This window comes from Jiangella aurantiaca (assembly GCF_004349105.1).
GTDB lineage: Bacteria > Actinomycetota > Actinomycetes > Jiangellales > Jiangellaceae > Jiangella > Jiangella aurantiaca.
This window is the reverse complement of the sequence record NZ_SMLB01000003.1, coordinates 1-57,671: the sequence shown is the minus strand read 5'-3', so window position 1 is coordinate 57,671 and position 57,671 is coordinate 1. Positions and strand designations below refer to the sequence as shown.

The 57,671-nt window shown below is 72.0% G+C and carries 51 protein-coding genes (1 of these 51 running past the window's edge); 25 read left to right on the top strand and 26 right to left on the bottom strand.

Features of this window, described 5'->3' with window-relative positions:
- The 9 genes from E1262_RS02770 to E1262_RS02730 form a co-directional block, all read left to right on the top strand.
- Positions 1-2,109: the 3' portion of an ATP-binding protein gene (locus tag E1262_RS02770; RefSeq protein ID WP_132101525.1), read on the top strand. 480 nt of this gene lie to the left of the window's left edge; 2,109 of the gene's 2,589 nt are visible here — the last part of the coding sequence; its start codon lies beyond the left edge, outside the window; it ends in the stop codon at positions 2,107-2,109.
- Complete coding sequence (locus E1262_RS02765; protein WP_132101524.1) at positions 2,106-4,328, top strand: hypothetical protein; 2,223 nt, start codon at positions 2,106-2,108, stop codon at positions 4,326-4,328. The genes E1262_RS02770 and E1262_RS02765 overlap by 4 nt, the downstream gene beginning before the upstream one ends.
- Before the next feature lie 50 nt (positions 4,329-4,378).
- Positions 4,379-4,960, top strand: a complete 582-nt coding sequence (locus E1262_RS02760) for a YbjN domain-containing protein (protein WP_162605743.1) — start codon at positions 4,379-4,381, stop codon at positions 4,958-4,960.
- Between the two features lie 63 nt (positions 4,961-5,023).
- Complete coding sequence (locus E1262_RS02755) at positions 5,024-5,851, top strand: hypothetical protein (RefSeq protein WP_132101522.1); 828 nt, start codon at positions 5,024-5,026, stop codon at positions 5,849-5,851.
- Between the two features lie 2 nt (positions 5,852-5,853).
- Positions 5,854-7,089 (top strand): J domain-containing protein, encoded by a 1,236-nt coding sequence (locus E1262_RS02750; protein ID WP_132101521.1) that lies wholly within the window; start codon positions 5,854-5,856, stop codon positions 7,087-7,089.
- Positions 7,090-7,181: 92 nt separating this feature from the next.
- The gene (locus E1262_RS02745; protein ID WP_162605742.1) at positions 7,182-8,552 is read left to right on the top strand and encodes a CHAP domain-containing protein; all 1,371 of its coding nucleotides are present in this window, start codon (positions 7,182-7,184) and stop codon (positions 8,550-8,552) included.
- A complete protein-coding gene (locus E1262_RS02740) occupies positions 8,549-9,367 on the top strand; it encodes a hypothetical protein (RefSeq protein WP_132101520.1) in 819 nt (272 codons plus the stop codon). The genes E1262_RS02745 and E1262_RS02740 overlap by 4 nt, the downstream gene beginning before the upstream one ends.
- 108 nt (positions 9,368-9,475) lie before the next feature.
- Entirely contained in the window at positions 9,476-11,314 is a 1,839-nt protein-coding gene (locus E1262_RS02735) for an FtsK/SpoIIIE domain-containing protein (RefSeq protein ID WP_132101519.1), read from the top strand.
- 11 nt (positions 11,315-11,325) lie between these two features.
- Positions 11,326-11,634, top strand: a complete 309-nt coding sequence (locus E1262_RS02730) for a hypothetical protein (protein WP_132101518.1) — start codon at positions 11,326-11,328, stop codon at positions 11,632-11,634.
- Positions 11,635-11,660: 26 nt separating this feature from the next.
- On the opposite strand, the gene E1262_RS02725 is transcribed toward E1262_RS02730, so the two are convergent.
- The 13 genes from E1262_RS02725 to E1262_RS02665 all read right to left on the bottom strand — a co-directional run bounded on the left by E1262_RS02725 (position 11,661) and on the right by E1262_RS02665 (position 28,039).
- On the bottom strand, positions 11,661-12,890 hold the full coding sequence (locus E1262_RS02725) for a GNAT family N-acetyltransferase (RefSeq protein ID WP_132101517.1): 1,230 nt from the start codon (positions 12,888-12,890) through the stop codon (positions 11,661-11,663).
- 72 nt (positions 12,891-12,962) lie between these two features.
- Positions 12,963-13,349, bottom strand: coding sequence for a hypothetical protein (locus E1262_RS02720; RefSeq protein ID WP_203453476.1), 387 nt, complete (start codon positions 13,347-13,349; stop codon positions 12,963-12,965).
- A gap of 2 nt (positions 13,350-13,351) precedes the next feature.
- Entirely contained in the window at positions 13,352-13,957 is a 606-nt protein-coding gene (locus E1262_RS02715) for a hypothetical protein (RefSeq protein ID WP_132101515.1), read from the bottom strand.
- Between the two features lie 104 nt (positions 13,958-14,061).
- Positions 14,062-14,892, bottom strand: a complete 831-nt coding sequence (locus tag E1262_RS02710) for a hypothetical protein (protein ID WP_132101514.1) — start codon at positions 14,890-14,892, stop codon at positions 14,062-14,064.
- The gene (locus tag E1262_RS02705; RefSeq protein ID WP_132101513.1) at positions 14,889-17,690 is read right to left on the bottom strand and encodes an FtsK/SpoIIIE domain-containing protein; all 2,802 of its coding nucleotides are present in this window, start codon (positions 17,688-17,690) and stop codon (positions 14,889-14,891) included. The genes E1262_RS02710 and E1262_RS02705 overlap by 4 nt, the downstream gene beginning before the upstream one ends.
- Before the next feature lie 209 nt (positions 17,691-17,899).
- Complete coding sequence (locus E1262_RS02700; RefSeq protein ID WP_132101512.1) at positions 17,900-18,388, bottom strand: hypothetical protein; 489 nt, start codon at positions 18,386-18,388, stop codon at positions 17,900-17,902.
- 515 nt (positions 18,389-18,903) lie between these two features.
- Entirely contained in the window at positions 18,904-19,227 is a 324-nt protein-coding gene (gene trxA / locus E1262_RS02695) for a thioredoxin (protein WP_132101511.1), read from the bottom strand.
- 46 nt (positions 19,228-19,273) lie between these two features.
- A complete protein-coding gene (trxB, locus tag E1262_RS02690) occupies positions 19,274-20,245 on the bottom strand; it encodes a thioredoxin-disulfide reductase (protein WP_132101510.1) in 972 nt (323 codons plus the stop codon).
- Between the two features lie 79 nt (positions 20,246-20,324).
- Positions 20,325-21,167 carry an anti-sigma factor family protein gene (locus E1262_RS02685; protein WP_132101509.1) on the bottom strand — a complete coding sequence of 281 codons (843 nt, stop codon included), beginning with the start codon at positions 21,165-21,167 and terminating at the stop codon, positions 20,325-20,327.
- Entirely contained in the window at positions 21,164-21,829 is a 666-nt protein-coding gene (gene sigM / locus E1262_RS02680; protein ID WP_238992800.1) for an RNA polymerase sigma factor SigM, read from the bottom strand. The genes E1262_RS02685 and sigM overlap by 4 nt, the downstream gene beginning before the upstream one ends.
- Positions 21,826-25,350: a murein biosynthesis integral membrane protein MurJ gene (murJ, locus tag E1262_RS02675; protein ID WP_132101508.1), complete on the bottom strand. Its 3,525-nt coding sequence runs from the start codon at positions 25,348-25,350 to the stop codon at positions 21,826-21,828. Before murJ ends, sigM begins: the two co-directional genes overlap by 4 nt.
- A complete protein-coding gene (locus E1262_RS02670; protein ID WP_132101507.1) occupies positions 25,347-27,587 on the bottom strand; it encodes a DUF6049 family protein in 2,241 nt (746 codons plus the stop codon). The genes murJ and E1262_RS02670 overlap by 4 nt, the downstream gene beginning before the upstream one ends.
- Entirely contained in the window at positions 27,584-28,039 is a 456-nt protein-coding gene (locus E1262_RS02665; RefSeq protein WP_238992799.1) for an NUDIX hydrolase, read from the bottom strand. Before E1262_RS02665 ends, E1262_RS02670 begins: the two co-directional genes overlap by 4 nt.
- A gap of 216 nt (positions 28,040-28,255) precedes the next feature.
- Between E1262_RS02665 and E1262_RS02660 the strand changes: the two genes are divergently transcribed.
- Positions 28,256-29,767 (top strand): CCA tRNA nucleotidyltransferase, encoded by a 1,512-nt coding sequence (locus tag E1262_RS02660; protein ID WP_132101505.1) that lies wholly within the window; start codon positions 28,256-28,258, stop codon positions 29,765-29,767.
- Entirely contained in the window at positions 29,764-30,129 is a 366-nt protein-coding gene (locus E1262_RS02655; protein ID WP_132101504.1) for a DUF3054 domain-containing protein, read from the top strand. The genes E1262_RS02660 and E1262_RS02655 overlap by 4 nt, the downstream gene beginning before the upstream one ends.
- Positions 30,130-30,234: 105 nt before the next feature.
- Here E1262_RS02655 and E1262_RS02650 read toward each other — a convergent pair whose 3' ends face one another.
- The 3 genes from E1262_RS02650 to E1262_RS02640 form a co-directional block, all read right to left on the bottom strand.
- Positions 30,235-31,272 (bottom strand): NAD-dependent epimerase/dehydratase family protein, encoded by a 1,038-nt coding sequence (locus E1262_RS02650; protein ID WP_132101503.1) that lies wholly within the window; start codon positions 31,270-31,272, stop codon positions 30,235-30,237.
- A 61-nt stretch (positions 31,273-31,333) separates the two neighbouring features.
- Positions 31,334-32,227: a hypothetical protein gene (locus tag E1262_RS30140; RefSeq protein WP_162605740.1), complete on the bottom strand. Its 894-nt coding sequence runs from the start codon at positions 32,225-32,227 to the stop codon at positions 31,334-31,336.
- A 44-nt stretch (positions 32,228-32,271) separates the two neighbouring features.
- Positions 32,272-32,685 (bottom strand): hypothetical protein, encoded by a 414-nt coding sequence (locus E1262_RS02640; RefSeq protein WP_132101502.1) that lies wholly within the window; start codon positions 32,683-32,685, stop codon positions 32,272-32,274.
- A 332-nt stretch (positions 32,686-33,017) separates the two neighbouring features.
- Here E1262_RS02640 and E1262_RS30135 point away from each other — a divergent pair, with 332 nt between their 5' ends.
- Complete coding sequence (locus E1262_RS30135; RefSeq protein ID WP_162605739.1) at positions 33,018-33,191, top strand: hypothetical protein; 174 nt, start codon at positions 33,018-33,020, stop codon at positions 33,189-33,191.
- Between the two features lie 354 nt (positions 33,192-33,545).
- Here the strand turns inward: E1262_RS30135 and E1262_RS02635 are convergent, their stop codons facing one another.
- From E1262_RS02635 to E1262_RS02610, 6 genes are all read right to left on the bottom strand, one after another.
- Entirely contained in the window at positions 33,546-34,142 is a 597-nt protein-coding gene (locus tag E1262_RS02635; protein WP_132101501.1) for a GTP-binding protein, read from the bottom strand.
- Positions 34,123-34,422 (bottom strand): DUF742 domain-containing protein, encoded by a 300-nt coding sequence (locus tag E1262_RS02630; protein WP_238992797.1) that lies wholly within the window; start codon positions 34,420-34,422, stop codon positions 34,123-34,125. Before E1262_RS02630 ends, E1262_RS02635 begins: the two co-directional genes overlap by 20 nt.
- Positions 34,423-34,571: 149 nt before the next feature.
- Positions 34,572-34,967, bottom strand: coding sequence for a roadblock/LC7 domain-containing protein (locus tag E1262_RS02625; RefSeq protein WP_053203669.1), 396 nt, complete (start codon positions 34,965-34,967; stop codon positions 34,572-34,574).
- Positions 34,964-38,167 carry a sensor histidine kinase gene (locus tag E1262_RS02620; protein ID WP_132101499.1) on the bottom strand — a complete coding sequence of 1,068 codons (3,204 nt, stop codon included), beginning with the start codon at positions 38,165-38,167 and terminating at the stop codon, positions 34,964-34,966. Before E1262_RS02620 ends, E1262_RS02625 begins: the two co-directional genes overlap by 4 nt.
- 460 nt (positions 38,168-38,627) lie before the next feature.
- Positions 38,628-39,707 carry an inositol-3-phosphate synthase gene (locus tag E1262_RS02615; RefSeq protein ID WP_132101498.1) on the bottom strand — a complete coding sequence of 360 codons (1,080 nt, stop codon included), beginning with the start codon at positions 39,705-39,707 and terminating at the stop codon, positions 38,628-38,630.
- The gene (locus E1262_RS02610; protein ID WP_132101497.1) at positions 39,704-40,351 is read right to left on the bottom strand and encodes a PadR family transcriptional regulator; all 648 of its coding nucleotides are present in this window, start codon (positions 40,349-40,351) and stop codon (positions 39,704-39,706) included. Before E1262_RS02610 ends, E1262_RS02615 begins: the two co-directional genes overlap by 4 nt.
- 310 nt (positions 40,352-40,661) lie before the next feature.
- Between E1262_RS02610 and E1262_RS02605 the strand changes: the two genes are divergently transcribed.
- The 4 genes from E1262_RS02605 to E1262_RS02590 all read left to right on the top strand — a co-directional run bounded on the left by E1262_RS02605 (position 40,662) and on the right by E1262_RS02590 (position 47,373).
- Complete coding sequence (locus E1262_RS02605) at positions 40,662-43,070, top strand: transglycosylase domain-containing protein (protein WP_132101496.1); 2,409 nt, start codon at positions 40,662-40,664, stop codon at positions 43,068-43,070.
- A gap of 30 nt (positions 43,071-43,100) precedes the next feature.
- Positions 43,101-44,519 (top strand): glycosyltransferase family 87 protein, encoded by a 1,419-nt coding sequence (locus tag E1262_RS02600; protein WP_132101495.1) that lies wholly within the window; start codon positions 43,101-43,103, stop codon positions 44,517-44,519.
- On the top strand, positions 44,516-45,658 hold the full coding sequence (locus E1262_RS02595; protein ID WP_132101494.1) for a mannosyltransferase family protein: 1,143 nt from the start codon (positions 44,516-44,518) through the stop codon (positions 45,656-45,658). Before E1262_RS02600 ends, E1262_RS02595 begins: the two co-directional genes overlap by 4 nt.
- A 149-nt stretch (positions 45,659-45,807) precedes the next feature.
- Complete coding sequence (locus E1262_RS02590; RefSeq protein WP_132101493.1) at positions 45,808-47,373, top strand: alkaline phosphatase D family protein; 1,566 nt, start codon at positions 45,808-45,810, stop codon at positions 47,371-47,373.
- An 8-nt stretch (positions 47,374-47,381) separates the two neighbouring features.
- On the opposite strand, the gene E1262_RS02585 is transcribed toward E1262_RS02590, so the two are convergent.
- The 3 genes from E1262_RS02585 to E1262_RS02575 are packed head-to-tail and all read right to left on the bottom strand — an operon-like array spanning position 47,382 to position 50,219.
- On the bottom strand, positions 47,382-48,425 hold the full coding sequence (locus E1262_RS02585) for an alanine racemase (protein ID WP_132101492.1): 1,044 nt from the start codon (positions 48,423-48,425) through the stop codon (positions 47,382-47,384).
- Between the two features lie 5 nt (positions 48,426-48,430).
- Positions 48,431-49,570 carry a lipid II:glycine glycyltransferase FemX gene (locus E1262_RS02580; protein WP_132101491.1) on the bottom strand — a complete coding sequence of 380 codons (1,140 nt, stop codon included), beginning with the start codon at positions 49,568-49,570 and terminating at the stop codon, positions 48,431-48,433.
- A 40-nt stretch (positions 49,571-49,610) separates the two neighbouring features.
- Positions 49,611-50,219: a YceI family protein gene (locus E1262_RS02575; protein WP_132101490.1), complete on the bottom strand. Its 609-nt coding sequence runs from the start codon at positions 50,217-50,219 to the stop codon at positions 49,611-49,613.
- 76 nt (positions 50,220-50,295) lie between these two features.
- Here E1262_RS02575 and E1262_RS02570 point away from each other — a divergent pair, with 76 nt between their 5' ends.
- On the top strand, positions 50,296-50,802 hold the full coding sequence (locus E1262_RS02570; RefSeq protein ID WP_132101489.1) for a MarR family winged helix-turn-helix transcriptional regulator: 507 nt from the start codon (positions 50,296-50,298) through the stop codon (positions 50,800-50,802).
- 176 nt (positions 50,803-50,978) lie between these two features.
- Here E1262_RS02570 and E1262_RS02565 read toward each other — a convergent pair whose 3' ends face one another.
- Positions 50,979-51,767 carry a deoxyribonuclease IV gene (locus tag E1262_RS02565; RefSeq protein ID WP_132101488.1) on the bottom strand — a complete coding sequence of 263 codons (789 nt, stop codon included), beginning with the start codon at positions 51,765-51,767 and terminating at the stop codon, positions 50,979-50,981.
- Between the two features lie 82 nt (positions 51,768-51,849).
- Here E1262_RS02565 and E1262_RS02560 point away from each other — a divergent pair, with 82 nt between their 5' ends.
- The 8 genes from E1262_RS02560 to E1262_RS02525 form a co-directional block, all read left to right on the top strand.
- Positions 51,850-52,272, top strand: a complete 423-nt coding sequence (locus tag E1262_RS02560) for a hypothetical protein (RefSeq protein ID WP_132101487.1) — start codon at positions 51,850-51,852, stop codon at positions 52,270-52,272.
- An 84-nt stretch (positions 52,273-52,356) separates the two neighbouring features.
- Positions 52,357-53,724 (top strand): acetamidase/formamidase family protein, encoded by a 1,368-nt coding sequence (locus tag E1262_RS02555; RefSeq protein ID WP_132101486.1) that lies wholly within the window; start codon positions 52,357-52,359, stop codon positions 53,722-53,724.
- 173 nt (positions 53,725-53,897) lie between these two features.
- The gene (rpsF, locus tag E1262_RS02550; protein ID WP_132101485.1) at positions 53,898-54,188 is read left to right on the top strand and encodes a 30S ribosomal protein S6; all 291 of its coding nucleotides are present in this window, start codon (positions 53,898-53,900) and stop codon (positions 54,186-54,188) included.
- Between the two features lie 12 nt (positions 54,189-54,200).
- Complete coding sequence (locus E1262_RS02545) at positions 54,201-54,722, top strand: single-stranded DNA-binding protein (RefSeq protein WP_132101484.1); 522 nt, start codon at positions 54,201-54,203, stop codon at positions 54,720-54,722.
- Positions 54,723-54,847: 125 nt separating this feature from the next.
- On the top strand, positions 54,848-55,084 hold the full coding sequence (rpsR, locus tag E1262_RS02540; RefSeq protein WP_026877935.1) for a 30S ribosomal protein S18: 237 nt from the start codon (positions 54,848-54,850) through the stop codon (positions 55,082-55,084).
- Between the two features lie 17 nt (positions 55,085-55,101).
- Complete coding sequence (rplI, locus tag E1262_RS02535) at positions 55,102-55,548, top strand: 50S ribosomal protein L9 (RefSeq protein ID WP_119661007.1); 447 nt, start codon at positions 55,102-55,104, stop codon at positions 55,546-55,548.
- Positions 55,549-55,854: 306 nt separating this feature from the next.
- A complete protein-coding gene (locus E1262_RS02530) occupies positions 55,855-56,406 on the top strand; it encodes a TetR/AcrR family transcriptional regulator (RefSeq protein WP_203453475.1) in 552 nt (183 codons plus the stop codon).
- A gap of 23 nt (positions 56,407-56,429) precedes the next feature.
- Positions 56,430-57,671 (top strand): sensor histidine kinase (locus tag E1262_RS02525; protein WP_238992796.1); only part of this gene is annotated, 1,242 nt, incomplete at its 3' end.

The window sequence follows — 57,671 nt, the reverse complement described above, 5'->3', positions numbered from 1 at the left end:
GAGCTGGGCATCCCGGCCGTGTTCCGGCCCCGGCCGGCCACCGTCGCCCAGCTGGTCTGGCTCTATCAGCACACACTGCAGCGCGGCCTGTTCGCCGACATGGACCTCCCCGAGACCCGGGCCGACCACGAGGCCGCCGTCGTGCCCCGTCACGGCGTGCTGTGGCCCGACGCGCTCATCGACGAGGGCGGCCAGTCCGAGCTCGACCGCAAGCAGCTCAAGAGCTGGAACCCGCTGCGCCGCAAGTACCTCAAGATCACCCAGCCCGACCAGCCCGACGCCGTCTCCTACCAGGGCCTCCTGGCGCTGGCCGACACCCCGGCCGACGGAATGGTCTTCCCCGGCGGCGAGTACCTGGGCCGCGTCGACGACGCCGGCCTCGACGTCGACTGGGCGGTGCGGCTGCACACCCGCACCCGCGAAGAGGTCATCGCGCGCAACCGCCGCGCCGTCGCCAACCTCAACGACCAGTTCCTCCAGCAGGAGGGCCAGCTCGCCACCGGCATGCACGCCATCGAGCGCTCCGCCCGCGACCTCGCCGAGTACGAGGCGCTGCTGTCCGCCGACGACCTCGAGGTCGAGGTCGAGGCCACCGTCATCTTCTGCGTGGCCGGGCGCACGGGCGAGCAGGTCATGGAGCAGGCCAAGGAACTGCAGGCGTTCTACGGGGCCTCCGGGTTCAAGCTGACCCACCCGCTGGGCAACCAGGAGGACCTCTGGTGGGCCATGCTGCCCGGCACGCCGCTGTCCAAGTCCGTCCGCGAGTTCGCGCAGATCACCACGTCGCACTCCTTCTCCGCGTCGGTTCCGGTGGTCACCTGCGACGTCGGCGACAACAAGGGCACCCTGCTGGGCCTGAACATCTCCACCGGCCAGACCGGTGTCGTGCACCACGATCCCGCCGGCGCCACCACCCGCCTCGACGTGTCCGGCTCGCTGGCCATCGCAGGCGAACTGGGTGCCGGTAAGTCGGTCGCGTTGAAGAAGATCGCCGCCGACACCGTCGACCGCGGCGGCCGGTTCATCGCGCTGGACCGCACGGAGTCCGGCGAGTGGGTGACGATGGCCCGCGCGCTCACCACCCCCACCGTCGTCTCCGTCGTCGACCCGACGATGAGCATGGACCCGCTGCGGGTGTTCGACCGGCACACCGGCTCGCGGGTCGCGCAGTCGTTCCTCACCCCGCTACTCAACGTGTCGCCGACGTCGGAGCGCGGCGTGCTGCTGTCCGAGGTGCTCGAGGTCGGCTACCTCGCCCGGCACGGCATCCGCGGGCTGGGCGACCTCACCAAGCACCTGCTCGAGAGCTGCACGCTCGACGGCGCCTACGAGCTGGGCCGGCTGATGAACGTGTTCGCCCGCAAGGAGTTCGGCCGGGTCATCTTCGACACCTCGCTGCCGCCGGTCGAGCTGAGCGACCGCGCCATCGTCTTCTGGACCCGGACGCTGGAGCTGCCCGACCGCGACGAGCTGCAGCACGCGCACCTGTTCGAGCAGCTGAAACTGGAGAAGATCTTCGGCCGCGCCATGTACGCGCTGATGGCCAGCATGGGCCGGCAGGTCTGCTTCGGCGATCGCTCCGAGCTGGCCCTGTTCATCGTCGACGAGGCGCACCACGTCACGGCCTCGCCCGAGGGCGAGCGCGAGATCACCGTCTTCGTCCGCGACGGCCGCAAGCACCAGGCCGCGGTCGCGCTGGGCAGCCACGACCCTGAAAGCGACTTCGGCGACGCCACCCTGCGCGGCCTCATCCCGACCCGCATCCTCATGCGGCACCGCGACAAGACGCTGGCCAAGCGCGGCCTGAAGTGGCTCGACCTCGACCCCGACGACGAGTCGCTGGTCGCGCTGATCACGGAACACACGTCCCCGGTCGGCCCCGACGGCGTCCCCGAGATGCGGCGCGGCGAGGCGCTCATGCGCGACGCCCTCGGCAACGTCGCCCGCATCAAGGTCATGCCGCCGTCCCGGCCCGAGCGGTTCGAGGCCATGAAGACGTCGCCGCCGGAGGTGCAGATCGGCGGTTACGGTCCGGGCGCCGCGCGGCTCGGCCCGCCCGAGCTCGAGGCCGGCCGTACAGACCACGCCGTCGGGTCGAGGCCCGCATGAGCGTCGTCGCCGGCGCGGTCAACATCGTCGCCGAGGCCTGCCAGGTCCCCGGCGGCAACGGCCTCGGCGACCAGTTCATCAACCCGACCGGCGACTGCGAGCTGTCGGCGTTTCACGTGCAACTGTCGCTGGCCGGTGGCATCACCGATCCGTTCCACCTGATCTTCAAGGTGCTCATGACGATCACGTGGGCGATCTACCAGTTCCAGGTCATCGCCTTGGCGTGGGTCACTGACTTCGTGCTCGGCATGACGTGGCTCGACTGGTTCACCGGCATCGCCGGCGACTTCCAGGACTCCATCGCCGGCATGCTGTCGAACCTGAACGTCTACGTGGCGATGCTGACGATCACCGCGTTCGTGTGCATGCTCTGGATGGCCAGGGGCATGTGGGGGAAGGGCCTCGTCCAACTCCTGTTGTCGCTGATCGTCGCCAACTACGCGGTGGCCGCGATCAGCTACAACGGCCAGCATCCCGACAACAACCTCGCGCCGATCAACCCGATCACCTGGCTCGTCGGCGACAACGACAGCCAGGAGGGCCTGCTCTACGACGCCCGCGACACCTCCCAGTACCTCGTCGGCCAGATCGTCAACGACGACGACTATCTCGACGACCTCAGCGATCCCGACAACCAGCGGGTCAGTCCCGGCGAGAGCATTCTCGACACGTTCCTCTACCACCCGGCGATGCTGGTCAACTTCGGCTACATCCTCGACGGCGACTGCGAAGAGGCCTACGTCGTCGCGCTGTCCCACGCCGGCAACAGCACGTCGAAGGACGATCTCCGCGAGGACCTGGAGAGCCGCGACCTCGCCGGCCGCGGCTCCGCGGCCGACGGCGTCGACACCGGATCCGAGCTGACCGACCCCGGCACCTGGTGGGGCGGCACCGGCGACGAGCCCGTCGACTACGACCCCGAGGTCTGGAAGGTGGTCGGCAGCTGCCTCAACGACGAGGTCGACACGTTCGCCAAGATGGCGCGGCCGGACAGCTGGATGGCCCAGTTCGCGATCCAGCCGGCCGTCACCATCCTCGCCGTGCTCATCCTCATCGTCGCCGGCGTCGTGTTCATCGCCGGCCTGTCCGCCCTCGTGCAGTGCGTGAAGCTGCTGGTCACGCTGCTGCTGGCGATCCTCCCCGGCGGCGCCAGATCGGTGCTGTGGCGCAACATCGGCCAGCTGTTCGCCACCGTCCTGATGCTCATGTTCTGCATCGTCTTCCTCGGCGTGTTCCTCCACGTCGTCACCGACATCATGTCGTCCGGACGAGCACCCACCGGCAACCCCGACGACCGCTCCGTCCGGTGGGCCGAGATCGGCAAGTTCCTGCTCATCGACCTGCTGCTGATCGCCGGCATCGTCCTCTTCTGGCGCGGCCGCGGCGCCGTCCACGAGACCAAGGACCGCGTCGCCGCCGCGATGGCGTCGAGGTTCAACTCCGGTGGCGGCGGAGGCGGCGGCGGTTTCGGCGGCTCGCCCCTCGTCCCCTCCGGCGGCGGCGGTGCCCGTGGCGCCCTCAACCGGGTCGCCGGCAACTTCAACGCCATGAGCGACGCCGCCCGCAACCTCGGCGGCCAGTCCGGCCAAGGTCGCCTCCAAGGCGTGATCCGCCGCACCAGCGGCCTCGCCGGCCACGTCGGCCTCGCCTGGGCCACCGGTGGCGGCTCCGTCGTTGCGAAGGGCGGCGCCATGGCCGCCAAGTCCACTGCCGCCCGTAGCGCCGGCTACGCCGCCCGGAACGCGATGGCCAACGGCGCGAGCCGCACGGTCGAGTTCGCCCGCCGGCACCGGGTCCAGCACCACCTCCGCCAGGGCAACCACGCCGCGGTCAATCGCGTCAACACCCTTCGACGCCGGTCCGAGATGGCCCGGGCGGTGCGCGCGGACCAGGCCCGGCTGCGCAAGTTCGACAACCAGACGCGCCGCGCCGAGCGGCTCGCGCGCATGACGCAAGGACGCTACGGCGCTGAGCGGGTCAATTCGGCACCGGAGGAACGCCGTCGGCTGATCCAGCAGATGCGGCGCGAGCGACGCCACCTGAACCGCGACCACCGGGCGCAGAACCGGGCCGAGCGCAGCCGCCTCACGCCCGACGAGCTGCGAGCCGCACACGAGCGCGATCGTCGGGACATGCAGCAGAAGAAGTGGCAGCAGATCAGGGAGGATCAGCTCAGGGAGCAGCGACAGGCCCGCCGCCGCAAGAAGGGCAAGCCGTGATAAACGGTCGATCGAATCCCGCCGACGACGGACGACGAGAGGATCATGCCGTGAGTCAGCTCGACCGCCTGCGAGCCGACCTGTCCGGGGGGCCGAGGCCGGCAACGGGCCGGCTCCCGGTGCCGGTCACAGCCAGCGGCCACCTTCCGGCCAGGCCGGCGGCCGCGACGGGGGCCACCAGCCACCTGCACCAGCTGGTCCGGGCCGCACTCGACGCCATTTCTGCCGATTACGAGGCGGACGGCGGCGACGTCATCGGCGTTTGGGAGAACGGCATCTTCGACTTCGGTGTGCTGGCGGACGACGAAGGTCGCGCCGAAGTGCTGCAGGTTCACGGCCTGTGGGAGCGGATGATGCCGCCTGGCGGATTCCAGGCGGCTGTCGTCTTCGCGAACGAGTGGAACGCGCAGCACGTGTGGCCGAAGGTGTTCGTGCTGCCCGACAACGAGGGGTGGATCGGCCTGCACTGCGAGGTCACGGCCGATCTCGGCGCCGACCCGACCGTCGACCGTGTCGATCTGGCCATCAACACCGGCATCGTGTCGGGGCTCGCCGTGTTCGACGCCGCAGAGCTGGCCTTTCCGGATGCGCGGCGGATCGCCGGCGCCGCCGACCTCGACGAGAGCGAGTGACAGCCCGACCTTGATCCACCTAGGGTGTGTTCGAGCACGTCAGCCGCAGGACGGGGCATAGTGATGTCGGAACTGGACCGCAGCGGAGCGCCCGCACCGCAGCGACGGACCACGTCGCGTGCAAGGCTCGATGCTGGGCAGTCCGGTTCGACGCTCGACATCAGCTTCGTCAGGACGGTGCCCGGCGACTGGTCGAGCTGGGACTACCTCCCGGTCGATGTTCATCTCGCTCTCGATCGCGCCGGCCACGCCGGTGAGCTCGCGTTCGCCTCGGGCGCCCTCCCGCCGGAGCGAGAGGTCCGCGGGGGCGTCGACGTCGAGGTCGGCCATGCCTGGACGGTCGACGACGACGCCCTGACCATCATCGACGCCGTGCGTCCGGTCCACTCCGCCGGGCGCGAGGGCTGGCGGTTCACCATCCACCGCCGCCCGTTCGTCGGTGAGGTGAAGGAACGCAGAGGCGTCGTCTCGGCCGGCGCCCCAACTCCTCCGAGCGGCTCAGCAGTGCACGAGCAGGACGAACCCGAGGTACTCGACGTGCTCCCGGCGCCGGTGCGCCGCCAGGTCCTGGCGACGGTGCCGGAGCCGGACTTCGAGGACGAACGGCTGATCCAGAGCTTCGACCGCGGTTCGGGGCTTCGGCAGGAGGCATGCCTGGTGCGGGCCACGGCTGGGGTGGTCATCGCGATCGTCGCGAGTCGTGCGATCACGCGGTCACCGGACTCGGCGGAGGCAGCAGCGGCGCTGGCCGCCGAGTCGTGGTTCGTCCACGCCGTGACCGCGTCCCTCGGCCGGGTCGAGGTCGGCGGGCTCGATGCCACCCAGTCGGTGCTGGACGACCGCTCGCCGCGACGCGGACTTCCTGGCTCCCGAGGCACGCAGATCGGCTGACCGTGGCGGACCTCGACTACTACGAGCTGCTGGACGTCGCGCCCACGGCGACCACGGCCGAGATCAAGGAGGCCTATCGCCGGGCCGTGCGCGCCGCGCATCCCGACGTCGGCGGCACGAGCGGCATGTTCCGGCTCATCACCGCCGCGTACGAGACGCTGAGCGACCCGGCCAGACGAGCCGACTACGACGCGCGCCTGGGCGCCAGGAGTGGTCCACGAGTCGATGAGTGGTCCGACGCGCCCGGCCCCGCTGCCCAGCCCGGCCCGGACGAGGCGGACGCCGAGTGGGGCGAGGAGACGAGCTGGGCCGCCGGGGACGGCAGGCCGGACCGGCCGTTCGCTTCCGATACTGACGAGTCCGGGGCCGGCACACGCCGGGGGAGCCGGACCCTGGTGGCGCTGGCCGCCGCTACGGGTGTGATCTTCGTCCTGGGGACTCTGATCCTGCTGTACGACCCCGGGTTCATGCGCCCCGCGGACGCCGGTTCCGACCTCGTCAGCTGGTACGACGGGCAGCCGGTGCTGCGCCTGATCGTCACGCTCGGCTACGTCCTCCTGCTCGGGGCCGCGCGATCGGAGTCGGCCGTCGGCTTGATCTTCGTCCACGCGCTCTTCTCGGTTTTTCTGCTGGCCTGGCCGATCGCCTACTGGGACCTCGCCAGGGCGGCGGAGCGATGGACCTACGTCGCCGGTGTCGTCGTCTGGCTGATCTACAACGGCCTGCTCCTTGGTCTGTCGATCGTCCTCGGCCGATGGGACGAGGCACGGATGTTCCGCGACACCTCGGGCACGTCGCAGGTCAGCGACCTGACGCTATGGGCACGGACGGACGTGGGAGGCCGCGTCGTCCGGGTCGGTTACGTCGTCATCGGCGCCACGTTCGTGTTCCTGGCGGTGGTTCTGCTCGTGGCGCACGGGCTCATCCGCCCGGCGGCGGCCGGGCCGGACGCACTGGACGTCGCGTTGCGGTATCCGATCGCCGTCGCCATCGTGGTGGCCCTCTATGGCTACATCGCCTACATCTCCATCGGACACCGCAGCGGCTTGGAGCTCATCTACGTTCCGGCGGCCATCGGCCTGCTGGCTTGGCCGCTCGCGTACTGGCATCTTGCGACGACGACCGAGCGCTGGCTGTTCGGGCTGGTCGCGCTGGCGTGGGCCCTGCACGTGGGCGCGCAGTACGCGACCTCGTCGCTGATCGACCGGCGCAGAGCGACACCGGAATGGACGACCTGATCGTCCCGTCTGTCACAGAACCGCCCCCTCACCGACCTACACAGACGTCCGCTACACAGCCGCGGTGGCGGGCGCCCGGATGGAGGGCGGGTATGGCAGAGGGTTCGGTCGCCGCCGGCGGGGCCGTCGTCGCGAGGCGTACGAGGGCGAAGCCGGCGCGCACGCCGGGCGGCAAGGGCTCCGGCCGGGTCAAGAAGTGGCTGCTCGGCATCGCGCTGCTCACCGTGTTCGGCGTGGTCGGCGCGGCGTCGCTGGCGTTCATCCCGGTCGCCACCGTCATGGCGCTCTGGTGCGAGATCACCGACCGTGCCCCGCTCGCCGAGTGCACCATGACGCCCGGCGACGAGGTCTGCACGGGCGGCGCCACGTTGGCCAACGTCCCGGAACCGTGGGCCGAGATCTTCACCGCCGCCGGCAACGAGTTCAGCGTCGAACCCGCCTACCTGGCAGCCATCTACCTGACCGAGAACGGCAACGCCTGGAAGGACCTCGACACCGACTGGCCCAGCTCCGGCTGCTGCCACGGCCCCATGCAGTTCAACGTCGGCGCCGGCACCTGGGACGCGTACAAGTACAGCGCCGACGGCGGCCCACCCGACTACATGGACCCCTGGGACGCCATCTTCACCGCGGCCAACCTCTTCACCCATGCCGACGGCGTCTACGGCAGCGTCACCGCCGAGACACCGCTCGGCGACGTCGCCAGATGGGAGCCAGGCACGTTCGTGTACTCGGCGGCCAGCTACAACGCCGGGCCCGCCGGCAACTGGAACAACAACGAGACCCGCCGCTACGTCGAGAACGTCCACGCGCTCGTCTCGTCCAACTTCACCCAGGGCGGCACCGGCGACTACGGACAGTACGCCACCTACCCGCCGCCGCACGGCATGGGCATCGGCGAGGGCGAGGACGGCGAGCAGGGCGAGGGCGGCGGGTGGGCCGGCTGCGGCGGCATCAGCGGCGGTGGCCTCGACGGCGTCGTGCAGATCGCGGAGCAGGAGTACGCGAAGGGCATCGTCGAGCAGCCGTTCGGCAGCAACTGCGGCCCCACCATCAGCGACACCTACATCGCCACCGGCTGCGAGCAATGGTGCGCCGACTTCGTCAGCTGGGTCTTCCAAGCGGCCGGCATCCCGTTCCAGGCCGAACCCGGCACACAGATGTATTTCTGGCGACATCCATGGCAGATCCCGGCCGTCATAGGCATGCAGGCGTGGTTCGAGTCCGGCGGCCACGGCCAGGAGTTCATCCCCGTCGGCAGCGCCGGCCCGACGAAGCCGCCCCGGCCAGGTGACGTCATGATCTACTCCGGCCACGTGAGCATCGTCGTCGAGGTCGACGAGGCCAGCCGCACGCTGGTCACCGTCGGCGGCAACGAGAGCAACCGCATCAGTCGCTCGTCCGGTACTTTCACCATGGGCCCGAGCGGGCCGGTGGTCGGCTACGGGCGGATGAACCCATGATCCGCTCGCGCTCCTCGCTGCTGCTCATCGGCGCCGCCGTGGTGCTCGCCCTCGTCGGGTTGCTGCTGGTCTTCGGTGGCGGTGGGAATGACGGGGTGGGTGGCAACTCCCCTGTGGTCACCGCTGAAGACAGCCGGGCGCCACGACCAGCGCCGGAGGACGGCTCCACCACGCCGGGCGACACCAGCGCCACCGACCCATCCGGCGACCAGCCCGCACCCGGCACCGAGGCGGCCGACGAGACCGACACCGAGGACACGACCGCGGAGAGGTTGGAACCGTCCGACACCCCGACCGCCCGTTCCACCCCGGGTCCGCGCCAGACCCCGACCCTGCCGCCCGGGATGCAGGTGCCCGAACCCGTCGTCGTGCCCGATCCGGCGACCGTCGACGGCGCCGATCCGACCGCCGTGGCCGTCGCCGCCCTGACCGCCGCGTACAGCTTCGACACCACGCACGACGCCTCGTCCGAGGACGCGATGAACCGGGTCCAGACCTGGCTGGTCGCGCCGTACGACTCCTCCGCCTACGACCTCGACGGCCTGCGGCAGGACGTCCAGCGCGACTGGGACCTGTGGGCCGAGCACCAGGCATTCGCCTCGATCAACGCCATCGAGCCGCACACCACCGACATCGACACCCCTGACACCGAGACCCGGGCCGAGCGCCGGTTCTACGTGCGCATGACGCCGATCGGCCGCGATGCGTGGAACGGCCCGCTGGTCGAGCACCAGTGGTTCGCCTTCCTCGAGCGCGAGTCCGCCGCCGGCCCGTGGCGCATCGTCGAGCTTCAGACCCCGCTGGCGCACCGCTGACCGCGTCGACGTCTCCAGCCGTCCCTTGTCACAACAGCCCGCCCGAGCGCACCTTCGACAGTGAGGACCGACCAACCGAGAGGCAGTCCCGTGGCGCCACATGACCCGGTGGACACCTTCGCCGCCTCGTCCGGACCGGATCCGGAAGACAAGGACGACAGGTTCGCGTCGGCGCGCCCGGCCGAGCCCACCATCAAGGGCTTCACGCCGTGGCAGCTGGCCGCCAGCGCCGTCGGCGTCGTGTTCCTCGCCGTGTCGATGTGGGCGATCCTGGCCGCTCTCGACGAGCCGGACATCGGTGTGCTGTTCCTCCTGCCGACGCTGGCCTGCGCCGGTGCGCTGTACGCGGTGTCGGTGCGGCGGCGGACGCGCGAGGGGGTGGTCGCCGACCTCGCCGAGGCGCTGGCGCGGCACATCGGCGTGCCCGACGCGTCGTACCTCGACGTCGACGCGCGGCAGTGGCAGGGCGGATGGGTCGGCGTCCCGCACGTGCTGAACATCCAGTACCCGACCGAGGTCGACGACTCCGCCCCCGACTGGGCCGCCGGAATCGCCGAGGCCGTCCACCACGAGCTGGAGCAGCAGTACACGGTCGGCCGGCACAACATCCGCGGCCATCGGCTCACGCTGCGCGACCCCACCCGCACCGGCGGGTCGCTCACCCCGGAGCCGGCGGCACGCGCGGAGCGGGCGCGCGACGCCGTTCGGCGGGCGCTGCCGGAGAAGGTCGCCCGGCCGGTGCCGACGCAGCCCGACCTGTCGTCGTGGCTGGTGCCGCTCGGCGTCGACGCCACGGGGACCCGGGTCGGCTGGAACCTGGCCGCGCCGCAGGGGCACTTGCTGGTGCTCGGCCGGTCCGGCGCCGGCAAACGGGTGCTGCTCACCGGCATCGTCGTCGAGGCGGCAGCGCGCGGCTGGCCGGTGTGGATCATCGACCACCGTCGCGTCGACCTCCTGGGTGTGCGCGACTGGCCGAACGTGCAGATCGTCGCGTCGACGCTGGACGACCAGATCGTCGTTCTGAACCAGGCGTGGCGCGAGATGGAGGGCCGCGTCGCGCTCATCGAGTCCGGGTCCAGCCGCGCGGAGCTCGAGCCGCTCGTCGTCGTCATCCACCACTTCCGCGAGTTCGCCACCGCCGTCGCCGACGCCGCCAACCGGGCCGGTCAGGGTCCGGCGGCCGCGTCGCTCGCGCACGACCGCGTCACCGACCTGCTCCGCCATGGCCGTCAGGTGAACGTCTACGTCGTCCTGAGCATGCAGCGGGCCGACGATCCGCTGCTGCGCGAGGAGAACCGCGACGACCTCGGCGCCGTCGTGGCGCTCGGCCGGCTCGACAGCCGCGTCGCCTCGGCGCTGTGGGGGAGCGATCGCCCGACGGAGCCCGCCGAACCCGTCCCCGGCCGGGCGACAGTACAGTCCGGCGACGCGAAGCCGGTGCTCATCCAGTGCTACTGGACCCCCGACCCGCGCGAGGCTCGCCGCGTCGACGACGAACAGGACATCTACCTGCTCGATGCCCTCCGGCCGAGCCTCGTCACGCACCCCGTCCTGCACGTGCAGCGGTCACGGGCGCTGGCCGACAGCCCGGAGGCGTCCTGGCGCGTCAACCTCAACGCCGACCTCGCCGAGGGCTACGGCGCCAGCACGTCCGGCCTCGCCGACTGGAGCCGCGCGCGTACCTCCGGCGGCTCCTCCGCGGCCGCGTCCACTCAGGTCGAGACCGCAGGCTGGTCCGAGATGGTCATGGTGTCGCAGCTACAGGCCGGAAGCCTCGCCCGCCTCGACGACGACACCGGCTGGGTGATCATCGAGCAGGTCGAGCCGATCCAGAACGACGGCACCAAGCTGCTGATCCGCTGGCGCGGCAATGAGGGCGCCGGCTCCCAGGTGGTGTCGCGCACGCGCGCGGTCCGCATCCGGCACCTCAACGACGGCATCTACTGAGGAGACGCGCCTTGGCCGACAACGTCTCCGACAACGACGTGTTCATGATGTTCCTGGCCGCGCCGCTGGCCCTCCCGGTGGTGGCGCCGCTCGTGTTCAGTTCCTGGGAGGAGGGCCGCGAGTGGATGATCGAGCGCGGCTTCATCGCCTCCGCGGAGGACGCCGTCTGGGACGTCCCGGGCTGGAACGGTGCCGGTATCAGCGGGGCCCACATCGTCCTGCTGGTCTGCCTGGTGCTCTTCGTCCTCGCCCTCGGCACCATCGTCTCCCGGCGCAACCGCAACCGGAAGATCGACACCGAGGGCTGGGGTAGCAGCTGACCCGCCCGACGGGCCTGTGCGATGCGTCAGAAGACCTCGACCGAGAGCGGGACCCGGTGCCAGCCGAACGCCGCCGACAACCGCGCGAGGGCGCCGGGCGCGCGCTCGATGATCAGCCCACCGGCGGCCAGCGTGCCCGCCGAGACCCCGCCGAGGTAGAGCGAGCCGAGCGTCCGGACGTCCAGGGCAAGGTCGGCGTCGGCATCGGTGCGCGAGACATCGACCTTGTCGTCGTCGGCGACCAGCCGCCAGCGGCCGGTGTTGCCAGTGAACCCGGTATCGGTGACCTCCAGCACGACGTCGACCGGGGCGGCGTAGCGCCGGACGGCCAGCGCGCCCGGGACGTCGAGGATGCGGACCCACAGCGACCCGCCGGCCGTGCCGACCAGGGCGTCGGGGTTGCTGACCAGGTGCGGCAGCGGGTCGTCGATGGGCCCGTGCATGTACTTGACCGTGCGGACCAGGTCGATGGATGTCAGGAACCGCCACAGCGCGGCGTGCGCTTCGGGCGTCTCGGCAAGCAGCTCGGTGACCCGGACCTCGCCGTCGGGGCCGCTCTTGCCCCAGCCGGCCTTGGTGCGGAAACGGACGTAGCCGCGGACGCCGCCCTCGTCCTCGTAGAGAGCGGCGCGCTCGGCGGACATGCCGCGCCGCCAGCCCTTCGGGTCGGCGGTCAGGTACTCCCACCACTTGCCCCGCCGGGTGGACAGCCCGGGCCGCTGCGCCAGCACGCGGTCGTACACCGCGACGATCTCGTCGAGGGCGTCGCGGGTGGCGGCCTGCCGCAGCCGGGCGCCGGCCGGTACCGTGCCGCCGACGGACATGTCGCGAGTGGCGATCTCGTACGACACCCGCCACGACGCCAGGCCGTAGCCGAACCGTCCGTAGATGGCGCCCTCGCTGGCCCAGAGCACCGCCAGCGGCTCCGTGCCGCGGCCGTGCGCCTCGGTCAGCATGGCGTTCATGAGCGCCGTCAGCACACCGCGCCGCCGATGCGTCGACGCGACCCCGACCCCGGTGACGTGCGCGGCCGGGACGATGCCGCCTGGCACGCTGAGGTCGCGCGTGAGGACGAGACCGGAGCCGACGATGCGCCCGCCGTCGGTCATCAGCTGGGTGCGGTCGGGCTCGAAGATCAGCCGGTTGAGGTCGGCGGTGTCCTCGTCGACGTCGTCGAGGAAGGCGCTGTGGATGTGCGCTTCCAGCTCGGGGTAGTCGGCTTCGGTCGCGGTGCGCAAGACCAGGTCGTTCGTCACCGTCTCTGTCTAGCGCATGGTTCCGGGCCGGGCCAGGGGTTTTCGGCCCGGTGATTGCCGCCCTGCTGCCCGTCAGGTGGTCCGCTGCTGAGCCTGGCGCACGGCCTCCTCGCGCTGCAGCAGCCTAAGTTCAGCCTCCTTCAACGCCTCGTCGAGTCGTTCACACGCCGACTTGAGAAGGTTGACGATCTGGTTCCAGCGGGCGGTCAGCGCGCGAAGGGCCGTCGTGAAGGCGGACTCGATCGCGCTGGTGATGCGCCGGCGGATCTGTTCGTCGTGGGGCAGTGCCTCGTCGGTCTTGGCGGTGAGCCGTTGCCGGACGGCCCTGAGGTCGTCCGCGGTGGCGTCGCGACCGCGTTCCGCCGCGGCGACGGCCTCTCGTAAGGCGCGCCGCGATTCGAGCAACAGGCGGATCTCCTCCTCCATGACGGAGAGGGCGTGGTTCGGCGCCGAGGACACGGCTACCTCCGCGCGACGTGGACGGCTTCGCGGCCGCGGTCGCGGACGGCGCGGGCGGCGGCCGGGATGATCTGGGCGAGGCGCTTCTTCACCTGCGCGAGGTTGGCCGTGACCTGGCCGGCGCCCTGGGTGATCTGTTCGCCGTGATCGAGCAGCTGGTCGGTGCTCCGGCCGATCTGCTGCGCGCCCTCGGCGACGCCGTCGACGGCCCGTTCGAGGCGGTCGGCGCTCTGGCGCAGCGTGTCGGTGAACTGGCTGACCTGTGTCGCGATGGGCCGGATCTGCGGCTCGAATACGGCGGCGAGGTCGGCATCACCCCGTTGGAGATCGTCGCAGGCCGATTGGAGGAGACGGGCGCCGTCCTCGGTGACCGAGGCCGCGCGTTCGAGCTCCTCGAACTTGGACCGCGCGTTCTCGGCCCGGGCGCGCAGCCGCTCGGCGGCCGCCTTGGCCTCCTCGGCCGGCGCCCGGAGGTCGCGCAGCGCCTCGATGGCCGCGTTGGCCTTCTGTTCCAGCTCGGTGAGGCCGCGCGAGGTCTCGTCGCCGCCGCGGGACAGGCCGGCGGAGACGTCGATCAGGATCTCGCCGGATTCCTTGATGCTCGGCATGGATGCCGCCCTTCTCGGTCTGTGGCCGCACCTGCCGGGACCGGGTGGGGCCGCCTACTTCTGTAGGTCGTTCTGGGATGGTGAATGTGACACTCGGTGGCCATTCAGAGCGCTCCGGCGGTGAGGTTGGCTGCCGTGAGCGCGAGCAGCGCCACGCCGCCGATCCGCGCGCCGTACTTGACCAGCGCCCGACCATCCGGTCGGCGTGCGAGTCCGGCGCCCCGGCAGACCCGGGGGAGCCGCCGGGCCGCGGCCACGCCCAGCCCGACCGCGACGACGGTCAGCGCGCAGACGATCAGCAGGGCGAGCGCCGTGCCGGCGGACGTCCGGGTGCCGGCGACGGCCATGACGGCGGCGGCGCCCAGGCCGGCAGCGGCGAGGGCGCCGAGCGTGACGCGGCGGGACCGCTCGTCGTCCGCCTCGAGCCAGTGCGCGAACTCGGTCTCGGCCAGCTTGAGTTCGTCGCGCCGGCGGCCGAGCGCGGTCAGGGCGATGCCGAGATCGGCGCCACCGGTGCGACGCAGCCGATCGAGTGGCGGCGCCGAGTCGTCGAGGCGGCCGGCGCCGGCGGGCGGCCCGGACGGGGGCGCCACGGTGACATCGTCGGACGGCCGGCGGACGGCGTGGAGCGCGGAACCAGCGGGCAGGCCGTACTCAGCGCGGACGGCGGCGCACTGTGCGAGGCCGTCGTCGGCGGCGGCGCCAGCACGGTCGATGCCGCGCAGACGGGTGGCCGCGGCCAGCTCGCGCTGTTCGGTGTCTTCGCGAGTACCGGCGTCGTCATTGCGCAGCAGCTGCTCTGTGCTCTGCACTGACGAGGTGAAGCGGGCCAGGGTGGCGCAGTAGGCGCGCATGGCCGGGCTCCGGACGGGCGGGCCGGGGCGCCAGGCCGTGCCGTGGTCGCCGGTCGTGCCGAACTCGAGGTCGGCGGTCATGGGAGCACTCCGAACCCGGGTTCCGACACCGCTGGGCCAGGAGGCACGACCTGACGCGGCTCGGGCAGGTAGGCGCCCACCTGGAGCGGATCGAGCAGGACGGGGTCGGCGTCGCCGGCGAGGTCGTGGAACCAGAGCCGCCCGCGGGACGCGGGGAACGGCGGCCGCACGCCGAGGAACGAGGTGCTGTCGATGATGTCGCCGCCGGCGTCGGCGCGTAGCTGCAGCCGTTGGCCGTGCTGGCCCAGCTTGCGGAGCCGGTCGGGGGTGTCGAGCCAGACGAGCGGGAACACCGACAGCGACGGGCCGGTGCCGCACAGCCAGCCGAGCGGATGCGGCTCGTCGGTGTAGAGCGGCGCCTCGACACTGGAGTACTGCAGCCCGAGCACGGCCACGAACACCGGCCCGGACGGCCGCGTGGCGACCTGGGGCAGCTGGTCGAGCCGCGCCTCGTCGAGCGTGACGGCGCGGTCGCCGAGCCACTGGACGACCTGGTCGAGCGGCCGTCGTCCGGGGATGCGCTCGGGCAGGAGGTCGACGACGACGAAGCCGGCGTCGTCGCAGGAGGGCTGCAGGGCGAGGCCGGCCAGCGTGGCGCTGACCGCCCCGACGGCGTGCGCTTCGTCGCGGCCGGCGAGCAGCAGGCCGCGGCCGTCGCCGGATCGGGCCGGGATGCCCACCAGCGGCGGCGAGACGCCGACCGGCGCGCCGACGTAGACGGTCGGCCGCAGCGTCGACGCCAGCACCGGCGCGGCGTCGGCCAGTTCGACGCCGCCGGTGCCGCGGCTGACCCGGATGCGGGGGTCGGTGCCGTAGCGGGCGACGACAGAGTCGCGGATGCGGCGGCGGTCGTCGGTGTCGAGCAGTCCGCCCTGGAACAGCTGGTCGGCGTCCTTGTCGCCACGCGCCTGGTTGAGCACTCCGGAGCCGCGGCGGCCGGTGTCGAGGCGGTCGCGGACCGTGCGGTCGAGCAGCAGGCTCAGCTCGTCGGGCTTGCAGCGCAGCCCGACCCGCAGCTCGAGCTGGTCGAAGACCGACGCCTTCTGCGCTGCCCGCCCGGAGCCGACGGAGTTGAGACTCTGGGTGGCCAGCACCACGTGGATGCCCTGGCTGCGGCCCTGCTTGACCAGCACGTCGAGGGTGTCCCAGGCGGCGTCCTCGGTCGGCCCGGCGAGCATGAGCTGGAACTCGTCGGCGACGAACAGCACGCGCGGCAACACCTCGCCGGTGACCTCGCGGTACTGCGCGATGTTCTTGATCTCGCGGCCGGTGTCGGCGGACGCCTGCTTGAACAGCTGCTTGCGCTGGGCGTCGACGGCGGCGAGGTGCTGCAGGACGCCGAGCGCGAACGTGGCGTCGGCCTCTATGCCGACGGCGCGCACGTGCGGCAGCGCGGGCCGGCCCGGCCGAGGTGCGTACTCCGCGAACTCGACGCCGGCCTTCATGTCCAGCAGGTAGAGCTCGAGCTCGTCGGGCGGGTACCGGTGCGCCAGCGCGTGGATGAACGCGTGCAGCAGGGTCGTCTTGCCGGAGCCGGACGGTCCCACGACGATTCCGCCGATGGCCACGCCTTCGTCGTCGCCGACCGCGAGCTCGATGGTGGAGCCGTCGGCGGCCTGGCCGACGGTTGCGGCGACGCGGGCATGCGTGGTGCCGGTGCCAGGCCGATCCGCGGCCAGCAGGTCGCTGAGCACGACCGGCTTGTTGACGCCGCGGCGGACCGCCGGCGCCAGGATGGTGGTGAGGAACCGGTGCTGGGCCGAGCCGGGCGGATTGGGGCAGCGCACGCGGGCGTTGTGCAGCAGCGCCGGCGGCGACGATGCCCAGGTGGCGCCGCCCTCGTGGTCGACGTGGAGGTGCTCGGCGTTCTCGAGCAAGTCGGCCAGCGCCACGCCCTGCGGCAGCTCGCGCCCGGTGTCGATGACGGCGACCACCGCGACGCCGCAGCGGTTGCCCGTTCGCGCCAACGACCAGAGCTGCTGGGCGTCGTCGGCGGTGAGGTTGGGGCCGAGGCCGGCCGCGAGCACCAGCGAGCACGGGATGCCCTGCGCCGTGCCCTCGTGCCAGCGGGTGACCAGGGAGTCGTCGTCGCCGAGCAGGACCTGGCTGTTGAGGCGGTGGACGTGCTCGCGCAGTGCCCGGAGCTCGGCCGAGACCTCTTCGTGGGTGGCCCGCACGCCGCCCGCGACCAGCGGCTCAGGCAGCCGGCTGAGGATGCCGAGGTTCTGCCCGAGCCCGCCGGGGTCGAGCAGGTGCAGCCGAAGCGAGCCGGGCAGCGCCGACGCGAGCGCGCGGGTGACGAACGCCTGCGCGAGGTTGTGGGCCGGCGCCCGGCCGGCCGGCGCGTGCGTGATGACGATATTGCCGCCCAGCGCGGGCAGCACGAACGGCAGCTCGACGATGCTGCTGGGGGAGGCGAGCCCGAGGGTCGCGGCGCGCACCAGCTGGGTGACGTCGACGGGCTGGTCGTACGGCTCGGCCCAGAGCGGTGACTCCCAGCCCTCGTGGGCGTAGCCGGGGCCGCGGCCGAGCAGCTCGGTGATGTCGAGGCGGACGCGGTCGGCGGCGGCGAGCAGCGAGGCTTGCGACCGGGCCTGCCGGCGGCGGGACTCGCGGGCGATGGACTGCTGGTCCTCGGCGAGCCGGCGACGCTCGCGCTCGGCGGCGGAGTCGGCGAGAGCACGCAGGTGGAGTGCGGCGTCCTCGGTCGCCTGGACGGCATGCGCCAGGGCGGCCGGGCCGTCGTCGTCGGGATCGGGGCCGCGCAGCAGACCGAGGCGGAGGGCGGAAACGCGCATGCCTGCCCTTCCTGTCGAGGTGCCTGTCCCCTACGTAGGTGCGCGGGATGGCCGGATTGTGACTGGGAGGGCGGTGATTCTGTGCGGACGGGCTGGGGACGGTCGTCAGGCGGCGGGGCGCGCCGGGGATGACGCGGCCGGCCGACTCCGGGGCGTCGGCCGGCAGAGGTGCTCGAGGGTTCGGTCAGGGTCGTCCGAACGGACGACGGTCAGAAGAAATCGTCCTCACCGTCATCGGGAACTCGGACAAACCGTTCGAGCATTTCCGCTTCGGTTTCCCATTCGGGATACTTGACCAAGATCGAACTGGTTACAATTCCGATGACGAGGCCAACTCCGAACACCCAGAGGTCTGCTGAGAACCATCCGAGCACAGCAATGGCGCCGGCCGCCGTGAGCGCGCCCTGGCCGACCACCGTCGCCCATCCCGCGACGTAGTCGTTGTCACGCCGCCGGGCGATGAAGTCCACCCCGCCACACGCGAGGCCGATCACCGCCACCGGAATGAAGGCCGCGTGGAGATCGGCCACACCCGCCAGGTCGGCGAGGGTCGCCAGCGCGGCCAAGACGATCGCCACGATCGAGGCGATCATCGTGCCGATGCCGAGCAGCAACAGCTTGGTCTGCCGAACCGCCATCGAGGTGTAGGCCTCGACGGCGGCGTTCTCGGCGTTCACCAAATCGTCTCTGTATTCCATGTACACCTCTCGCCTGACGTCCCGAGGGCCCGGTCACTGACACGGTAGGTGTCCGAGCAAGGACTTCCGTGACGAGATGATCCGGGAGAACTCGGCGCTCGGCAAACGGAGCGGTTCGTTTCTGCGGTTACGACATTCAATGTCGGTTTCGGTCCACAGGGCAAGAGGTCCGGAGCAATCTAGTACGCGGTACAACGTGTTTTTAAGGCGATTGTGGCGGTTATGTCCGAATGATTTTTCCTCCGGATGGGCGATGGCCGGCCGCCGATCGGCCGATGCGGGCTCGGTCGGCCCGGCCCGCGCCACCGAGCCTAGCTGCCTCCGTTGATCTTGGAGTTGTTCGGCAATTGCGGCCCGGTTCGCCCGATTGATACCCGAACTAGTCCAAGATCAACAACGTGGTGGAAGGACGACGGTGCCCTCGGACGCGACGACGCCCGCCGGGCGGACCGTGGGGTCCACCGGCGGGCGCCGGGTGCGGCCGTTGCGCGGGCCGTCTGGTCGCCGCGAGGGCGTCAGTTCACGTAGTCGGCGAGGTCGTTGAGCAGGGCGGCCTTCGGCTTGGCGCCGACGATCTGCTTGACGACCTGACCACCGGAGTAGACGTTCAGCGCCGGGATCGAGGTGATGCGGTAGCTGGCCGCGATCTCGGGGTTCTCGTCGACGTTGAGCTTGACGATCTCGAGATTGTCCTGCGTGGCGGCGATCTCCTCGAGAACCGGGGCGATCATGCGGCACGGCCCGCACCACTCGGCCCAGAAGTCGACAAGTACGGGCTTGTCGCTGTTGAGGACCTTCTCGTCGAAGTCGGCGCTGGTGACGTGCTGGATGTTGCCCATGGGGACTCCTTGATGGTGGGCGCTTCTATGGTGACGGAGCTCGGCGTCAGCGGACGGCGAGCTCGGGCTTGGCAGCGTGGTCGGCGGCCTCGAGGTCGGCGAGGTAGCGCTCAGCGTCGAGAGCGGCCTGGCAACCGGTGCCGGCCGCCGTGACGGCCTGGCGGTAGATGTGGTCGACGACGTCGCCGGCGGCGAAGACGCCGGCCAGCTCGGTCTTCGTGGTCGGTGCGTCGACCAGCACGTAGCCCTCGTCGTCGAGTCGGAGCTGGCCCTTGAACAGCTCCGAGCGGGGGTCGTGCCCGATGGCGATGAACAGGCCGGTGACGGCGAGCTCGCGCTCGGCACCGGTGACGGTGTCGCGCAGCCGCAGGCCACTCACCTTGTCGTCGCCGAGGACGTCGACCACCTCGGTGTTCCACACGAACTCGATCTTGTCGTTGGTCAAGGCCCGCTCCTGCATGACCTTCGACGCGCGCAGCGTGTCGCGGCGGTGGATCACGTAGACCTTCCGCGCGAACCGCGTGAGGAACGTGGCCTCCTCCATGGCGGAGTCGCCACCGCCGACGACGGCGATGTCCTGGTCGCGGAAGAAGAACCCGTCACACGTGGCACACCACGACACGCCGTGCCCGGACAGCCGCTTCTCGTTCGTCAGGCCCAGCTCGCGGTAGCGCGAACCGGTGGCGATGATGACGGCGCGAGCGCGGTGGACGTTGCCCTCGCTGTCGGTGACCGACTTCACCGTGCCGGTGAGGTCGGCCTCGACGACGTCGCGAGTGAGGATCTGCGCACCGAACCGCTCGGCCTGAGCGCGCATCTCCTCCATCAGCGCCGGGCCCAGGATGCCGTCGCGGAAGCCGGGGTAGTTCTCGACCTCGGTGGTGTTCATGAGCGCGCCGCCCCAGCTGACCTCGCCCTCGATGAGCAGCGGTTCGAGACGCGCCCGGGCAGCGTACACAGCGGCCGTATAGCCGGCCGGCCCGGAACCGATGATGATCAGGTCACGGATGTCTGTCACGCCTGTGCCTTCCGTAGCATTCGCGTTGGTTCATCTGCCCCAACGGATCCTAGGCGGTCGGCATTCCCGACGGGGCGGTTCACTCCGCCTTCGGCACGTCAACGTGCGGCACGATCTCTCCGGCATCGACCGAGTTGCAGGTGTCGATGAGCCAGCCCTGGTAGGTCGTGTCGGCATCGAGGACGACGACGACCCCTGCGAAGTCATACGCGGAGCCGACCAGCGGCAGCCCCTGCTGCTCGGCGAGCTTCTCGCCGCACGTGTCATTGACGGCTGTGCGCTGGCGGATCACGTTCTGCGCGCTGGCGGTCAGCTCCGCGGCGTCGACGTCGGCACCGTCAGTGGACGTGTAGGCCTCCTCGCCTGGCCCGGTCGGTGACTCCGACGTGGTGTCCTGCAGCGTCGTGTCCGGGGCGCCTAGCCGGGAGCCTTCAAGGGACGGGCCGAGCCCCGGCGCGGCGTCTTCGGTTTGGGCCTGGGCACCGGCCGCGGCCTCGTCGGCGGCGGTGTCGCTGCCCGAGTCGTCGCCGCCGCCTTCGACGGCGACGTAGCCGGCCAGGCCGAGGACGGCGACGCTGGCGGCGGCCGCGAGTCCCTGGGGCAGCCGGCGCCGGAACCAGGCGACGGTTCCGCCCTCGGCACCCGCAGCCGGCCCCTCGGCCCCGTTACCAACACTGGAACTGCCCGCGCGCTCGGCCGCGAGCGCATGCGAGATGCGCGCCGCCACGAACTCGGGGACCGGCAGCTCGGGCGGCAGCGCGCGCAGCGCGACGGTGACCTGGGCCAACTCGTCGAGGGTGGCCCGGCAGGTGAGGCACTGATCGACGTGGGCCTGGACCTCGCGGGCCTGGGCGTCGTCGAGGACGCCTTCGGCGAGGCCGGCCAGCACGTGCGTGGGCGGATGGGCGCCGGCAGTGGTCACCGATGCTCACCTCCTGTTCCACGCGACGTCTCAGATGGGACGTCGGCACCGGCGCCTTGGTTCCCCGTCGCATTGCCCGTGGTGCTCAACCGGCCGGGGGCCAGCAGTGGCACCAGTTTGGCGCGGGCCCGGGCACAGCGGCTCTTGACGGTGCCGACCGGCAGCCCGAGCAGCTCGGCCGCCTCCGCCACTGGAAAGCCCTCGACGTCGACGAGGATCAGCGGCAGGCGCTGGTCGGCGGGGAGCGAGGCGAGCGCCTGCTCGAGGTCGACGCGCAGCGCGGTCCGCTCTGCGGGGTCGCTGGACGGTTGCGTGGCCGGCGCGACGCCGGGGATCTCGGTGCCGTCGAAGGCGACGGGGTCGGCGGGCCGGGCGGCGGCGTGCCGGACGCGGTCGAGGCAGGCGTTGACGACGATGCGGTGCAGCCAGGTGGTGACCGCGGACTCCGACCGGAACGACGCGGCCCGCCGGAACGCGTTGATCATCGCGTCCTGCAGGGCGTCGGCGGCGTCGTGCGGGTCGCCGAGGGTGCGCAGCGCGACCGCCCACATGCGGTCCTGATGGCGTTTGACCAGCTCCCCGAAGGCATCGGGATCGCCGTCGACGTGCAGGCGCAGGAGCTCTTCGTCGGGCACCCGGGAACCGGGCGCGGACAGCGTCACCCGAGCACCTCCGCTTCGGCTATTCCGCTCCGGTAGTTGCCGTCATCGGCAAGAGGCAACTGAGTGAACCACACGAGGAGATACCGAGTGGTCACCGCCTCGTCAAGTGTGCGCGTGACATTCTGCTCAGCGTCCTCGACGGTGTCGACCGCGGTCCAGCCGTCGAGATCGGCCGGCGCCTGGGTGGCGTCCTCGGGAGCGACCCGCAGCTCGACGCTCGCGCCGGCGTTCATCAACGCCAGCCGCACCTCGCGCACCGGCACCGCCTGCCCGAGGTCGAGGTAGACGCCGACGCCGTCCTTCTGGTCCTCGAGCGGGTCGTAGTAGTTGACGGTGGTCCACGTGCTCTCGCGGTCGCCGTCGATGACGTTGTCGACGTCGCTCGGGTTCTCCTCGCCGTTCCCGGCGGGGTCGTAGTCGGTGGCGGCGGTGGCCGCGATCGCGGTCGGTTCCGTCGCCGGGCTCTCCTCGGCCGGAGTGGTGCCGGTGACGCCCGGCGCGGACGCCGACGGGGACTCGTCGTCGCCGGCGTCGTCGATGGCACCGAGCAGCAGTTGCAGCCCGACCAACGTGGCGCCGACCAGCAGCAGCATCGCCGCCATGACGCCGAGCAGGCGGGCGGTGCGGCCGGACTTCCGCCGTTCGCGCAGCTGCTCGACCCGGCTCGACGGCGGCGCCTCGCCGGGCTCGTCCAGCAGGGCAGGCGGTGCGGCGACGACCGCTTCGTCGGCGACGACGGCGCGGTGGTGGTTCCGCGCGCCGTTGGCCAGCTCCGTCGCCACCTCCAACGGGGTGAGCAGCGGCGTCGCGTGGTGCCGGCGGGCGTGCCCGATGGCGCGGTCGGTGACGGCGTCCAGCTGCCGCGGCACCCCGGGCCGGACCTGACGGGGCGAAGCGAGCCGGCCGTCGATGAGCGGCGCCTCCGGCAGTCCGCCGGGCGTGCCGACGGGCCAGCGAGCGGTCAGCGCGGCGTAGAGCACGCCGCCGATGCCGATGGCGTCGAGTTCGGCGGGGTGCGGGTGGGACGGGTCCGTGGGCGCGCACGGCGTCTGGGCCGGTCCGCGCAGCGCGTACTCCGTCTCCAGCCCGGCGATCTTCACCGAGCCGTCGGTTGTGACGAACACCAGCGTGGGGTCGAGATGCCGGTGTGCCAGCCCCTGCGCGTGCGCCGTGGCCATGGCCTCGGCGACCTCGCGCCCGACGGCGGCCGCCTGCTCGGGGTGGAAGGCGCCGGCGTTGGCGAGCAGCGCGGCCAGGCTCTGCCCCGGCGTCCACTCGCGCACGACGTAGGCGACGTCGGCGTCGCTGCCGACATCGAGGACGCGGAGGAACCGCGGGTCGGAGACGGTCGACGAGACCCGGGCCGCGGTGGCGAACCCCGGCGCCCGCGGGTCGTCCAGCGCGACGGCCTGGACGAACACGGCCCGCCGCAGGACGTCGTCGACCGCCTGCCAGGACTGAATGCCGTCGGCGTCCTCGAGCAGCCGCTCGAAGCGGTAGCGTCCAGCGACCGTGCGCCGCTGGCCCGGCACCAGCCCGCGGGGACCCGGCGCCGGCTCCGTGGGCGTTCCCGGCGGGGTGCCCGGCAGCGGCTGCACCACCCGGGCGCCGTCGCGGGCCCCGTCCAGACCGATGGCGGCGGCGCCGCCCACGCCTGCGCGGTCGCGATACCCGCCGGCATGGGTGTCGAAGAAGCTCGGCACGCCGGGAAGTGTCTCGTCGAGGAAGAACTCCGACGTCATGTCGGGATCGACGGGACGGCGGAAGATGCTGAGCGTGCCGGTCTCGATCGGGATGTTGTACTCGGCGGTGTCCTCGAGCAGGTCGCCGGCGTCGACGGCGGGAGCGGTCCGGCCGCCGCCGCGCAGCCGCGACAGCACCATCGCGACGGCGGTACGGACCTCGGCCACCCGGAAGGCGTAGGCCAGGCCGACGAATGTCGCGAGGCCCACGCTTCCGCCGAGGACCAGTTCCAGCGCCCGAGCGAGCAGCGACGGCAGCGCGTCGCCGATGCCCAGGCCGGTCCAGCCGCGCCACACCAGCCAGGCCAGCCCGGCCGCGATGGCCGAGTGGATCAGCAGCCGGACGACGTGCTGGACGAGCCGGGCGCCGCCGAGCGCGCCGATGCGCTGCTGCAGCCGGACGGCGCCGACAGTGGCGCCGACGAGGTACGCGAGGCTGTAGCCGCCGGCCAGCGCCATGGTGACGTACTGGTCGCCCGGCGCGAAGATGGCGACCGCGACGGCGCCGACCATGATGACCGCGGACACCCAGATCTGGGTGTAGAACGGCGTCTTGGTGTCCTGCAGGGCGTAGAAGCCGCGCAGCACGAGGTAGTGGACGGTGAACGCGACCAGCCCCGGCATGAGCACGATCAACGTCAGCGCCAGCCGGTCGGTCTGGCCGCCGGCCGACCCGTAGTCGAAGATCATCGCGGTCAGCGGGAACGCGAGCGCCGCCATCAGCGCACCCAGCGGGATGATCACCGCCAGGCACATGCGCAGCGCCGAGACCAGCTTCTCGCGGACCTCGTCGAGGTGGCCGTCGGAGGCGAGGTCGGACAGCCGCGGCAGCAGCGCCGTCGCCAGCGACACCGTGATGATGGAGTGCGGCACCATCATGATCAGCATCGCGTTCGCGTACACCGAGTAACCGGCGCCGGCGTCGCCCGCGCTCACGCTGCTGGCCCCGGACGCGACCTTCACGACCACCAGATACGCGAGCTGGTTGACCACCACGAACGCGACGGTCCACAGGCCCAGCCGCACCGACTCGCCGAGACCCTGGCCGCGCCAGTCGGTGCGGAACCGCAGCGAGAACCCGGTCTTGCGCAGGACCGGGATCAGGATCACGGCCTGGGCCACGACGCCGAGCGTGGAACCGAGCCCCAGGAGGAGCGTCTGCGTGGTGGTGAACGGCTCGAACCCCTGGGTCCCGTAGACGAAGAGGAACACGCCGAACACGGCGATCGAGACGACGTTGTTGAGGATCGGCGACCACATCATCGGGCCGAACCGGCCCTTGGCGTTGAGCATCTGGCCGATCAGCACGTACAGCCCGTAGAAGAAGATCTGCGGCAGGCAGAACCGGGCGAACATCACCATGTTGTCGAAGTACGGCCGCATGTCCGGATCGAGGAAGCGGTCGTCGACGATCAATTGCATGAGCCAGGGCGCGGCCAGCACCGCGATCCCCGTCGCGAGCGCCAGCACCGTCACGGCCAGGCTGAACAGCCGCTGCGAGAACGCCTCGCCGCCGTCGGCGTCGTTCTTGATGGCCCGGACCAGCACCGGGACGAGGACGGAGTTGAGCACGCCGCCGCCGACCAGGATGTAGATCATGTTCGGCAGCACGTTCGGCACGTTGAACACGTCGGCCGTCGCCGCGGTCAGGCCGATGGCGGCCGCGATGACGGCCGCGCGCGCGAAGCCGGTGAGCCGCGAGACCACGGTCCCGGCGGCCATGATGGCGCTGGAGCCCAGCAGGCCGGAGCTGCGGGGCGGCTCTTGCGTCGCCGTCACCGCGCCGCCTCCTGGGTCGGCCTCGCCTCCGCGGGCAACTCGTCGAGGACGCCCCCGGCGGACGGTGCGGACGGTGCGGGCGGCTCGGGCGGCTCGGAGCCGCGACGGGGCCGCCGACGCGGCCGGCGGTTGCGCAGCGTCCGGCGGACGATCGCGCCCAGGAACAGGGCGCCGGCCCCGCCGACGATGACCCAGCCGATGGTGCCGTACTCCGTGGCGTTGACGACGGTGGCCACCGGGTGCCCGATGGGCCGGCCGTCGTCGGTGGTCAGCTGCACCTCGATCGGCACCCGGCCGTTGGCGGCGGCCTGGGCGGTCACCTCGACCAGCTTCTGCTCGCCCGGTCCCATCTCCTGCGTCTCGACCTCGGAGATGCGTAGCCGGTCGGGGTTCTCGGACTGCACCTCGAGCCGGACGTTGACCGCCTCGGGCAGCTCGTTGGTGACGGTGAGCGGGAAGGAGCCGGTCCGGCTGGACAGCGTGACCGACTCGGGCACGTTGATGCTGACCTGCTCGACCCGCCGGGTGAGGCCGTCGCCGATCCCCCGGGCGTAGGAGACCCCGGTGTCGGGACGGTCGCGCCAGCCGGTGGACGCCGAACGGAGCGTGGCGTGGTCGAGCGCTGTGGTCACGTCCTCGGGGTCGGCCAGCAGCGTGGCGTACTGCGTGGCGTCGTCGCGCAGCTGGGCCGTGGCGGCGACGTTGGCTTCGGGTAGGACGGTCGTGCCCTCCGACGGCGCCGCCGAAACCTCGGGCGCGTCGACGGTGTCGATGCGGTCTGTGAGGCCGACCGGCTCGACCCAGGTGCTGGACGTCCAGGCGGCCACCAGACTCTGCGGGATCGGGTCGGCCGGGCGCCAGCGCACCGGCGGCGCGGCGACCAGGAGCGGCGGCTCGGTGTCGTCGCCCGCGGCGGCCAGCGCGACCATGGCGGTTTCGGCGATCCAGCGCTGCTGGAGGTCCGCGGCGCCGGCGGTCGGGTCGTCGTGGGCGGCGGCGTCGGCAATGGCGGAGCTCAGCCCGGCATCGGCGGAGACGACGCGTAGCGTGTGGTCGCCGGCGGTGATCTCGCCGAGCGCGCCGCCCTCGCCGTCCCCACCGCTCCCGCCGTCGTCCTCGGCATCGGCGTCGGCGTCGTCCGTGGGCTGGACCGCGCCGGAGGGCACGACGACGGTCCGGGCGCCGGCGTCGGCCAGCGTCGTCAGGACCTCGTCGGTGACCGAGCCGTCGTCGAGCCAGGCGACGCCGCCGGTCGCTGACGGCAGCCGCTCCGCCGCGGCGTCGGCGGCCGCCAGTGATTGCTGGGTCAACTCCGTGGCCAGCGGTGGGTCGTGCTCCTCGAGGGCGCCGACGTCGGGCAGCGCGTAGGGCATCATCCAGACGTCGTGGTCCTGGGTGACCTCGTCGAAGCGCTCGCGCCAGGCCAGAGCGGCGTCGGCGTTCGCCTGTGTGCCGTCGATGGGGCCCTCGGGCGAGACGACGCGGTAGCCGTCAGCCAGGACCGAGACGGTGTCGAGCAGGTCGGGGTCGACGGCCCAAGTGACGGGGGCGTCGGCGGCGGCCTCCAGGACGGCGGACAGTGGCTGGTCGGCGCCCAGTTGCTCGGCCAGCGTCTCGTCGGTCAGCGTGTCGTCGGGCAGCAGCGCCGGCCGGGCCGCGAGTGGCCAGAGCATGGCGACGGGCACGGCCGGGAGCTCGTCAGGGCTCTCGATCCACGGCACGACGGTGCGGGAGGTGGTGACGCGCTCGCGGTCACCGCTGCCGGGCGGCGACGCGAGGATGTCGATGCCGACCACGTAGACGCCCGACGTGTCGAAGCCGAGCTGCTCGTTGGTGATCGTGACGGTGAACGTCTCGCCCTGACCCGGCTCGAGCGTGTCGGCCACGTCGTCGAGGCCGTCGCCGGGCCGCGACCCCCAGTAGAGCTCCTCGTCGGTACCGATCTCGCGGATCTCGGACCGCGACTCGACCCGGTTGCCACTGAGCCTGATCATCGCCCGCACCTCTTGGAGCGGAGCGTCGCCGGTGTTGCGCACCGTCCCGGTGAGCGTGAGGCCGTCGGAGTCGGGGGTGAGAACGCTGGGCGTGACGCCGGTCAGCGTGCTCGCGGCGCTGATGGGGTCGGGTTCGGGCGCGTTCTCCTCGGCCGCGGCCGTACTCGGCGAGAGCAGCCCCACTGCGATGACGGCGGCGGGTGCGCAGATCGCGGCGAGCGCTCGGAGGCCGGCGGGCCTCATGACCCGTCCTTCCGGGCGCCGCCGGGCTCCGGGACGGTGCTGGCCGTGGTGTCGCCGGGCGAGGCCGGGAGCAGCTCGCGCAGCCGTCGCGCCAGCCGCCGCTCGGACGCGTAGCGCATCCGGCCGGCCAGTTCGTCCAGTGGCACCCACGCCACTTCGCTCACCTCCACGTCGTCGGTGCTCAGGCTCCCACCGGTGGCCTCGAGGAGAAAGTGGTGCACCGTCTTGTGGATCCTCCGATTGTCCGCCACGAACCAGTAGTCGATGTCGCCGACCGGGGCGACGACTCTCGACTGCAGACCAGTTTCCTCCGATACCTCCCGCACCGCAGCTTCCTCGGGCGTTTCACCTGCTTCGACGTGTCCCTTGGGCAGTACCCACTCCAGCCGGCCACGCCGGTCGATGCGGCCGATGAGGGCGACGCTCGACGGGTGCGCGTAGTGGTCGACCACCAGGCCCCCCGCTGAGGTCTCGCGGACGGTGCGCAGCCGCGGCCGGCTCGCCTTCCGCCGTCGCCGCGCCCCCCGACGTCGCCGATGGTGCGGACCGTCGGCTGGCGAGGACGGCGAGCCGGGCATACGTCCAGAGTAGCCGGGATGCGGCCGCAACCTGCGCTGCTGCGGATACGGTGGTCGCCGACCGCGAAGGTCTGACGCCAGTCTCCGATCATGTGGTTGGGATCCCGGGGGTGTCGACCCGTAGGCTGGTCCGTCGTGATCGGAACGAAGGAAGCGGCGACCCACGTGCTCTCGAAGGCCCAGCGGCAGGCAGTGCGGCAGCTCCTGCGCATCGCGCCCGTGGCCGACGAGCTGGGTGCCCGTTTCGAGGCCGCCGGGCACGAGCTGGCGCTGGTCGGCGGCTCGGTCCGCGACGCCCTGCTCGACCGTCTGGGCCAGGACCTCGACTTCACGACGTCCGCCCGCCCCGAGGAGACGAAGCAGCTGCTCGCGGGCTGGGTCGACAGCCTCTGGGACGTCGGGCAGAAGTTCGGCACCATCGGGGGCACCAAGGACGGCTTCCAGATCGAGATCACCACCTACCGCGCCGACAGCTACGACGCCGACAGCCGCAAGCCGGCGGTCGCGTACGGCGAGTCCATCACCGACGACCTCGTGCGCCGTGACTTCACCATCAACGCGATGGCCGTGCTGCTTCCCGGCCGCGAGTTCGTCGACCCGTACGGAGGGCTCACTGACCTCGGCCGGCGGGTCATCCGCACCCCCGGCACGCCTGAGCAGTCGTTCTCCGACGACCCCCTGCGCATGATGCGGGCCGCCCGGTTCGCGTCGCAGCTGGGCTTCGAGGTGGCGCCCGAGGTGGTTGCGGCGATGACCGACATGGCCGGCCGCATCGAGATCGTGTCGGCCGAGCGGGTCCGCGACGAGCTGACGAAGATCCTGGTCTCGCCGTCGCCGCGCACCGGGCTGACGCTGCTGGTCGACACCGGCATCGCCGGCCACGTGCTGCCCGAGCTGCCCGCGCTGCGCCTGGAGATCGACGAGCACCACCGGCACAAGGACGTCTACGAGCACTCGCTCACGGTCCTCGAGCAGGCCATCGAGCTGGAGCGGCGGCTGCCCGGCGGCGCCCCCGACCTCGTCACCCGGATGGCCGCGCTGCTGCACGACATCGGCAAGCCGCGCACCCGCAAGTTCGAGCCCGGAGGCGGGGTGAGCTTCCACCACCACGACGTGGTCGGCGCGAAGCTGGCCCGCAAGCGGCTCACGGCGCTGCGCTACCCGTCCGCCGTCATCGACAGTGTGGCGAAGCTCATCCAGCTGCACCTGCGCTTCCACGGCTACGGCGGCGGCGAGTGGACCGACTCCGCGGTGCGCCGCTACGTCCGCGATGCCGGCGACGAGCTCGAGCGGCTGCACGTGCTGACCAGAGCCGACTGCACGACGCGCAACCGGCGCAAGGCACTGGCCTTGCAGCAGTCGTACGACAGCCTCGAGGACCGCATCTCCCGGCTGGCCGAGGAGGAGGAGTTGGCCGCCATCCGGCCCGACCTCGACGGCAACCAGATCATGCAGATCCTGGGCATCCGTCCGGGGCCGCTGGTCGGGCGTGCGTACAACCACCTGCTCGAGATCCGGCTCGACCGCGGCGTGCTGTCCGAGGACGAAGCGCGCGCGGAGCTGCTGCGGTGGTGGTCCGAGCAGCCGGAGCGCTCGGCGTGAGAGCCGGCCCGGCGGCCGTCGTCGACGCCGTCCTGGTGCTGGTGTTCGTGCTGATCGGCCGCCGCACGCACGACCACCCGCTGGAGCTCGCCGGGCTGGCGACGACGGCGTGGCCGTTCGCGGCCGGCCTGGCCGCTGGATGGGCCGTGACCGTGCTGCGACGGCGGCCGGCGGCGTCGGTGGTCACCGGGGTGACGGTGTGGGTCGCGACGGTGGCCGCGGGCATGCTGCTGCGGGCGGCCTCCGGCCAGGGGACGGCGGCGTCGTTCGTGGTGGTCGCGACCGTGGTGCTCGGCGTGTTCCTGGTCGGCTGGCGCGGCTTGGCCGCTCGCCTCCCCGCCGAACCGGCACCGCCCCGTTGATCTTGGAGTTGTTCGGCCATCTACCGGACATTTCACCCCACGATTGCCGAAGAACTCCAAGATCAACGGGAGTCGGGGCCGAGTCGGGTGGGTGATCCGGCGGCGTCAGGGCAGCGTCGCGAGCAGCTCGTCCTCGGCGGCGAAGTCGTCCATCCGGTCGCCGTAGTACCGCGCCGGTAGCGGGAACGCCTCGCGCCAGGGTCGCTCGGCCAGCCGCTCGCGCAGCCAGGCCGACGTATGGGCGACGGCGTCGGTGTAGGCCACGACCGGCGCGTAGCCGAGCTCCGTCGTGGCCGCCGTCATGTCGACGACGAACGGGCGTGGCACCGACCACGGGGTCCGGCCGACGCCGTTCGCCGGGGCCGGCCCGTCGAGTGGCACCAGGTCCGGCTCGTGGCCGGCGGAGGCGCTGACCGCGCGGACGATCTCGGCGACGGTCGGCGGTTCCGGGTCGCCGGCGTTGAGGATCCGGCTGCCCGGACGCTCGGCCGCGAGCCGGATCAATTCGGCGAGGTTCGGCGCGCTGGTGGTGTGGAACCGGCTCTCGCCGCCGTAGGCCAGCGGGACGCGCGGCCGCCGGGCTAGTGCGCGCAGCAGCGGCCAGACCTCGCGCGGGCTGCTGCTGCCGGGACCGTGGATGGCGCCCGGCCGCAGCACGGTGACCGGCAGCCGGCCGTCGTCGAGCAGGGTGGTCTCGAGCAGCGCCTTCTTCGTCGAGTAGGTGGCCGGGCCTGGTGGCAGCGTCGCCTGGGTCTCCGGGACCGGCCCGGCGAACCGCGGGAAGTCGTCCGGCCCGGTCGCTGCGTCGAGCGTTCGGCCGTCGTCGTCGGCGTACACCGAGGCGCTGGAGACGACGATCAGCGAGCCGACGTCGCCGGCAAGGTCCAGCAGCTGCCGCGCGTCGGCGTCGTCGTAGGCGATCGTGTCGATGAGCACGTCCGCCCCGCCCGCCTCGCGCACGAGGGAGGCGAGGTCGGCGCGGTCGGCCCGCCGCTCGACGAGACCGCGCGCGGCCCAGCCGGTCGGCTGCGGCGTGCTGCCGCGGTGTACGGCGGTGACGGCCCAGCCGTGATCGAGCAGGGACTCCACGGCGGCCCGGCCGATCTGACCGGTGCCGCCGACGACGATCGCGTGAGGACTCATGGCGCCCGACGGTAGCCAGCCGGCCTGGCGCCCGTCACGGCTCCTTCGCTGACGGCAGAGGTCACTCGACCGGTTGCAGCGCGGCCGTCACCCGGACCACGCCGGCGCCGTACTGCTGGTCCAGCCGCGCCTGCAGACCGTCGTCGACGAACACGTCGACCGTGACGGCGCCGGTGGTCGGGTCGGTACCGGCGCCGCTGGCCAGCTCGCCCAGTTCAGCGAGCACCTCCTCCTGGATCGCCAGCAGGTCCTGCTCGGTGTGCTCGGCCGCGCTGACGCACAGGGCGCCGCCCCAGACGGCGCGCAGGTCGGCCTCGTGCCGCTCGAGGTCGCCGGTGAACCGGGCGTTGAGCACGAGTTTGGTGGGGTCGTTCATGGCGCCCTCGTCCGGCGTCGGTTCGGTGCTCGCGGGGTTGATCGACTGGTCGACCCACACACCGGCGAAGTCGGGTTCGCTCGCCGCGAGCGCCGTGGCAGCGTCGAGCGCCGCCTGCGTGGCGGTGGCGGGATCGACGACGGCCCAGCCGCCGGCCGGAGGCTCGCACGGCGAGGTGAAGTCGGGCAGGGCGTCGTCGGGGACCATGGGCGAGGTGGCCGCGCCGGGCAGCGGCGCCTCGGTGAGGGTGAGTGCGGTTCCGTCCCAGGTGCCGGTAACGGAGTAGAAGCCCCAGGTGACGCCGTCGACCGTCTCCGCGTCCGGTGTCTCGTCCCAGTTCCAGCCGAGGACGTCGGGACCGCCACACTGCGGCGGATAGGACTCCATGACCACGCTGCACAGCTGCGGGCCGTGCTCGGCACTCTCCAGCACGGTGAAGAACCCCGTGTAGACCTGACCGGGGTCGGCGGACGACGGGGCGTCCGACGGCGAGGCGCTGATGGGCGCCTCCTCGTCGCCGCAAGCGGCGAGCAACAGGGCCGCGACCGGCGCGGCGACGATCCACCCGAAGTGACGCATGCCACTTGGACGGCGGCGAGGGCCACGGCGTTCCGGCGGCCGGCTCACTCCACCGGCTGCAGCAGCGCCTCGACCCGCACCACGCCTGGCCCGTACGCGGCGTCGAGTTGCTCCTGCAGGCCGTCGTCGACGATCACCTGAATCCACGCCGCGTTGGCCGGCGTCTCCACCGTCCAGGCGAGCGCGTCGTGTTCGGCCGCGACCTCGGCGGCGATGGCCTCCATCTCCTGCTCGCTCCGCTCGCCTTGGCTCACGCAGATGGCGCCGCCGTACAGGCTCCGCAGTGCGGCTTCGTGGGTGGCGAGGTCGCCGGTGAACCGGAAGTTCACGATGATCTCCGCCGGCGCCGTCGCCGACCTGTCCTCGGGGGCGACGTGGCGGTCCAGCCAGGAGTCGACGTAGCCGGGCGCGGCCAGGGCGTAGGCGTGGGCGCGCTGGAAGTCGGCGGCATGCGTCAACGTGCCGTCGGCGATGGCCCAGCCGCCGGGCGGGGTGGGGCAGGAGGTGTCGAAGCGCTGGTTCAGGTCCTCCGGCGGCCCGGGCGGCGGCGGTGGCTCGGGCGGCGCCGTGCGGGTGCCGGGCCGTCGTGACGCAGAGCGCGCCGCCCCAGACCGCGCGCAGGTCTGCCTCGCGCGCAGCGAGCTCGCCGGTGAAGCTGACGTTGAGGATCGCCGCCGCCGCGGCCGCTGACGGCGGGGCGTCCGGCGGCTGCTCCACCTCGCGGTCGACCCACAGGCCGCCGTAGCCGGGCAGACCCTCGGCATAGCGGACGACGGCGTCGAGTGCCTCCGTGCTCGCGGTGGCGGCGTCGACCAGCACCCAGCCGCCCGCCGGCGCCGGGCAGGGCGTGTCGAGCCGGACGGTGAGGTCGGGCTTCTCGTCGCCGAGGCCGGGCGGCTCGGGCGGGCCGGCCGGCTCGGTCAGCGTGAACTCGGTGCCGTCGAACGTCCCGGTGACGGTGTAGTCGCCCCAGCTGACGCCGTCGAGCGTCTCGTGCTCGACGGCGGCCCAGTCCCAGTTCGGGATGTCCGGCCCGCCGCACTGCGGCGGGTTGCTCGCGAGCGCGCCGGCGGGACACAGCTGCGGGCCGTGCTCGGCGTTCTCGAGCACGGTGAACGAGCCCGTGTAGCGCTGCTCCACGTCGGTCGCGGAACCACCGCCGGGCTCGGCGTCCGCGGCCGTGCACGCCGTCAGCGTGACGACGAGCCCAGCCAGCCACCCCCTGTGACGCATGTCACTAGGACGGATCGTGCGGGCTGGAGGTTCCAGGAGGAACCGGACAATGGGCCGCCGGCTGACGGCACGGGCAAAAGAATCGTCAGGTCTGCTGGATCAGCGACATCGCGTGCTCGACCAGCGTGACGAGCACGACCTTGACCGACTCGCGTTCGCGGGCGTCGGTGACGACGAACGGGACCTCGGGGCCGACCTGGAGTGCGTCGCGGACGTCCTCGACGTCGTGCTCCTGGACGCCGTTGAACGCGTTGAGCGCGACGACGAACGGGATGCCCCGCTGCTCGACGTAGTCGATGGCGCCGAAGCAGTCGGCCAGCCGGCGGGTGTCGACGAGCACGACGGCACCGATGGCGCCGCGGGTGATGTCGTCCCACATGAACCAGAACCGGTTCTGGCCCGGCGTGCCGAACAGGTACAGCACGAGGTCGTCGGCCAGCGTGATGCGGCCGAAGTCCATGGCGACCGTGGTGGTGCGCTTCTCGGGCAGCATGGAGAGGTCGTCGACGCTGGTCGAGGCCTCGGTCATGAGTGCCTCGGTTCGCAGCGGCTCGATCTCGCTCACAGCGCCGACGAAGGTCGTCTTGCCCACGCCGAAGCCGCCGGCCACGACGATCTTGACCGACAGTGCGTCTTGGTCGGCCTGTGTGCCGCCAGACACCTCAGAGTCGACGAAGGCCATCCCTCACCCTTTCCAGCACGCTCAGATTACGGGCCGGCTCCTCGGAGCCGGCGAAGGCCGCATGCGGGTCAGCGACCCGCACCAGTCCCTCGGTCTCGAGATCGGCGACGAGCACGCGGGCTACGCCGAGTGGCATCGAGACGATTGCCGCCACCTCGGCCACGGACCGCGGCGAGTGGCACAGCCGGAGGATACGTTCCCGCTCCGGCTCGGGGTCGGAGCCGTTGGTGCGGCCGTTCTTGGTGGTGGAGACGAGGGCCTCGATGGCGATGTCCTGCACCGGGCGCGTGCGCCCACGCGTCGCAAGGTACGGCCGTACCCTCCGGCCGTCAGGTGCCGCCATCGTTACCTCCTGACCATCGTCGGACCATGGATCTGCGCGATGCTGACCCGATCCCTACCACATCAGGCGCCCGCGCACGTCGTATCTCACCCCACCCGGGTGGCGGGGTTGAGGACGGCACCGACACGCTCGACGAGCAGGGCCATCTCGTAGCCCACCTGACCGAGGTCAGCGGTGGAGGCTGCCAGGACGGCCAGGTGCGCGCCGTCGCCGACCGCCATGACCAGCAGGAAGCCGTTGGACATCTCGACCAGGGTCTGCTGGACCGTGCCGGCGCCCAGGATCAGGGAGGCGCCGACCGTGAGGCTGGCCAGTCCGGACACCACCGCAGCGAGCTGCTCGCCGCGTTCGCGCGGCATGCCCGTGGAGCCGGCCAGGTGCAGACCGTCGGCCGAGACCACGACTGCGTGGGCGGCGCCCGTGGTGCGGTCGACGAACCGGTCGAGCAGCCAGCCAAGCTCGTCGCTGGAGGCGTTGGTCACGAATCGCTCCTCTCGGGGTCACTGGGCCGCTTCGGGACCCAGCCACCTGTTTCCTCCCGGCCACGCCCGACACCTCGCTGCAGGCTGGCCAGTGTGGAGGCCACGGTACTCGCGTCCTTGGACGCGGCCGCAGGCCGTCCAGTACTTTCGGTCTCGCCCAGCTCGCCGATGGAGCCGGGGACCAGCGAGGCACCGCGCCGCCGCAGCGGCAGGCCGGACGCGCTGAGCGCGGGCTCCGCCTGCGCGACCGGCTCGGGCACAGACGGCGTCTCGCGGTTCGCCCAGCCGGAACCGACCTGAGGCGAGGTCGCGATCGGCTCGGTGTCGCGCTGCCCGGCGCGGGCGCTGGCGGCCTCCTCGGCCGAGCGCAGCGCCTCCGCGGCCCGCCGCCAGCCCTCGTCGGCCGGGCTGGACCAGTCGCTGGACGAGCTGCCCGACCGGCTGAACCAGGCCGAGGCGACGGAGTCGTAGATGGGCGAGTCGCTCTCCGGGAGCACCGGCTCCGGCGCGCGCAGCGAGGCGCGGGCGGCGGCGGGCCTGGCCGGTGTCGCGGGCGGCACCGGTGGGGCGGGCGGTCGGACCTCGGGAAGCGGCTCCTGACGGGGCTCGCGGGTGGGCAGCGCCCCGCCCGTGGTTCCGTTGGTCAGCGGCTGCCGCCACGACTCGTCCGGCCGGGTGCCGTGGTCGGTGGTGAACCGGCGCTCACCGGTGTCGGTGAGGCGACGCTCGCCCGTCTCGGTGAGCTGTCGCTCACCGGACTCGGTCAGGTCGCGCTCGGCGGTGTCGGCCGGGCGGGTCTCCGCCGTGATGGGCGCGATGCGCGACTCGCCGGTGTCGGGACGCAGCCGCGACTCCTCCGGGCTGGGCCAGGTGGGCCGGCCGGCGTCCATCGCGGGCGCGGGCTCGGCCGGGCGTGGCTGGTCGGACCGGCCGGGCTCGGCCGGGAAGCGGGTCTCGTCGGACCGCTCCTCGCGACGGGTCAGGCCGGACGCCGTCGTCGGGGTGAGCGGGATCGACGGCGAGGAGTCGTCGCGACGCAACGGCGCCGAGCTCGGGGCGAGGCTCCACGAGTCGCCGAGGCCGCCGGACTGCTGCGGCGTGGCCGGCTCGGCCTGTACCGCCGGGATGACGCCCTCGCTGGTGTCGAGCGGCGAGAGGATCAGGTGCGCCGGGAGGTCGACCTGCGCGGCCGTGCCGCCCTCGGGCACCGCCTCGAGCCGCACCTGAATGCCATGCTTGGCGGCCAGCCGGGCGACCACGTAGAGACCCAGGGTGCGCGAGGCGGCGACGTCGATGTCACCGACGTTGCGCAACCGCTCATTGAGCTCCTCGAGCTGGCCGGGGGAGATGCCCAGGCCGGAGTCGGTGACCTGCAGGCGCAGGCCGCCACCGAGCAGCGGCTGGCTGGTCACCCGGACCGGCGTGGCGGGCGCGGAGAACTCGGTCGCGTTGTCGATCAGCTCGGCCAGCAGGTGGGCGATGTCGTCGACGGCGCCGGCGGTGATGAGGTCGGTCGGCATGACGCCGAACTTCACCCGGGGGTACTGCTCGACCTCGCCGACCGCGGTGCGGACGACGTCGAGGACACCGGCCGCGCTGGTGTGCTTGCGCATCTCGTCGACACCGGCGAGGACCAGGAGGCTCTCGGCGTGCCGCCGGACGCGGGTGGCCATGTGGTCGATGCGGAACAGCGTGCTCAGCTGGTCGGGGTCGCGCTCGCGTTGCTCGAGGCCCTCGATCTCGCCGAGCTGGCGGTCGACCAGCGACTGCGTGCGGCGGGAGAGGTTGACGACGATGGTGTCGAGGTTCTGCCGCAGCAGCGCCTGCTCGGCGGCGACCCGGACGGCTGTGGCGTGGACGTTGTTGAACGCGGTGGCGACCTGGCCGATCTCGTCGCGGCCCTCGGCCTGGACGGCGTCGGGCAGGTTGCGGGCCACCACCGGGCCGTCCTTGTGCACCCGGTCGACCAGCGCCGGCAGCTGGGTCTGCGCGGTCTCGAGCGCCGAGGCGCGCAGCCGGCGCAGCGGGCCGATGATGGACCGCGCCACGACGATGGCGAGGTAGACGGTGAGCGCCAGGACGGCGAGCACGCCGAGCGCGCTGAACAGCGCGGTCACCCGGGCGCTGTCGGTGCGGTCGGCGGCGAGGGACAGGACGGTGTTGCCGGACTCCTGCTGGATGTCGCGCAGGGCGTCGAGCCGCTCCGTCGACGCCGTCCACCAGTCCTGCTTGGAGACCCGCGGTGCGGCGCCGTCGGCGATGTCGGTGCGGGCCTCGGTGAGCGCGCGGTTGGCGACGTAGATCTCGTTGGAGTAGATGCGGGCCTGCTCGGTGAAGCCGAGGGCGCGGAGGAACCGGCCGTCGAGGAGCAGGTCCTGCTCACCCTGCAGGAGGACGGCCTGGTCGCGCTGGGCCGTCGTCGGCACGGTTTCGGGCTGCATGAAGTAGGCGACGATGCCGCGCTCCAGCGACGCCGACTCGACCGCCTGGGCGATGTCGGCGAGCGCTGAGATGCGGCGGGCCAGCGTGGGGTCGTCGGTGCCGGCGGCGGAGGCCGTGGCGAGCCGCTGCAGGGTCTCGGCGAACCGGTGGTAGCCGTCGGTGCCGCCCTCGTTGAAGGGCGGGTCGTCGGCGTCGCGCTGGATGCGGTAGTTCGACTCGTGCTCGGTGCCGCTCAGCCGGTCGACCTCGGTATCGAACTGCTCGACCGCGGCCTCGTAGCTGGCGCCGAGGTCGTCGCCGCGGCGCTCCTCGATCTCGTCGGACAGTGCCGCCAGGGCGGCGTCGGTCGTCTGGCGCGCATTGTCGACCGACTCGGCGTCGGCGCCGCCGCCCTGGGCGAGACCGGTGATGTCGCGTTCGTCCTGGAGTGCCTGGAGCGCCTGGAGCGACACCATGCCGACCTCGGCCAGGCTCTCGGTGCGCGAGGCCGACGACGCCTCGTCGAGGGCGTTCTGGAAGAACAGCGTGCCGAGCACCAGCGTGCCCAGCAGCGGGAGGAGAACCAGTGCGGCGACCCGCGACCGGACGCTGCGGTCGTGCAGGAAGGACTGCCAGAACGACCGCGAGCGGTCGCTGTCGCCGCCCTCCCTCGCACGGCCGGACTTCACGGCTGGGCGCTGGTCTGCTGGGCGCAGGTTCGCGCGCGCCCGCTTCGTGGCGCCGTCGTTGCTACGGCGTCCTCGGGCGGTCCGCGTCATCGATGATCCTTCCTCTGTCGTCCCCCATGGCCGCTCGACAATGAGCGACTCGGGCCCCTCATGGCCGCCGTCGTGCTCCGGGACGCACACGCGCCGCTAGACGACGCTTGCTGCCCGGCAGCGTTCTGTCAATAGGCGACCGATGGGTGAAACACCTCAATCTGGCACACGATCCCACCGGAGCATGACGGAAATGGTAGACGAGCCACGTCAAACTGCCGCATCGCTGATGGGATTCTCATGCCGTTCGGCCGATCGGGGCTCGTACCAACGCCCGGGCGTCGGTACGAACGCGAGGGAGCCGGCACCCCGTGGGGCGCCGGCTCCTGTCACCCGTGCGACGCTCGCTCAGCGCTCGATCTCTCCGCCACATTGGTCGAGATCTCGGCTTCGCTCGCTCCGGCAGGGGCTTCGTCGCCGCGGCGAGCCGCGTTGCGGCGACGCCCCTGCCTCCGCTCGCTCAGCGCTCGATCTCTCCGCGGATGAACTGCTCGACCTTCTCGCGGCAGACGTCGTCGGAGTACTGCTCCGGCGGCGACTTCATGAAGTAGGACGACGCGGAGAGGATCGGCCCGCCGATGCCGCGGTCCTGTGCGATCTTCGCCGCGCGGATGGCGTCGATGACGATGCCGGCCGAGTTGGGCGAGTCCCAGACCTCGAGCTTGTACTCGAGGCTCAGCGGGACGTCGCCGAAGTTGCGGCCCTCGAGCCGGATGAACGCCCACTTGCGGTCGTCCAGCCACGCCACGTAGTCGGACGGGCCGATGTGGACGTTGCGCGGCTCAAGGCCCTCGACCAGCTGCGAGGTGACCGACTGCGTCTTCGAGATCTTCTTGGACTCCAGCCGCTCGCGCTCGAGCATGTTCTTGAAGTCCATGTTGCCGCCGACGTTGAGCTGGTAGGTCCGGTCGACGGTGACGCCGCGGTCCTCGAACAGCTTGGCCAGCACGCGGTGCGTGATGGTGGCGCCGATCTGCGACTTGATGTCGTCGCCGACGATCGGGACACCAGCGGCGGTGAACTTGTCCGCCCACTCCTGGGTGCCGGCGATGAAGACCGGGAGGCAGTTGACGAACGCCACCCCTGCGTCGATGGCGGCCTGCGCGTAGAACTTCGCGGCCTGCTCCGAGCCCACCGGCAGGTAGCAGACGAGCACGTCGACCTTGGCGGCCCTCAGCGCGGCGACGACGTCGACCGGCTCGCTCTCGTCCTCGACGATGGTCTCGCGGTAGTACTTGCCCAGGCCGTCCAGCGTGTGGCCGCGCTGCACGACGACGCCGGTGGGCGGCACGTCGCAGATCTTGATGGTGTTGTTCTCGCTGGCGCCGATCGCGTCGGCGAGATCCTGCCCGACCTTCTTCGCGTCGACGTCGAACGCGGCGACGAACTCGACGTCACGGACGTGGTAGTCGCCGAACTGAACGTGCATCAGCCCGGGGACCTTCGTCGCCGGGTCGGCGTCACGGTAATAGTGCACGCCCTGCACGAGCGAGGCGGCGCAGTTACCCACGCCGACGATGCCAACACGTACCGAGCTCATCGGCCGTTCTCTCCTTCGTTTCCGGTGGGGGGCGCCGGTGGCTCACCGGCCCCTGGGGTGGGCATGGCGCCCGGTGGCCTGTCGATCGAGCGCCGTTCGGCGCTGATCAGGTCGTCGAGCCACTTGACCTCACGCTCGACCGACTCCAGGCCGTGCCGCTGGAGCTCCAGCGTGTAGGCGTCGAGCCGCTCGCGGGTGCGCGACAGCGCCGAGCGGAACTGGTCGAGCTTCTCCTGCAGCCGGCTGCGCCGGCCGATGAGGATCCGCATGCGGGTATCGGCGTCGGCCCGGCCGAAGAACGCGAAGTGCACACCGAAGTGCTCGTCGTCCCAGGCCGATGGTCCGGTCTGGGAGAGCAGCTCGGCGAAGCGCTCCTTGCCCTCCGGGGTGAGCCGGTAGGCGATGCGGCCGCGGCGCCCGCTGCGATGCGGAGCCGGCGTCACCAAGGTGTCGACCGGCTGGTCCTCCGCCAGGTAGTTCTGCCGCACCATCGCCTTGAGGGTCGGATACAAGGTGCCGTACGAGAAGGCTCGCCCCCACCCCAGCAGCGAGTTCACCCTCTTGCGGAGCTCATAGCCGTGCAGCGGCGCGTCGTGGAGCAGGCCCAGGATGGCCAGCTCCAGCGCCTCTGCCCGCTTGCCCACGAGGTACGCTCCCTTGCATCATTCAGATCGATGTATCGAACCGATACATCCATACGATAGTTCAGGACGATAGAACGTCTCCGACGTGAACCGCAAGTGACCGGCCTCACGATCGCGCTGCCGCAGGCCCGGGCCCTGTACACCGGCGTGACGGGTGGGACGGCTGTGCCGTCACACGCAGGTTTGAAACGTCCGAGGCCGGAGCAGGATTGGCGTGATCGAGCATGGAGCGTCGTAGGCTCTGCATGAATCCGGGGCGCCTCATCGCGCGCCCCGGAAGGCCGATGTCCGCGAACCGACCGGGAACTCTGTGACGAACGAAGGGCGACGCCGCGCGGGCGACCGCGCGCGTACAGCCGCGTCCCGGAACGCGGCTCCGAGAACCGCCGCGTCCGCCGGAGCGGTCCCGTCGGCGACCCCTGAACGCGGCGGCCGCCGCTACGCCGCCGGCCGTAACGGCAAGAAGGGCGCCAAGGGCCGCCGCAAGGGCTGGCGCCGGTTCGTCTCCTGGAAGGCGTTCGGTCTCTACGCACTCGGCATGATGCTGCTCGGCGTCGCGGGGGTCAGCATCGCCTACGCCATGACGGACATCCCCGAGGCCAACGCGTTCGCCCGGTCCGAGGCGACCATCGTCTACTGGAACGACGGCGAGACCGAGCTGGGCCGGTTCAGCGCCGAGAACCGCGAGACCGTCGACATCTCCGACATCCCGCAGGCCTGCCAGGACGGCGTCGTGGCCGCCGAGGACCGCAGCTTCTACGAGAACAACGGCTTCGACCCGGTCGGCATGATGCGCGCGGGCATCGGCTACATCCGCAACAACGGGTCGACGGCGGCCGGCGGTGGCTCCACCATCACGCAGCAGTACGTCAAGAACTACTACCTGACCCAGGAGCAGACCCTCACCCGCAAGGTGCAGGAGCTGTTCATCTCGGTCAAGATCGACCAGCAGCTGGACAAGGACGACATCCTCGCGTCCTACCTCAACACCATCTGGTTCGGCCGCGGCGTCTACGGCATCCAGACCGCGTCGCGCTCCTACTTCGGCAAGCCGGTGTCCGAGCTCGGCACCGCCGAGTGCGCGGCGCTGGCCGGCATCCTGCGCTCGCCCACGCGCTACGACCCCACGCTGGGTCCCGAGAACGCCGAGCGGTACGAGCGGCGGTTCCAGTACGTCGTCGACGGCATGGTCGAGATCGGCAAGCTCGACGCCGCCACCGCCGACACCCTGGTGCCGCCCGCCGTCGTGCCGGAGCAGAACACCAACGTCTACGGCGGTCCGAACGGCTACCTGCTCCAGCAGGTCCGCAACGAGCTGCTCGACAACGGCTTCACCGAGAACGAGATCGACACCGGCGGTCTGCGCGTCGTCACGACGTTCGACCCCAAGGCGCAGTCGGCAGCGATCCAGGCCGTGGAGGCGGAGCGGCCGAAGGAGGACGCCGACGGCGTCCGCGTCGCCCTCGCGGCGGTCACACCCGGCGACGGCGCGGTGGTCGCGATGTACGGCGGGCCCGACGCCGTCGAGCAGCCGTTCAACGACGCCATCGACGGCTCCGTCCAAGGCGGCTCGGCGGTGAAGCCGTTCACGCTGGCCACGGCCCTGAGTCAGGGCATCTCACTGGAGAGCCGCTACTCCGGCAACACCCTCACCGACCCGATCCTCGGCCCGCCCGTGCACAACCAGGGCGACGAGGAGTACGGCGAGGCCATCGACCTCGTCACCGCGACCGAGCAGTCGATGAACACGGCATACGTCGACCTCGCCTTGGATATCGGGCCCGACACCATCGTCGACACCCAGCTGGCCTCCGGACTGACCTACGCTGCCGACGAGGAGGCCGACCTGCGCCTGGACCCCCGTGTCACCATCGGCATCGGCCACGTCCGGCCCATCGACATGGCCGAGGCGTACGCCACGCTGGCAGCGGGCGGCCGGCACGCCGACTGGTACACCGTCCGCTCGGTCACCGAGCCCGGCGGCAACGTCCCGTACCGCGTCGAGCCCGTCCCCGAGACGGTGCTCGACGCGGGCGTCGTCGCCGACACCACCTTCGCGCTCAGCCAGGTGGTCGAGAACGGCAGCGGCCGCGAGGCGCAGAACCTCGGCCGGCCGGCCGCCGGCAAGACCGGCACCCACGAGGACCTCACCGCGTGGTTCTCCGGCTACGTGCCGCAGTTGTCGGCCAGCGTCGCGATCTTCCGCGGCGACGGCGAGACCGCCGGCACCGTGTCGCTCGACGGCGTCGACGGCATGGACACCTTCACGGGTGGCGCGTTTCCGGCCCGCATCTGGACCGCGTTCATGGCCGGCGCGCTGGAAGGCATCGAGGTCGAGGAGTTCCCGGAGCCCGCGGAGGTCGGCGAGCCGGTCAACCCGTCGCCGACACCCACGCCCACCCCGACCGAGAGCCCGACCGAGGACGAGAACGGCGACAACGGCAATGGCGGCGGTGACGGCAACGGCGACGGTGGCGACGAGTCCGGCTCGGACGAGTCCGGCGACGGTGGTGATGTGTCCGGCGACACCGGCGGCGACGAGTCCGGGAGCGAGTGGGGCGGCACCGACGGCGGAGACGGCGACACGGGCGGCGACCCCACCGAGGAACCCACTGAGGAACCCACCGAGGAACCCACCGAGGAACCGACCAGCGACGACACCGGCAACGGGAACGCCAACGGCGGTACCTGGGGTGACGCCGGCGGTACCGACCGCTGACGTCACGCCGTCCGTCTAGGCTGTCGACTCGTGTCGGTGCCGCAGCAGGGCCGCGAGGAGTCCGCCGCGCCCAGTCGTGAGGATCCGGTCGTCGCGGGCCTGAGCGAGGCGATCGGTGGGCCGTTCGGCCGCCATGCGGCCACGCCGCGGCGCTGGTGGGGTCCGGTCCGGATCGCGCTGCTGGTCGCGGTCGTCGTGCTGGCGCTCGGGTTCCTCGCCGACCAGCCCTGCCGGGCCGACGGCTGGGCCGACCGCGCGGACCGGTCGATGTGGACGTCGCTGTGCTACAGCGACGTCGCGTTCCTGTACCGCGAGCGCGGCTTCGTCGACGGGCTGGTGGCCTACCGCGACAGCCTGCTGGAGTACCCGGTGCTGACCGGCGCGGTCATGCAGGTGACCGCGGTCGCGGCGGCCGCGCTGTACGGCGCGTTCGGCGGTGGAGGCGGGCTCCCGCCGGCGATCGCGGAGAGCGTGGTCTTCTTCGACCTCACCGCTGTGATCATGGCGGTCGCGGCGCTCGGCGTGGTGGTCGCGACCGCTCGCACGGTACCGCGCCGTCCGTGGGACGGGCTCCTGGTGGCGGCCTCGCCGTTGCTGCTGCTCAGCGCGTACGTCAACTGGGACCTGCTGGCGGTGCTGGCCACGGCACTGGCGATGCTGGCGTGGTCGCGTGACCGGCCGCTGCTCGCCGGAGTGCTGATCGGGCTCGGCACTGCCACGAAGCTGTACCCGGCGCTGCTGCTCGGCGTGCTGGTCCTGGTGGCGCTGCGGTCGCCGGACCGGCGCGGCGCGCTGCGCGATGCCGCCGTGGCCGTGGCGGGTGCCGTCGTCGCGTGGTCCGCGGTGAACCTTCCGGTGGCGTGGTGGGCGCCGACCGGCTGGCGCGAGTTCTTCACGTTCAACGCCGACCGCGCGGCCGACTTCGGGTCGACGTGGTTCGCGGTGGACCTGCTGGCGCCGGACCTGCTGCCCGAGTCCGTCGACGACCTCGTCGTTGCGTCCGCGGTGGTCTTGCTGGTGCTCATCGCCGCGCTCGCCCTGACGGCGCCGGTCCCGCCCCGCGTCGCCCAGCTCGCCTTCCTCGCCGTCGCCGCGTTCTTGCTGGTGAACAAGGTGTGGTCGCCGCAGTACTCGCTCTGGCTGCTGCCGCTGGCGGTGCTGGCCCGGCCGCGGGTGCGCGACCTGGCCGTCTGGCAGGTCGCCGAGGCCGTCTACTTCCTGCTCGTGTGGCGCTACCTGGCCACGCTCTACGACCCGTCGGCGCCGCTGCTGTCGAACGACCAGTACGCGCTGGCCATCATGCTGCGGATCGCCGGGCTGCTCTGGCTCGTTGTCATGGTCGTGCGCGACATCCGCCGTCCCGAGGAGGACCCCATCCGCCGGTTCCTCACGCCGCCGCCTGGCGCCGTCGAACCCAGGCACCGGCGCCGGGGGGCGATGCCGGCATGACGGCGCGGACGCTGGCCGAGCGGGTGCGCGCGATCGACTACGACTCGCTGGGCATCTGGCTGGCCAGCCGGGTTTCGATGTGGGTGATCGCCGGCGCGACCGGCTGGATGTTCGTCGCCCAGGGCCAGGACGTCGTCCCTGCGCTGGACCGGTGGCATCAGTGGGACTTCTGGCACTACGCCGGCATCGCGATCCACGGCTACGGCGGCGAGCCCACCGGCGTGCCCAACGAGGCGTTCTTCCCCGGCTTCCCGGCGCTGCTGTGGCTCGGCGCCGAGCTGGGGCTGCGGCACGTCCTCGCCGGGCTGGTCGTGTCCGTGCTGGCCGGCGCCGTCGCCGCGGTGGCGCTGGGCCGCATCGGCGAACTGGAGGGCGGCGAGCGGATCGGCCGGCTCACCGTCCTGGTGTGGGTGACGTCGCCGTCGGCGGTGTTCCTGGCCGCCCCGTACACCGAGTCGCTGTTCCTCGCCTGCGCGCTGCCGGCCTGGCTGGCGGCGCGGCGGCAGCACTGGCTGGCGGCCGGCGTGCTGACGGCGCTGTCGTGCACCGTGCGGGTCAGCGGCCTGTTCCTGGCGGCGGCCATCGCCGTCCAGTGGCTGACGACGCGGCGCGAGGCGATCGAGCGGACCGGCCGGCCGTGGTGGTCCGGGCTCGGCTGGCTGTTCCTGCCCGCGCTGCCGTTGCTGGCGTGGTCGCTGTACCTGGAGTCCGAGACCGGCGACTGGCTGGCGTGGCTGCATGCCCAGGCCGAGGGCTGGGACCGGCACTTCAGCTGGCCGTGGACGGCCTTCGACACCACCTGGCAGGCGGCGTTCGGTGGCACCCAGACGCCCGGGTTCGCCTGGATGTTCCGGGCCGAGATCGTCGCCATGCTGGTCGGCGTCGTGCTGACGGCTGCGCTGCTGTGGTGGCGTCGCTGGGGTGAGGCGACTTGGGTCGGCCTCCAGGTCATCGCGTTCGGCACGTCGACGTGGTTCTTCTCGGTGCCGCGGGCCACGCTGCTGTGGTGGCCCCTGTGGGTGACGATCGCCCTGCTGGCGGCCCGGCGGCGCTGGGTGCTGTGGGCGTACCTGGCGGTCTCGGTGCCGTTGATGTCGGTGTGGGCGGCGGCCTATCTGACGGGTCGCTGGGCCGGCTGAGCTCTGACCGAGGCCGGGCACGGCGTGCCCATGACGCCGAGCCGGTGATCCGTTCACCCACGCGTTCCGGAGGGTTCACTCACCGCCACCAATATCGGCCATGACCGTAATGTTGCATGCACGAGTAACACCCGATCAGGGAGGTTCTCGTGTCTGATGCCCCGTCCACCGTCAACCGCCGCTCGATCCTGCTCGGCGGCACCGCCGCCGTCGGCCTCGGCTTGGCGGGCCTCGCCGCCGAACCGGCCGCGGCCGCTCAGCGGGGCGCCGGGCGCGGCCCGCTGACGACGAACCCGTTCACGCTCGGCGTGGCGTCAGGGGACCCGTGGCCCGACAGCGTGGTGCTCTGGACCCGCCTGGCCACCGACCCGCTCGCCGACAGCGGACTCGGCGGCATGCCCGACCGCGACCTCGTCGTTCAGTGGCAGATCGCGACGGACGAGCGGTTCCGGCACGTCGTGCGCGGCGGGGCGACGACCGCACGATCCGCGGCCGCGCACAGCGTGCACGTGGAGGCCGGTGGCCTGCGCCCGGGCACGGAGTACTACTACCGCTTCCGTGCCGACCGCCACATCTCGCCGGTCGGCCGGACCCTCACCATGCCGGCGCCAGGCACGATGCCCGACCTGACCATGTGCTTCGCGTCGTGCGCGGACTACGGCGACGGCTACTTCACCGCGTATCGACGGCTCGCCGAGGACCACCCGGACCTCGTCCTGCACCTCGGCGACTACCTGTACGAGTACCCCGCCAACTCCGGCGACATCCGAGCCGTGCTCGGCCCGGAGATCCGCACACTGGCCGACTACCGCCGGCGGTACGCCCAGTACAAGGCCGACCCGGATCTGCAGTCGGCCCATGCCGCCGCGCCGTGGCTGGTGATCTGGGACGACCACGAGATCGAGAACAACTGGGCCGGCGAGGTGCCCGAGGCACCCGACCCGGGGTTTCCGGACCGGCGGACCGCGGCCTTCCAGGCCTACTACGAGAACATGCCGCTGCGCCGGACGGCCCGCCCCCGCGGAACCGACATGCGGCTCTACCGCAGGTTCGCCTGGGGCGACCTCGCCACCTTCCACATGCTGGACACCCGCCAGTACCGCGACGATCAGGCCTGCGGCGACGGCCTGCGAGTCGACTGCGCGGAGCGGCTGGACCCGAACCGCACCATGACCGGCACCGAGCAGGAGCGCTGGCTGATCAACGGGTTCCACCGTTCCCGAGCCCGCTGGGACGTACTCGGCCAGCAAGTGTTCTTCGCCCAGCGCGACCGAACCTACGGTGAGCTGCAAGGTTTCGACATGGACTCCTGGGACGGCTATCGGGCCAGCCGCGACCGGATCGCCGCCGCGATGGGCGGCAGCCAGGTGCGCAACGGTGTGGTGCTCACCGGTGACGTGCATCGGCACTGGGCCGCGGACCTCAGGGAGAACCCCGACCAGCCGGATTCCGCGGGCGTCGGCGTCGAACTGGTCACCACCTCGATCACCAGCACGGGTGACGGCAACGAGAACACGAACTCGCGCGAGCTCTCAGAGAACCCGCACATTAAGTTCTTCAAGAACCGCCGCGGCTACGTCCGCACCAGGTTCACCGAGGGCGAGCTGCGCGCGGACTTCCGCATCCTGCCCTACGTCACCGCTCCGGGTGCCGAGGCGCAGACGGCGGCGACGTTCGTCGTCGAGGACCGGGACCCGACCCTGCACCCGGGCTGAGCGCGACGTCAGTCCCAGGCGAGGGTGTCGAAGGACGTCGTCGTGAAGCGGACCTCGACGTCGGCCTCGTCGCCCACGGCCGGCGGCTCGACGCCGTCGGGGAGCCAGATCATCGAGCACTGCATGTGTGGCGGCTCGGCGAACCAGCGCTGCTTGCCGGCGACGCGGAACGGCGAGAGCGCCCGCCCACCCGCCTCCAGCCCGCCGCGGGCCAGCGCCGTCGCCCGCTGCCGCAGCGTGCTCGCCGCCGTCGGGGCCTGCAGCGCGATGCCGTGTGCCGTCCCGCCCGCGACCACCACGACGGTGCCGTCGCGGCGGGCGCGGCGCTGCCGGTAGCCGTACGTCTCGCCGCGCCGGACCCGGTGCACGTCGAGGACGGCCGCCTTAGGGGTCAGCCCGGAGCGGTCGCCGAGCCAGAGCGCCGTCGCCACCCGCAGCCGCACCTCCGCGGACGTGGCAATGCCCACCGCCGCGGCCCGGGCGGCGGTGAGATGGCTGACCCAGATCGTGCGGGCCGCCGCCGGCACCGCCTCGAACGCCTGCCGGGCCAGCGTCGTCGCCTCGGCGGTGTGGTCGCCGGCCAGCGGCAGGTGCAGCGCGAACCCCTCGAACCGCACGTCGTCGAGCAGCTTCGCCGTCTCGGCCAGTTCGCCGGGGACGATACCGTGCCGCCGCATGCTCGTCAGGACCTCGACGACGACCCGCGGCCGGGCGGTTCCGGCGGCCAGCTGGCGTAGGTCCTCCAGCCGCGACACGGTGTGCACGACGCGGTCGTCGCCGAGCGCGCCGGCCAGCCAGGGCCGCCACGGCGTCAGCACCAGCACGTCGCCGCCGAACTCGCCGGTGACGGCCGGGACCTCCTCATAGGTGCCGGCGGCCAGCGTGGCCACCCGGAGCCGGGCCGCCTCGGCCGCCAGCACGGCGTTGCCGAAGCCGTAGCCGTTGCCCTTGGCGACGGGGACGACGGTGACGCCCGCCTCGGTGGCGTCCTCAACGTAGCGACGCACCCGGCCGCGCCACTGGCCGGCGGCGATGTGCAGGGTCAGGGACAACGGGGTCAGCTCCGGCGCTTCATGTAGAGGTCGAAGGCAGAGTAGAGCACCCGTGAGATGGGCAGGTCCCACTCCCCGAGGTACTCGACCGCCTGCCCACCGGTGCCCAGCTTGAACCGGATCAGGCCGGCGTGCGGGTCGTCCTCGGACAGGGTGTCGGTGATGCCGCGCAAGTCGTAGACGGCGCAGCCCTCGGCCAGCGCGTCCTGCATCATGCGCCACTGGATGGCGTTGGAGCCGCGGACGTCGCGCTTGGCCGTCGTCGAGGCGCCGTAGGAGTACCAGGCGTGCGTGCCGACGCGGGTCATGGTGGTGGCCGCGACGAGGTCGCCCTCGTGGTGCGCCAGGTACAGCCGCAGCCGCTCCGGGGCCTCGGCGGTCATGGCCGCCCACATGCCCTCGAAGTAGGAGAGCGGGCGGGACGTGAAGCCGTCGCGCTGGGCGGTCTCGGCGTAGATGCGGTGGAACTCGGGCAGGTCGGCGGCGGTGCCGGACGAGACGACGACGCCGGCCTTGTCGGCCTTCTTGATGTTGCGCCGCCACAGCTGGTTGAAACCCTTGAGCACGTCGTCGGCGTCGCGTCCCTCCAGCGGCAGCTGGAACACGTGCCGCGGCTGGCCGGCGGCGAACCCGTCGATGTCCGCGGGCGGGCGCCAGCCCAGCGCCGTCAGCTGCTCGGCCAGCGCGGTGCCGGTGGCGGTGGTCTCGTCGGCCGGCAGGTCGCGCAGCCGGGTGATGACGGGATCGGCCAGGGCGTTCTTGAGGGTGGCGTTGTGCCACCGGCGGGTCACCACCGCAGGCCCCATGCGCAGGCCGAACGCGCCCTGAGACTTGACGTGCTCGGCCAGCGGGGCGAGCCACCGATGCAGGTCGCCGGCGGCCGCGGCGCCGTCCCAGTCGATGCTCGGACCCTCGGGAATGTAGGCGAGGTAGCGGCGGATGCGCGGCGCCTTGCGGTACAGCACCAGCGCCACGCCGACCAGCTTGTCGCCGTCGAACCAGCCGACGGAGCCGGACCGCCAGTCGCGCTTGACCACACCCCACGCCGGCGTCTGGAGGAAGCTGACCGAGGGCCGCTCGGCGATCGCGGCGAGGTGCTGGTCGCTGGTGATCTCTCGGACGGCGAGGGCGGGGGAGCGTGTCACGGGGCGAGGGTACCCGGTTCCGGTGTGGACCCGAGAACGATCACGAACGTCCGGGAGTGTCCGGTTGGGCCGGGCGGGTGAACTCCGCGTCGATCTCCAGCACCACAGTCTTGCCGATCAGCACGCCGCCGGTCTCGAGCGCCCGGTTCCACGTGAGTCCCCAGCGCTCGCGGTCGATCTCGGTGCGCGCGCTGAGACCCACGACCTGGGCCCCCCACGGGTCGAAGCCGACGCCGTCGAAGCTGGCCCGGAACTCCACCGGCCGGGTGGTGCCGCGGATGGTGAGGTCGCCGGCCAGCACGAACTCGTTGCCCTCGACGTGGGCGATGCGGGTGGACCGGAACGTCAGGTCCGGGTGGTGGACGACGTCGAAGAAGTCGGCCGAGCGGAGCCGCTCGTCCCGGTCGTCCTCGCCGGTGCCCAGGCTGGCCGTCCCGACGACGACCTCGACGTGCGACGCCGTGGGGTCTTCGCCGACCGTCAGCGTGGCGCGGACGTCGCCGAATCGCCCCCTGATCTGCCTGACCATGAGGTAGCGGACGGCGAAGGTGACGTCGGCGTGCGCGGGGTCGAGCGTGAAGACGCCGGCGCCCGGCACGGTGAGCCCGTTCCACGGGTGCACGTTGCGGGCGGTGTGCGCCTCGGCCATGGCCTGCCCTTTCTCTGGCGAATGTGCTTCAACGTTCAATATCTTGCGCCGTCAACCATTGTTAGCATCAGCATCTATGGCGACGACGCGAATCATCGACGACGACCGGCTCACTGCCGTGGGGCTGCTCGTCGAGGTGCATCGGGGGCTGACGCAGAAGTTCGCCGCCCGCCTGGCCCGCCACGGCCTGTCCGAGAACGAGCTGGAGATCATGCTGCGGCTCGGCCGCACGCCCAACACCCAGCTGCGCATGAGCGACCTCGCTGCCCAGACCAGCCTGACCACCAGTGGCGTGACCCGGGTGGTCGACCGCCTGGAACGGGCCGGGCTGGTGGTGCGCGCCAGCTGCGACACCGACCGCCGCGGCACCTGGGCGGTCCTCACCGACGCCGGCCTGGAGCGCGTGACGGCCGCCGTCGCCGACCACATGGAGGACGTCGACCGCTGGTACACCGGACTGCTGACGCCCGAGCAGCTGGCCGCCCTGACCGAGGCACTGCGTATCGTGCGCGACACCGTCAGGCCGGAGGCCGTCGCCGGCGTGGCGGAGGCGGCCCGGGCGCGGCCGCGCGTGGACGTCTGATCCGCTCGGCCGGGGTGGCCGGCTGCCGTGGGTCCGGCCGGTGTCCGGGGATGCCGGCCCCGCCCGCCTCGCTCGTTCCTCGCTCGGACGCCCGAGCCTGCCCCGCCGGCATCCCCGGACACCGGCCTGGCTGACCTGTCGTCCCGCGGTCCACGGGGGCTCGCCGCCCACCGCCGCTAGCGGGCTTCGAAGTAGTTGAGGAGGTAGGCGACGTCGTCGTCCTGGCCCTCGGCCGGCGTTTCGACGATGGCGTCGGTGCCCGCCGCCTCGATGACGGCGACGATGGCCTCGCCGCCGATGGTGCCCGTGCCGATGGTGGCGTGCCGGTCGGCGCCGGAGTCGAACGGGTCGCGGCTGTCGTTGGCGTGCACGAGGTCGATGCGCCCGGTGATGGCCCGCGTCTTCTCCACCATGTCCTCCGGCGCGATGCCGGCCGAGAAGGCGTGACAGGTGTCGAGGCAGAAGCCGAACCCGAACTCGCCGACGGCGTCCCAGAGCATGGCCAGCCGGTCGAGCTTGCGGGCCATGGCGTAGTCGCCGCCCGCGGTGTTCTCGATGAACACCGGCACCTTCGCGTCCAGCCGCTCGGCGGCCTTGCGCCAGTTGTCGGCGCCCACCTGCGGGTCGTCGCCCTTCAGCACGTGGCCACCGTGCACGACGAGGCCCGCCGCGCCCACCTGCGCCGCGACGTCGACGTGCTGCTGCAGGATCTTGCGGCTGGGGATGCGGATGCGGTTGTTCGTGGTGGCGACGTTGACGACGTACGGCGCGTGCACGTAGACCGTCAGCCCGGCCGCCTCGGCGTCGGCCTTGAGCGTCTCGGCGCCGCCCGGGTAGGCCAGCTTCGGCGCCTTCCAGTCCTGCGGGTCGCCGAGGAAGATCTGCACCGCGCCGGCCCCGGTGGCCTTGGACGTCGTGATGGGGTCGCCCTGCTTCACGTGGGCTCCGATGCGCTGCTCAGCCATGCCACAGACGCTACCGCGCGGCGCTGACAGGTCGGCGGCTGCCGTGATCTCGGCCTACGCGCCGTCGCCGTAGGGTGCAGGGGTGGGCGAGGGCAGTTGGCGGGAGCAGCGGCGGGACGTTGTCCGGGCGCAGGCCGAGGCGCTCGCGCGCAAGCAGGCGGCCGAGACCGAGCGGGCCAAGGCGCTGGTCGCGGAGTTCGTCGCCGCGATGACGGCGGCCGGTGTGCCCGCGCACCCGCTCCGGGCGCGGGCCGCCGAGGGCGCCGTCCGGTACAAGACGGGGCTGCGCGGCTGGTACGTCCGCCGCAACGGGGCCATGGCGGTGGGTGAGGATGGCGCCTTCTACCTGATGGACGTGCCGCGGTCGCCGCGGTCGCGGCTGCTCGGCGTGCGCATCGCGCCGTCGGACCCGCCGCTGCACGTGGGCGTCGGCGCCCGCGACGGCGAGTCGATGCCGCTGGAGCGGCTACTGCGCCAGCGGCTGGAGGCCGGGCCCGACTTCTGACGGTTTCGTAACGCTCCCACGCGCCGGGCGAAACAGTGCCGTCACGGCGGCGCGCTGGCATGGGTCGCCATGAGCCGCTTTGCGATGCCCGATGACGATGTCACCGCCGAAGTGGGCGCCAGACTGGCGCGCGGCCTCGGCCGGCGAGGACTGCTGCGCGCGATGGGCACGCTCGGTGCGGCCATCGCGGCGGCGGTCCCGCTGGCGGGCCGGGCGAGCGCGGACGCCGACGCCGTACCCGCGTCCCGGGTGCGGCTGCCGGGACGCGTCTTGCAGCCCGGGACCGGCCCCATCGATGGCCGGCACTACCTGCGCAGCGACCCCGACCAGGTGCTGTGGGGATACCTGCCCCGCGTCGGGGACGAGCCGGTGCTGCGGATGCGCTCCGGCGAGACCGTCACCATCGACACCGTCTCGCACGAGGGGATCCTCGAGGATCAGGGCCGAGACCCGGTCGCGTACTTCGCGAACAAGGGCGTGCGCCGCCGTGACGTGCTCGACGACGCCATAGCGATCGCCGCCGGGTACGACCGCACCCCGCGCGATTTCGACGTCGACGGGCCCCACGTGGTCACCGGTCCGGTGTTCGTCGAGGGCGCCGAGCCGGGCGACGTCCTCAAGGTCGAGACGCTGTCGGCGCTGCCGCGGGTGCCGTACGGCGTCGTGTCCAGCCGGCACGGCAAGGGCGCGTTGTCCGCCGCGTTCGCCGATCTCGCTCGCTCCGAGGTGATGCCGCCCATCGAGACCGACGGGCGGGCCACCGGCGACCCGGTGCGCTACGGCAATGTCTCGACGTTCACGCCGGTGACCACCCGGCGCGGCAGCGCGGTCGGCCGTCTGCCAGTGGGCCACTCCGGCGAGGTCACGTTCCCGATCGAGCCCTTCGCCGGTCTCATGGGCGTCGCCACCACCAGCGCGGCGTCGGCCACCGACCCCTCCGTCAACTCGATCCCGCCCACGAAGGGCGGCGGCAACATCGACATCAGCTTGCTCGGCCTCGACTCCGCGTTCTATCTGCCGGTGGTCGCCGAGGGTGCGCTGTTCCACGTCGGTGACCCGCACTTCGCCATGGGCGACGGCGAGGTGGCGCTGACGGCGCTGGAGGGGTCACTGCGGCTGACCTTCCGGCTGACCGTGTGCAAGCGCGGGGACGGCCGTGCCCCGGGCGTCGCGTTCGGCTACCCGTTCGCGGAGACGCCTGACGCGTGGGTCCCGATCGGGTTGTCCGACCCCGACGGCGCCATCGGTGGCCAGGTGAGCGACCTCGACGTCGCCATGCGCCGGGCCGTCGTGAACGCACTGGACTTCCTGCAGGACGAGCTCGGGATGGACCGCTCGACGGCGTACGCCTACCTTTCGGCCGGAGCCGACTTCGCCGTCTCCCAGGTGGTCGACCGTACAGTTGGCGTGCACGGAATCATCCGGAAGGAGCATTTCCGCCACCGCGCCTGAGACGCGCAGGTCACACCCTGTGGACAACCGAATCGGCGTTTCGGCTCAACGCTGGTAACCTTGCCAGCGGCCTGGTCATGCACGGACCTGTGTGCATCCGACCGGGCCATCGACGTTCAGCCCTCCTGCCACGGAGAGACCGTGGCCGCGAAGACCACAGGAGGTGATCCGGCATGCGTCGTTATGAGGTCATGGTGATCCTGGACCCCGAGTCCGAGGAGCGCACCGTTGCCCCCAGCCTCGAGCAGTACCTCGGGGTCGTGCGTGAGTCCGGTGGCTCGGTCGAGAAGATCGACATCTGGGGCCGCCGCAAGCTCTCGTACGAGATCGGCAAGAAGAGCGAGGGCATCTACGCGGTGCTCGACGTCACGTGCGAGGCCGACACTGTGGCAGAGCTCGACCGCCAGCTCGGACTGTCCGAGTCGGTGCTGCGTACCAAGGTCGTTCGGCCGGAAGCCCACTGAGAGGGACCACCAATGGCAGGCGAGACCGTCATCACGGTCGTCGGCAACTTGACCGACGACCCTGAGCTGCGCTTCACGCCCAGCGGCGCCGCGGTCGCGAACTTCCGCGTCGCGTCCACGCCGCGCACGTTCAACCGGCAGACCAGCACGTGGGAGGACGGCGACCCGCTGTTCCTGTCGTGCTCGGTGTGGCGGCAGGCGGCCGAGAACGCCGCCGAGTCGCTGCAGCGCGGTATGCGTGTCGTCGTGACGGGCCGGCTCAAGCAGCGCTCGTACGAGACCCGCGAGGGCGAGAAGCGCACGGTCATCGAGCTCGACGTCGACGAGATCGGTCCGAGCCTGCGCTACGCCACGGCCAAGGTCACCCGGACCCAGCGGTCCGGTGGTGGTGGCGGCGGCTTCGGCGGCGGCGGCGCCCCTGCCGGTGGCAACGACCCGTGGGCCACCCCGTCCGGCGGCGGTGCGCCGCAGGGCGGCGGCAACGACCCCTGGGGTGCCCCGGCCGGTCCGCCGGCCGACGAGCCCCCGTTCTGAACACCAGGTAATCAGCGTTCGGGGGCGGCTCTGGAGGCCGCCCCGCTCGAGAACGCGCCCGTCAACCCATCCCGGTCAGCCGCGGCCAGCGAGGCGACCGGGCTCCCCGAAGGAGGAGCACCACGATGGCAAAGCCCCCGCTGCGCAAGCCGAAGAAGAAGGTTTGCGCCTTCTGCAAGGACAAGGTCGACTACGTCGACTACAAGGACACCTCGCTGCTGCGGAAGTACATCTCCGACCGCGGCAAGATCCGGGCCCGTCGCGTCACCGGCAACTGCACCCGCCACCAGCGCGACGTCGCCACGGCGATCAAGAACGCCCGCGAGATGGCGCTGCTGCCGTACACCTCGACGGCTCGCTGAGAACGGGAGAAGACGCCATGAAGCTGATTCTCACTCAGGAAGTGCCGGGGCTCGGTGCCGCCGGTGACGTCGTCGAGGTCAAGGACGGCTACGGCCGCAACTACCTCGTGCCGCGTGGCTTCGCGATCGCGTGGACCAAGGGTGGGCAGAAGGAGATCGACTCCATCCGCCGCGCCCGTTCGGCCCGCGAGTTCGCCGACCTCGACTCCGCTCGTGCGGTCAAGGCGCAGCTCGAGGGCACGGCCGTCAAGCTCGCCGCCAAGGCCGGCGACTCCGGCCGGCTGTTCGGCGCCGTCACCTCGGCCGACATCGCGACGGCGGTCACGGCGTCCGGTGGCCCGGCCATCGACAAGCGCCGCATCGAGGTGGGCGCGCCGATCAAGACGGTCGGCACCCACCGCGTGACCGTGCGCCTGCACCCCGAGGTCGCCGCCGACGTCGCGCTCGAGGTCGTCCCGGCCTGACGCCCGTCACACGAGCTATCGGATGTCGTCGGGCCGGGCATGGCTCCAGCCACGGTCGCCCTGGCCCGGCGTCCTGCACCAGCGATAAGAGGAGGCCTCCGGCCCCCTCTTATCGCCGGTCTGCCCGACCCTCCTGAGTAGGCCCGCGCGCCAGCACCATGCTGGCCCGCGGGCCTCTCTGTCTCTCCGGCGGGTTCTCCGCCAGGTCGTTGACGTGGAACCTTTCCCGCATCTGGGTACGTTCACTGCACGGACCCCCACGGACGACGGAGCCCCATGCTCGACCGAGACACGCGCAGTACGCGAATGCGCATCCAGAACGTCGCGCTGGAGCTGTTCGCCGAGCAGGGCTACGACAAGACGTCGCTGCGAGAGCTGTCCGAGCGCCTCGGCATGACGAAGGCGTCGCTCTACTACTACTTCAAGAGCAAGGACGACATCGTCCAGAGCCTGGTCGACGACCTGCTGACGGCCGTCGACGAAGTGGTCGACTGGGCCCGTGGCCAGGAGCGCACGCCGGAGAACCGGCGCGAGCTGATCGAGCGGTACGCCAAGGCGATCCGCAGCCAGGGCACGCCACTGCTGCGGTTCCTCATGGAGAACCAGCCGGCGCTGCGCGTGCACGAGTGCGGCGGCGCGTTGCGCGACCGGATGCGGGTGCTGGTCGACTTCGTCGTCGATCCCCGCGACCCCCTGCCGGTGCAGCTGTGCGGCCGCATGGCGTTCTTCGCGCTGCACGGCGCCCCGATGATCATGAACGACGTCGAGGCGACCTCGGACGAGGTCTTCGACGCCGCGTGTGCGGTGGCGCTGTCGATGCTGCCCGGGGACGACGACGGCGAGCGCCCGCCGTCCTGACACAGCCTGCGACAATCGGGGGCGTGGGATCGCTCCGGAGCATCGTCGCGCCACTCGCCGTGCGCCGGCTGGTCCGCCGGGGCGTCCACCTGCTGCTCGGCGGCGTCATCCTGCTCCCGTACGTCCTGCTGATCATCGGCTTCGTGCAGTTGTTCACCGAGCCGGGGACGCCGTACGTGCCGGCCGGGGTGCTGGCGGCGGTCACGTTGGTCATCGCGACGGTGCCGCCGTTCCTGCCGGCGATGCGGGCGCTGGAGATCACCGCGACCCGCGGCCTGCTCGACGTCGACCTGCCCGACCCGGCCGCCGACCCGCCGTGGGAGAGCCGGCTGTTCGGTGCCGGCTGGTACGTGCTGCACCTGCTCAGCGGCGGTGCGGCGATGGCGGCGGTGCTGTTCTCCGCCCCGACGGCGGTGCTGCTGGTGGTGCGCGGGCTCGGGTTCGACGACGGGCGCGGGATCGCCGGGCTGTCGCTGCTCGACGGCGTCACCGGGGTGTGGGCGGTACTGCTCGGGCTCGGGCTGGTCGTGGCGACGGCGTACCTGGTGGCCGGGCTCGGCGCGCTGCTGGCATGGTTCGCGCCGCTGCTGCTCGGCCCGTCGCCGGCCGAACTGCGGCTGGCCATGGAGGCGCAGGCCCACGAGTTCGCCGAGCGCAACCGGCTGGCCCGCGAGCTGCACGACTCCGTCGGCCACGCCCTGACCGTGACGACGCTGCAGGCGGCGGCCGCGCGCCGGGTGCTCGACTCCGACCCGGAGTTCGCCCGCCGCGCGCTGGTCGCGGTCGAGGAGGCCGGCCGGGCGGCCATGGAAGACCTCGACCACGTGCTCGGTGTGTTGCGCGCGGGCGGGACGGCACCGGACGCCGACGCGTCGCCGCAACGCACACTGGCCGACCTGCCCCGGCTGATCGACGACACCCGGACCACCGGCATGGAGCTGGAGGCGACGGTCGACGGCGATCTGGCGGCGGTGCCGCCGGTGCTGTCACGGGAGGCGTACCGGATCGTGCAGGAGGGCCTGACGAACGCGGCCCGGCATGCGGAGCACGTGCCGGTCCGGCTCCGGGTCGCCGCGACGGCGGACGGCCTGGACATCGACGTGTCGAACCCGCTGCCGGACGGCGCGGCGGCGGGTGGTGCGTCCGGCCGGGCGAACGGTGGCCGCGGCCTGAGCGGCATGCGGGAGCGCGTGCGGTTGCTGCGCGGCGAGTTGTCCGCGCAGGCCGCGGACGGCGTGTGGCGGGTGCGGGTGCATCTGCCGGGG

Excerpts from the sequence above, each read along its gene's own strand:
- E1262_RS02765 (WP_132101524.1), top strand. The coding sequence starts at position 2,106 with ATGAGCGTCGTCGCCGGCGCGGTCAACATCGTCGCCGAGGCCTGCCAG.
- E1262_RS02755 (WP_132101522.1), top strand. The coding sequence starts at position 5,024 with ATGTCGGAACTGGACCGCAGCGGAGCGCCCGCACCGCAGCGACGGACC.
- E1262_RS02745 (WP_162605742.1), top strand. The coding sequence starts at position 7,182 with ATGGCAGAGGGTTCGGTCGCCGCCGGCGGGGCCGTCGTCGCGAGGCGT.
- E1262_RS02740 (WP_132101520.1), top strand. The coding sequence starts at position 8,549 with ATGATCCGCTCGCGCTCCTCGCTGCTGCTCATCGGCGCCGCCGTGGTG.
- E1262_RS02715 (WP_132101515.1), bottom strand. The coding sequence starts at position 13,957 with ATGCCGAGCATCAAGGAATCCGGCGAGATCCTGATCGACGTCTCCGCC.
- E1262_RS02710 (WP_132101514.1), bottom strand. The coding sequence starts at position 14,892 with ATGACCGCCGACCTCGAGTTCGGCACGACCGGCGACCACGGCACGGCC.
- E1262_RS02705 (WP_132101513.1), bottom strand. The coding sequence starts at position 17,690 with ATGCGCGTTTCCGCCCTCCGCCTCGGTCTGCTGCGCGGCCCCGATCCC.
- E1262_RS02700 (WP_132101512.1), bottom strand. The coding sequence starts at position 18,388 with ATGGAATACAGAGACGATTTGGTGAACGCCGAGAACGCCGCCGTCGAG.
- trxA (WP_132101511.1), bottom strand. The coding sequence starts at position 19,227 with ATGGGCAACATCCAGCACGTCACCAGCGCCGACTTCGACGAGAAGGTC.
- E1262_RS02670 (WP_132101507.1), bottom strand. The coding sequence starts at position 27,587 with ATGAGGCCCGCCGGCCTCCGAGCGCTCGCCGCGATCTGCGCACCCGCC.
- E1262_RS02660 (WP_132101505.1), top strand. The coding sequence starts at position 28,256 with ATGTGGTTGGGATCCCGGGGGTGTCGACCCGTAGGCTGGTCCGTCGTG.
- E1262_RS02650 (WP_132101503.1), bottom strand. The coding sequence starts at position 31,272 with ATGAGTCCTCACGCGATCGTCGTCGGCGGCACCGGTCAGATCGGCCGG.
- E1262_RS30140 (WP_162605740.1), bottom strand. The coding sequence starts at position 32,227 with ATGCGTCACTTCGGGTGGATCGTCGCCGCGCCGGTCGCGGCCCTGTTG.
- E1262_RS02635 (WP_132101501.1), bottom strand. The coding sequence starts at position 34,142 with ATGGCCTTCGTCGACTCTGAGGTGTCTGGCGGCACACAGGCCGACCAA.
- E1262_RS02620 (WP_132101499.1), bottom strand. The coding sequence starts at position 38,167 with ATGACGCGGACCGCCCGAGGACGCCGTAGCAACGACGGCGCCACGAAG.
- E1262_RS02615 (WP_132101498.1), bottom strand. The coding sequence starts at position 39,707 with ATGAGCTCGGTACGTGTTGGCATCGTCGGCGTGGGTAACTGCGCCGCC.
- E1262_RS02595 (WP_132101494.1), top strand. The coding sequence starts at position 44,516 with ATGACGGCGCGGACGCTGGCCGAGCGGGTGCGCGCGATCGACTACGAC.
- E1262_RS02575 (WP_132101490.1), bottom strand. The coding sequence starts at position 50,219 with ATGGCCGAGGCGCACACCGCCCGCAACGTGCACCCGTGGAACGGGCTC.
- E1262_RS02570 (WP_132101489.1), top strand. The coding sequence starts at position 50,296 with ATGGCGACGACGCGAATCATCGACGACGACCGGCTCACTGCCGTGGGG.
- E1262_RS02565 (WP_132101488.1), bottom strand. The coding sequence starts at position 51,767 with ATGGCTGAGCAGCGCATCGGAGCCCACGTGAAGCAGGGCGACCCCATC.
- E1262_RS02555 (WP_132101486.1), top strand. The coding sequence starts at position 52,357 with ATGCCCGATGACGATGTCACCGCCGAAGTGGGCGCCAGACTGGCGCGC.
- rpsF (WP_132101485.1), top strand. The coding sequence starts at position 53,898 with ATGCGTCGTTATGAGGTCATGGTGATCCTGGACCCCGAGTCCGAGGAG.
- E1262_RS02545 (WP_132101484.1), top strand. The coding sequence starts at position 54,201 with ATGGCAGGCGAGACCGTCATCACGGTCGTCGGCAACTTGACCGACGAC.
- rpsR (WP_026877935.1), top strand. The coding sequence starts at position 54,848 with ATGGCAAAGCCCCCGCTGCGCAAGCCGAAGAAGAAGGTTTGCGCCTTC.
- rplI (WP_119661007.1), top strand. The coding sequence starts at position 55,102 with ATGAAGCTGATTCTCACTCAGGAAGTGCCGGGGCTCGGTGCCGCCGGT.
- E1262_RS02530 (WP_203453475.1), top strand. The coding sequence starts at position 55,855 with ATGCGCATCCAGAACGTCGCGCTGGAGCTGTTCGCCGAGCAGGGCTAC.